At 61.7% G+C, this 57,671-nt stretch carries 47 protein-coding genes and 4 tRNA genes (2 of these 51 running past the window's edge); 32 read left to right on the top strand and 19 right to left on the bottom strand.

Translation table 11 applies throughout. The features are described 5' to 3' along the window. From SB772_RS00735 to SB772_RS00705, 7 genes are all read left to right on the top strand, one after another. Nucleotides 1-1,824, top strand: the 3' portion of a protein-coding gene (locus SB772_RS00735) for an ATP-binding protein (protein ID WP_410831373.1). 1,164 nt of this gene lie to the left of the window's left edge; the window shows 1,824 of its 2,988 coding nt (coding positions 1,165-2,988); the start codon falls outside the window, past its left edge; its stop codon occupies nucleotides 1,822-1,824. 567 nt (nucleotides 1,825-2,391) lie between these two features. Then, a complete protein-coding gene (locus SB772_RS00730) occupies nucleotides 2,392-3,516 on the top strand; it encodes a sensor histidine kinase (RefSeq protein WP_410831372.1) in 1,125 nt (374 codons plus the stop codon). After that, nucleotides 3,506-4,192, top strand: coding sequence for a response regulator transcription factor (locus SB772_RS00725; RefSeq protein WP_410831371.1), 687 nt, complete (start codon nucleotides 3,506-3,508; stop codon nucleotides 4,190-4,192). Before SB772_RS00730 ends, SB772_RS00725 begins: the two co-directional genes overlap by 11 nt. A 440-nt stretch (nucleotides 4,193-4,632) precedes the next feature. Further along, nucleotides 4,633-5,046 carry a DUF3331 domain-containing protein gene (locus tag SB772_RS00720; RefSeq protein WP_410831370.1) on the top strand — a complete coding sequence of 138 codons (414 nt, stop codon included), beginning with the start codon at nucleotides 4,633-4,635 and terminating at the stop codon, nucleotides 5,044-5,046. Nucleotides 5,047-5,594: 548 nt separating this feature from the next. Beyond that, nucleotides 5,595-7,100, top strand: a complete 1,506-nt coding sequence (locus tag SB772_RS00715) for an ATP-binding protein (RefSeq protein WP_410831369.1) — start codon at nucleotides 5,595-5,597, stop codon at nucleotides 7,098-7,100. Then, complete coding sequence (locus tag SB772_RS00710; RefSeq protein ID WP_410831368.1) at nucleotides 7,072-7,821, top strand: response regulator transcription factor; 750 nt, start codon at nucleotides 7,072-7,074, stop codon at nucleotides 7,819-7,821. Before SB772_RS00715 ends, SB772_RS00710 begins: the two co-directional genes overlap by 29 nt. Nucleotides 7,822-7,897: 76 nt before the next feature. Then, complete coding sequence (locus SB772_RS00705) at nucleotides 7,898-8,272, top strand: response regulator transcription factor (RefSeq protein WP_410831367.1); 375 nt, start codon at nucleotides 7,898-7,900, stop codon at nucleotides 8,270-8,272. A 21-nt stretch (nucleotides 8,273-8,293) separates the two neighbouring features. Here SB772_RS00705 and SB772_RS00700 read toward each other — a convergent pair whose 3' ends face one another. Continuing rightward, nucleotides 8,294-9,787 (bottom strand): ATP-binding protein, encoded by a 1,494-nt coding sequence (locus tag SB772_RS00700; RefSeq protein ID WP_410831366.1) that lies wholly within the window; start codon nucleotides 9,785-9,787, stop codon nucleotides 8,294-8,296. Nucleotides 9,788-10,255: 468 nt separating this feature from the next. On the opposite strand from SB772_RS00700, the gene SB772_RS00695 reads away from it, so the two are divergent. The 4 genes from SB772_RS00695 to SB772_RS00680 are packed head-to-tail and all read left to right on the top strand — an operon-like array spanning nucleotide 10,256 to nucleotide 18,905. Further along, the gene (locus SB772_RS00695) at nucleotides 10,256-10,936 is read left to right on the top strand and encodes a winged helix-turn-helix domain-containing protein (protein WP_410831365.1); all 681 of its coding nucleotides are present in this window, start codon (nucleotides 10,256-10,258) and stop codon (nucleotides 10,934-10,936) included. Between the two features lie 26 nt (nucleotides 10,937-10,962). Next, nucleotides 10,963-15,972, top strand: coding sequence for an AAA family ATPase (locus SB772_RS00690; RefSeq protein WP_410831364.1), 5,010 nt, complete (start codon nucleotides 10,963-10,965; stop codon nucleotides 15,970-15,972). A gap of 9 nt (nucleotides 15,973-15,981) precedes the next feature. Then, nucleotides 15,982-17,745, top strand: coding sequence for an ATP-binding protein (locus SB772_RS00685; protein ID WP_410831363.1), 1,764 nt, complete (start codon nucleotides 15,982-15,984; stop codon nucleotides 17,743-17,745). Between the two features lie 5 nt (nucleotides 17,746-17,750). Beyond that, nucleotides 17,751-18,905, top strand: coding sequence for a response regulator (locus SB772_RS00680; RefSeq protein ID WP_410831362.1), 1,155 nt, complete (start codon nucleotides 17,751-17,753; stop codon nucleotides 18,903-18,905). Nucleotides 18,906-19,176: 271 nt separating this feature from the next. Here SB772_RS00680 and SB772_RS00675 read toward each other — a convergent pair whose 3' ends face one another. Both SB772_RS00675 and SB772_RS00670 read right to left on the bottom strand, forming a co-directional pair. Continuing rightward, nucleotides 19,177-20,289: an alkene reductase gene (locus SB772_RS00675; protein ID WP_410831361.1), complete on the bottom strand. Its 1,113-nt coding sequence runs from the start codon at nucleotides 20,287-20,289 to the stop codon at nucleotides 19,177-19,179. A gap of 325 nt (nucleotides 20,290-20,614) precedes the next feature. After that, nucleotides 20,615-21,754: an FAD binding domain-containing protein gene (locus tag SB772_RS00670; RefSeq protein ID WP_410831360.1), complete on the bottom strand. Its 1,140-nt coding sequence runs from the start codon at nucleotides 21,752-21,754 to the stop codon at nucleotides 20,615-20,617. A 341-nt stretch (nucleotides 21,755-22,095) separates the two neighbouring features. Here SB772_RS00670 and SB772_RS00665 point away from each other — a divergent pair, with 341 nt between their 5' ends. Further along, a complete protein-coding gene (locus SB772_RS00665; protein ID WP_410831359.1) occupies nucleotides 22,096-22,746 on the top strand; it encodes a DsbA family oxidoreductase in 651 nt (216 codons plus the stop codon). A 286-nt stretch (nucleotides 22,747-23,032) separates the two neighbouring features. Here the strand turns inward: SB772_RS00665 and SB772_RS00660 are convergent, their stop codons facing one another. The 5 genes from SB772_RS00660 to SB772_RS00640 all read right to left on the bottom strand — a co-directional run bounded on the left by SB772_RS00660 (nucleotide 23,033) and on the right by SB772_RS00640 (nucleotide 29,192). Continuing rightward, nucleotides 23,033-23,992 carry an ABC transporter permease gene (locus SB772_RS00660; RefSeq protein ID WP_410831358.1) on the bottom strand — a complete coding sequence of 320 codons (960 nt, stop codon included), beginning with the start codon at nucleotides 23,990-23,992 and terminating at the stop codon, nucleotides 23,033-23,035. Between the two features lie 36 nt (nucleotides 23,993-24,028). Continuing rightward, nucleotides 24,029-25,057: an ABC transporter permease gene (locus tag SB772_RS00655; protein WP_410831357.1), complete on the bottom strand. Its 1,029-nt coding sequence runs from the start codon at nucleotides 25,055-25,057 to the stop codon at nucleotides 24,029-24,031. After that, nucleotides 25,047-26,612, bottom strand: coding sequence for a sugar ABC transporter ATP-binding protein (locus tag SB772_RS00650; protein WP_410831808.1), 1,566 nt, complete (start codon nucleotides 26,610-26,612; stop codon nucleotides 25,047-25,049). The genes SB772_RS00655 and SB772_RS00650 overlap by 11 nt, the downstream gene beginning before the upstream one ends. Nucleotides 26,613-27,006: 394 nt before the next feature. Further along, on the bottom strand, nucleotides 27,007-28,026 hold the full coding sequence (locus SB772_RS00645) for an ABC transporter substrate-binding protein (protein WP_410831356.1): 1,020 nt from the start codon (nucleotides 28,024-28,026) through the stop codon (nucleotides 27,007-27,009). 113 nt (nucleotides 28,027-28,139) lie between these two features. Next, nucleotides 28,140-29,192, bottom strand: coding sequence for a LacI family DNA-binding transcriptional regulator (locus SB772_RS00640; protein WP_410831807.1), 1,053 nt, complete (start codon nucleotides 29,190-29,192; stop codon nucleotides 28,140-28,142). Between the two features lie 339 nt (nucleotides 29,193-29,531). Between SB772_RS00640 and SB772_RS00635 the strand changes: the two genes are divergently transcribed. The 8 genes from SB772_RS00635 to SB772_RS00600 all read left to right on the top strand — a co-directional run bounded on the left by SB772_RS00635 (nucleotide 29,532) and on the right by SB772_RS00600 (nucleotide 33,975). Next, complete coding sequence (locus tag SB772_RS00635; RefSeq protein ID WP_410831355.1) at nucleotides 29,532-30,512, top strand: aldose 1-epimerase; 981 nt, start codon at nucleotides 29,532-29,534, stop codon at nucleotides 30,510-30,512. A 1,156-nt stretch (nucleotides 30,513-31,668) separates the two neighbouring features. Next, nucleotides 31,669-31,878, top strand: a complete 210-nt coding sequence (locus SB772_RS00630; RefSeq protein WP_410831354.1) for a hypothetical protein — start codon at nucleotides 31,669-31,671, stop codon at nucleotides 31,876-31,878. 268 nt (nucleotides 31,879-32,146) lie between these two features. Beyond that, a complete protein-coding gene (locus SB772_RS00625; protein WP_341315169.1) occupies nucleotides 32,147-32,335 on the top strand; it encodes a hypothetical protein in 189 nt (62 codons plus the stop codon). A 487-nt stretch (nucleotides 32,336-32,822) separates the two neighbouring features. Next, nucleotides 32,823-32,898, top strand: a tRNA-Glu gene (locus tag SB772_RS00620). 83 nt (nucleotides 32,899-32,981) lie between these two features. Continuing rightward, nucleotides 32,982-33,058: transfer RNA gene (locus tag SB772_RS00615), tRNA-Asp, on the top strand. Between the two features lie 60 nt (nucleotides 33,059-33,118). Beyond that, a tRNA-Glu gene (locus tag SB772_RS00610) sits at nucleotides 33,119-33,194 on the top strand. An 82-nt stretch (nucleotides 33,195-33,276) separates the two neighbouring features. Continuing rightward, nucleotides 33,277-33,353, top strand: a tRNA-Asp gene (locus SB772_RS00605). Between the two features lie 157 nt (nucleotides 33,354-33,510). After that, on the top strand, nucleotides 33,511-33,975 hold the full coding sequence (locus SB772_RS00600) for a GNAT family N-acetyltransferase (RefSeq protein WP_410831353.1): 465 nt from the start codon (nucleotides 33,511-33,513) through the stop codon (nucleotides 33,973-33,975). 22 nt (nucleotides 33,976-33,997) lie between these two features. Here the strand turns inward: SB772_RS00600 and SB772_RS00595 are convergent, their stop codons facing one another. Beyond that, nucleotides 33,998-34,879: an AraC family transcriptional regulator gene (locus SB772_RS00595; protein ID WP_410831352.1), complete on the bottom strand. Its 882-nt coding sequence runs from the start codon at nucleotides 34,877-34,879 to the stop codon at nucleotides 33,998-34,000. A 131-nt stretch (nucleotides 34,880-35,010) separates the two neighbouring features. Here SB772_RS00595 and rraA point away from each other — a divergent pair, with 131 nt between their 5' ends. Continuing rightward, nucleotides 35,011-35,505 (top strand): ribonuclease E activity regulator RraA, encoded by a 495-nt coding sequence (gene rraA / locus SB772_RS00590; protein WP_410831351.1) that lies wholly within the window; start codon nucleotides 35,011-35,013, stop codon nucleotides 35,503-35,505. A 52-nt stretch (nucleotides 35,506-35,557) separates the two neighbouring features. Beyond that, nucleotides 35,558-35,959, top strand: a complete 402-nt coding sequence (locus SB772_RS00585) for a gamma-glutamylcyclotransferase (RefSeq protein WP_410831350.1) — start codon at nucleotides 35,558-35,560, stop codon at nucleotides 35,957-35,959. Between the two features lie 155 nt (nucleotides 35,960-36,114). Here the strand turns inward: SB772_RS00585 and aceB are convergent, their stop codons facing one another. Both aceB and SB772_RS00575 read right to left on the bottom strand, forming a co-directional pair. Beyond that, nucleotides 36,115-37,716 (bottom strand): malate synthase A, encoded by a 1,602-nt coding sequence (aceB, locus tag SB772_RS00580; protein WP_410831349.1) that lies wholly within the window; start codon nucleotides 37,714-37,716, stop codon nucleotides 36,115-36,117. An 89-nt stretch (nucleotides 37,717-37,805) separates the two neighbouring features. After that, on the bottom strand, nucleotides 37,806-38,591 hold the full coding sequence (locus SB772_RS00575; RefSeq protein WP_410831348.1) for a haloacid dehalogenase type II: 786 nt from the start codon (nucleotides 38,589-38,591) through the stop codon (nucleotides 37,806-37,808). A 151-nt stretch (nucleotides 38,592-38,742) separates the two neighbouring features. Between SB772_RS00575 and SB772_RS00570 the strand changes: the two genes are divergently transcribed. Continuing rightward, entirely contained in the window at nucleotides 38,743-39,645 is a 903-nt protein-coding gene (locus SB772_RS00570; protein ID WP_410831347.1) for a LysR family transcriptional regulator, read from the top strand. 169 nt (nucleotides 39,646-39,814) lie between these two features. Continuing rightward, nucleotides 39,815-40,249, top strand: a complete 435-nt coding sequence (locus SB772_RS00565; protein WP_410831346.1) for a universal stress protein — start codon at nucleotides 39,815-39,817, stop codon at nucleotides 40,247-40,249. A 241-nt stretch (nucleotides 40,250-40,490) separates the two neighbouring features. Here the strand turns inward: SB772_RS00565 and aceA are convergent, their stop codons facing one another. From aceA to SB772_RS00550, 3 genes are all read right to left on the bottom strand, one after another. After that, nucleotides 40,491-41,795 carry an isocitrate lyase gene (aceA, locus tag SB772_RS00560; protein WP_410831345.1) on the bottom strand — a complete coding sequence of 435 codons (1,305 nt, stop codon included), beginning with the start codon at nucleotides 41,793-41,795 and terminating at the stop codon, nucleotides 40,491-40,493. Nucleotides 41,796-42,242: 447 nt separating this feature from the next. Next, nucleotides 42,243-43,847 (bottom strand): DEAD/DEAH box helicase, encoded by a 1,605-nt coding sequence (locus SB772_RS00555; protein ID WP_410831344.1) that lies wholly within the window; start codon nucleotides 43,845-43,847, stop codon nucleotides 42,243-42,245. Between the two features lie 410 nt (nucleotides 43,848-44,257). Then, nucleotides 44,258-44,527 carry an acyl-CoA-binding protein gene (locus tag SB772_RS00550; protein ID WP_410831806.1) on the bottom strand — a complete coding sequence of 90 codons (270 nt, stop codon included), beginning with the start codon at nucleotides 44,525-44,527 and terminating at the stop codon, nucleotides 44,258-44,260. A gap of 187 nt (nucleotides 44,528-44,714) precedes the next feature. On the opposite strand from SB772_RS00550, the gene tsaB reads away from it, so the two are divergent. The 4 genes from tsaB to SB772_RS00530 are packed head-to-tail and all read left to right on the top strand — an operon-like array spanning nucleotide 44,715 to nucleotide 47,998. Further along, the gene (gene tsaB, locus SB772_RS00545) at nucleotides 44,715-45,515 is read left to right on the top strand and encodes a tRNA (adenosine(37)-N6)-threonylcarbamoyltransferase complex dimerization subunit type 1 TsaB (protein ID WP_410831343.1); all 801 of its coding nucleotides are present in this window, start codon (nucleotides 44,715-44,717) and stop codon (nucleotides 45,513-45,515) included. Beyond that, on the top strand, nucleotides 45,512-46,006 hold the full coding sequence (gene rimI, locus SB772_RS00540; RefSeq protein ID WP_410831342.1) for a ribosomal protein S18-alanine N-acetyltransferase: 495 nt from the start codon (nucleotides 45,512-45,514) through the stop codon (nucleotides 46,004-46,006). Before tsaB ends, rimI begins: the two co-directional genes overlap by 4 nt. Beyond that, a complete protein-coding gene (locus tag SB772_RS00535; protein WP_410831341.1) occupies nucleotides 45,993-47,000 on the top strand; it encodes a uracil-DNA glycosylase family protein in 1,008 nt (335 codons plus the stop codon). Before rimI ends, SB772_RS00535 begins: the two co-directional genes overlap by 14 nt. Beyond that, nucleotides 47,000-47,998, top strand: coding sequence for a DUF1853 family protein (locus SB772_RS00530; RefSeq protein ID WP_410831805.1), 999 nt, complete (start codon nucleotides 47,000-47,002; stop codon nucleotides 47,996-47,998). The genes SB772_RS00535 and SB772_RS00530 overlap by 1 nt, the downstream gene beginning before the upstream one ends. 68 nt (nucleotides 47,999-48,066) lie before the next feature. Here the strand turns inward: SB772_RS00530 and thiD are convergent, their stop codons facing one another. Together thiD and lplT are read right to left on the bottom strand one after the other, a co-directional pair. Next, complete coding sequence (gene thiD, locus SB772_RS00525; RefSeq protein ID WP_410831340.1) at nucleotides 48,067-48,873, bottom strand: bifunctional hydroxymethylpyrimidine kinase/phosphomethylpyrimidine kinase; 807 nt, start codon at nucleotides 48,871-48,873, stop codon at nucleotides 48,067-48,069. A gap of 58 nt (nucleotides 48,874-48,931) precedes the next feature. Beyond that, a complete protein-coding gene (gene lplT / locus SB772_RS00520; protein WP_410831339.1) occupies nucleotides 48,932-50,239 on the bottom strand; it encodes a lysophospholipid transporter LplT in 1,308 nt (435 codons plus the stop codon). A gap of 218 nt (nucleotides 50,240-50,457) precedes the next feature. Between lplT and alr the strand changes: the two genes are divergently transcribed. The 3 genes from alr (at nucleotide 50,458) to SB772_RS00505 (ending at nucleotide 53,389) form a co-directional block, all read left to right on the top strand. Then, nucleotides 50,458-51,528, top strand: coding sequence for an alanine racemase (gene alr, locus SB772_RS00515; protein ID WP_410831338.1), 1,071 nt, complete (start codon nucleotides 50,458-50,460; stop codon nucleotides 51,526-51,528). 61 nt (nucleotides 51,529-51,589) lie between these two features. Further along, nucleotides 51,590-52,966: a DNA repair protein RadA gene (radA, locus tag SB772_RS00510; RefSeq protein WP_410831337.1), complete on the top strand. Its 1,377-nt coding sequence runs from the start codon at nucleotides 51,590-51,592 to the stop codon at nucleotides 52,964-52,966. Nucleotides 52,967-53,110: 144 nt separating this feature from the next. Beyond that, the gene (locus SB772_RS00505; RefSeq protein WP_341315190.1) at nucleotides 53,111-53,389 is read left to right on the top strand and encodes a DUF2866 domain-containing protein; all 279 of its coding nucleotides are present in this window, start codon (nucleotides 53,111-53,113) and stop codon (nucleotides 53,387-53,389) included. A gap of 24 nt (nucleotides 53,390-53,413) precedes the next feature. Here the strand turns inward: SB772_RS00505 and SB772_RS00500 are convergent, their stop codons facing one another. Further along, the gene (locus SB772_RS00500; protein ID WP_410831804.1) at nucleotides 53,414-54,487 is read right to left on the bottom strand and encodes a CaiB/BaiF CoA transferase family protein; all 1,074 of its coding nucleotides are present in this window, start codon (nucleotides 54,485-54,487) and stop codon (nucleotides 53,414-53,416) included. A 105-nt stretch (nucleotides 54,488-54,592) separates the two neighbouring features. Next, nucleotides 54,593-56,527, bottom strand: coding sequence for an ATP-binding cassette domain-containing protein (locus SB772_RS00495; protein ID WP_410831336.1), 1,935 nt, complete (start codon nucleotides 56,525-56,527; stop codon nucleotides 54,593-54,595). Between the two features lie 135 nt (nucleotides 56,528-56,662). Here SB772_RS00495 and SB772_RS00490 point away from each other — a divergent pair, with 135 nt between their 5' ends. Further along, nucleotides 56,663-57,142 (top strand): glutathione peroxidase, encoded by a 480-nt coding sequence (locus SB772_RS00490; RefSeq protein WP_341315192.1) that lies wholly within the window; start codon nucleotides 56,663-56,665, stop codon nucleotides 57,140-57,142. Between the two features lie 28 nt (nucleotides 57,143-57,170). Here SB772_RS00490 and cls read toward each other — a convergent pair whose 3' ends face one another. Beyond that, nucleotides 57,171-57,671, bottom strand: the final stretch of a protein-coding gene (cls, locus tag SB772_RS00485; RefSeq protein ID WP_410831335.1) for a cardiolipin synthase. 939 nt of this gene lie beyond the right edge of the window; only the last 501 of its 1,440 coding nucleotides appear in the window; its start codon lies off the right edge, out of view; it ends in the stop codon at nucleotides 57,171-57,173.

The following is a 57,671-nucleotide window of genomic DNA, read 5'->3' as shown; positions in this document are numbered from 1 at the left end:
ACGAGCTTGCGCCGGCTAGGCATCTTCGTGAGCAGCTTCACAATAGACGCGGCGGTCGCCGTCGTGAGCGATGGCGCCTTGCGGGAACTCGATGTGATCGCGGCAGTGTCGGGGCTGGTGGAAAAATCGTTAGTGGTGAGGTGCGTGAAGCGCGGCAAGGCGCGCTATCACCTGCTGGAAACCACGCGTGCGTACGCGATGCAGAAGCTCGAGGATAATGGCGAGCAGCGCGTCGTAACGCTCCGTCATGCGCATTACTTCGTGGCTCTGCTTGAGCGCGAAGCGCTGACCCGCGCGGACCCCGCGAGTGGCTTCTCCGACGGCTGGCATTGTCAGATGCGCGCGCTGCTCGACGACTTGCGCATGGCGCTTGGATGGGCCTTATCGGCGAAGGGCGACGAAGCGCTGGGCGAAGCGCTGGCCGTGAAAGTTGTGTTCCTTCTCTATGAACTGTCGCTGGTCGACGAGTGTTGCGCATGGGCGCGGCGAGCCCTCGATACCGTCGCTGCGACGCACCATGGCTCGCGCTCGACGCGCCACCTCCGTGTGCGCATGCAGCTGAAAGCGGCGCTTGGGGCAGCCCTTGTCTACATCAACGGACCGAACCAGGAAACCTTCGGCATCTGGTCCGAGACGCTCGCCTCGGCGATTGCACTAGGGGACCACGCGTTTGAGGCTCGCGCATTGTGGGGCATGTGGAACGCCAGTCAATCGTCCGGTGCAGCGCGCAATGCGCTGGCGTTCGCCAGGCGCTTCGCGTTGCTCGCCTCCGAGGTGGGCGACACGGGCTGCGCGGCGCTCGCCGACCGGCTGCTCGGCATCGCGTCGCATTACGCAGGCGACCAACGGCAGGCACGCGCGTCGTTCGAACATTTGCTGCAGCATAGTGACGGCTTGCATCAGCGTCTGCCGCTGGGCCAATCCGTCGATCATCGGATCGTCGGCTGCGCGACGCTTGCGCGCGTGCTGTGGCTGCAGGGTTTCCGCGATCAGGCGCTCCAGCTCGCAGAGGATAGCGTGATCGCCGCTTGCGATCAGCAGCACGCGATGGTCACCAGTTATGTGCTGGTCGAGGCGCTCGTGCCGCTCGCGCTGTTGTCGGACAAGCGGGACCGGGCCGCCCATGCGATCGCATTGCTCAAGGAGGTGTCGGCGCGCGCCGGATTGATCGTGTCGCAAGCGTGCTGCCGCTGTTTCGATGAGTATCTGCGCTCGTTGGGCGACGTGTCACACGAGCGTTTACAGGCCTTCCGCACGGCGCTTGACGATCTGGAGTCGCTTGAGTTCGGTGCGCCGCGCGCCATGCTCGCCGGACAGTACAGCCTGGCGCTCGGCCGCTCCGGTCAGCGGGAAGAGGGTATTGCCGCGGTCGTGTGCGTGCTGCGTTACTGCGAAGAAACGGGTGATCATTGGTATGCCAGTGAGCTCAGGCGCATCCATGGCGAACTGCTGCTGATGGAGCAGACGGGCGGGTCCGTGTCCCAGCAGGTGGCTAGGGATGCGGAGGTGTGCCTGGTCGCGGCCTTGGAGGAGTCGCTGACGCAAGGCTGCCGCTCGCTGCAATTGCGGGCCGCTACCAGCCTCGGCCGGCTTTGGCACGCGCAAGGCCGAAGCGTGGAGGCTACCCAGCTCCTGAAGTCGGTCTGTTCGAGACTGACCGAGGGCGTCGACTGGCACGATTTCAAAGCTGCTGCCGGTTTGCTGCAGATCACGGCAGCGGCCGGTGAGCAGGCCGCAGCTTGCGCCGACAGTCCTGCCGGCACGCCTGCCGTGGCGAGTTCATCCGACCTGCCGCCGAGTGCGGAAATAGGGGAACGCGGTTAGGCGGCGTTCACCCGTGCTCGAATAATCCCCCGCGGCACGGCTCTGCGCGTGCCCGTCCATGCGCGTCCTTCAGGTGTTTTCAGATCCATTTCAGGACTTTTTTCGGCACTCGAATAGCTTAAGCGGATGCATGCGGGCGATCTTCAACGGAAGAGGCGACGAGAGCGTCGAAGTGACTCGCCCTCACTTGCGCTGGCCGCACACGGAACCGACGAGTAGCTTATGACTTTGCTGACGGACAGCCCAGCCTTGCAGCGATGGCTGGACGAGCTGAAGACGCGCTTGCGCGGCGGCCGGAGGGCGGCAGCCGCGCAGCGGCGATTTCGGAACGATTAAGGAAAAATAAGTACCGCGTTTGACGCGGGCTCGCGCATGATCGCGTTCAGCTTAAAAGCTATCGGTCACCGGTAGGTCTGAGTGTCATACGCCCTGGCAGCCATCCCGTCTGTCATCCAGATGAACAGGCTTCCGGTATTCGTCAACGAACGCCGTTTCGAACGCCTATGTCCACGTGTGTCTGTTCCGTTCCGGCCAATTGCCGGCTAGCGGCCTGTTGATCCGCCCGCCATGAAAAATTGCCGACGCGCTTCCCCCACGGTGCGTCCCGACGTCCGCGTCGTGTCGACGCTCGCCGCCGTGATCGCGCTCGCCGTGTTCGGGATCGCCGCGCTGACTTCCCTTGATATCGCGGCAGCAGTGTTCTATGGGGTGGTGGTGCTGCTGGTCGCCTCGGCCGGCAACCGACCGGCCACGATCATCGCCGCGTGGGGCTGTGTGGCGCTGACGTTGCTCGGCTTCGCGATCGCGGACAATGGCGATTTTTCTAGCGGCGCGATTGCGCGGTGCGCGGTGAGCCTGCTGGCGATCGCCACCACTTCGATACTGGCATTGAGAAACCTGACCGCGACGACGCTGTTGCACGAGCAGGTCGAACTGCTCAAGCTCGCTCAGGAAGCGCTCGCGCGTTCCACCGCGGAACTCGCTCACGTCACGCGCATCACGATGCTCGGCGAGCTGGCTGCTTCGGTTGCGCACGAGGTGACGCAGCCGATCGCGGCCATCGTGACGTGCGGCGGCGCCGCGCTGCGCTGGCTGAACCGTCCTGTACCGGAGATCAACGAAGCGGCGCAATCCGTCGCGCAGATGATCCGCGACGCGAAGCGCGCCGACGAGGTCATCCAGCGGATCCGTTCGATGGCCAAAAAGCGCGACCGTCGGCCGGTTGGGGTGGATCTGAATGGGATCGTCGACGAATCGATCGAACTGGTGCGGTTCGAACTCGAGCGCCACCGCATCGAGCTGAAAATCGACTTCGCGATGCCCCCGCCCACGGCGTGCTGCGATCGTGTGCAACTGCACCAGGTCCTCATCAACCTGATCATGAACAGCATTCAGGCCATGGCCGACCTGAGCGGGCCGCGCAGGCTCCGGATCGCCACGCGCCGGTTCGACGACGGGCATGCGCAGGTGATCGTGCAGGACTCGGGCGCGGGAATCAGTGAGGAAAACAGCGGCCGTTTGTTCAATACGTTTTTTACGACCAAAGCCGAGGGCATGGGTATGGGGTTATCGATCTGCCGCTCGATCGTTGAGGCACACGGTGGCCGTATCTGGGCCGAATCGCCGGCCGCCGGCGGCGCGGTGCTGCAGTTCATCCTGCCCGTTGATGAAGGGAGATCTCATGAGCGGTGATGTGCGTGACAATGCCGGCGGCAACGCGGGCCACACCATGATCTATGTCGTGGATGACGACGAGTCGATGCGCGAGGCCGTCAGCACCTTGCTGCGTTCGGTCGGGCTCGGTATCGAAACCTTCGGCTTCGCGCAGGAATTCCTCGCCTACGACATGCCGGACGTGCCGAGCTGTCTGATCCTCGACGTTCGCCTCAAAGGTCAAAGCGGACTCGCGGTGCAGGAGCAGATCGCGGCAAGTCAACTCGGTTTGCCGATCGTCTTCATGACCGCGCACGGCGATATCGCGATGACGGTCAAAGCCATGAAGGCCGGCGCGAAGGATTTTCTTGCCAAGCCGTTTCGTGACCAGGACATGCTCGACGCTGTCGCGCAGGCGCTCGCGAGCGACGAGGAGCGGCGCGAGGCCAGCCGCTCCGTCACGGATCTGCGGCGTTGCTACGAATCGTTGACCGCGCGCGAGCGCGAAGTCATGGCCTTTGTCGCGGCCGGGCTGATGAACAAGCAGATTGCGGGCGAATTGAATCTGAGCGAAATCACCGTCAAGATTCATCGCGGGCAGGCGATGCGCAAGATGGGCGCGCGTTCGCTCGCCGACTTCGTGCTGAAGGCGGAGGCGCTTGGCATCAAGCCGCCGCAAGGCATGGCGGCGCCGGCGCGCAACTCGCGGACCTGAGCATCGTGCGGGACGGTCGGTTGTTGGCGCGCGGCTCACGTGGTCATAACAGGCATCGATCTCATACCTGCGTATAGGTTCCTCACCGTTTCCGGCAACCAACCGCTTCTATCCCGTCTTGATCCGACATGCTTCGATGCTCGCCGCGAGCGAGGCGGGGTGGCGTGCTGTCCGCATCCATTGCTGCACGACTAAACCTGGAGATGAGTCGACCCCAACCATTGGTCATTGCGAGCATCCGTATGTAGGGCTAGTTGGAGTATTTCCAGTGCGATACCTTGGAGTCGTCACGGTACCCGATCAATCGGGCACCGGCTCACCACTTCTGGAAGTCTGCGCTTGAGAAGCACAATCGGACGCGCTGCCGAGGTGGCTGCACTGGCAGCGTCTCCAGAGCCACTTTGACGATCAACTGGATTATCCGAAACAGGAGTGCAACCATGCTGGCGAATGCAAATTTCATCGATCCCTGGATGCAGACCCTCGGTTTGCTGTCCATGCTGTCCGGCGATACCGAATCCGGCGTCAACGAACTGGCAGCGGCGGTTTCCCAGAACGGCCGCAAGAATTGCGACCTCCCGGTCATGGGAAAGCGCTTTGAAGTCCAGGTGCATGTGATCGACCGACCGTCGCAGTCGACCGCGACGGTCGTCTGGCGCGATCCGACCCGCTGTTCCTATGGCGATCAGGTCTGGCACGTAAGCCGCGCGCGCGTGGCCGGCGTTTGCGCCATGAGCGGACGCGCGATCCGGCCGGGCGATGCGATCTACAAGCCGCGTCCCTGCCGTCCCGCGCCGCTCAACACCGGTGCGATGATTCTGCGCGTCGTGCTCGACAATGCTGTGGCGCTTTGACCGACATGCAACTGGCGCGCCTGGACAATCGCAGCGCTTTGCTAGTTGCTCCAGGCGCCTGCTGCAATCCCCGCTTGACACCCGTTTGACTCACGCCTGAACCCTGCCTGAACCGTGTTGGACCGCCCGCCTGAACATCTGCCTGATCCTCGCTCGTATCGGCCACATGATGTGAAAAATGGCTGTCATCGCGAACTGGGCGCGTGACAGATCGAGGGCGTCGATGGGATGCATGGTGAACTCCCGCGGTTCGAAGCGTAACTTGACGTTCGCCGGCAAACATGACTGGAAATCATGGCTCGCCGTCGAGCACGGCGCCTGTTCAAACGCCCACTATCCCGAGGAGGTATGACGCCGCGGGTGCCGTGCCGCGTCTCTGTATGAGCGATGGCTCAACCGTGGGCACCGTATCCCTATGGATAATAGTTTTGGATGAATTTCCCAATTAGTATGGTTCTAACGACGCAAGCCTTGCACCGGTCGCGGGGTGCGAAGGGTGCAGTCGTCGAACGTGCCCCTCCTGTTAATCAACCAGGCGTGAGTGCCGCATGATAAAGATCGGTCGAGTAACAGTGTCGTTGGAAATGCGTGAGGTGTACCTGGATGATCGGCTGCTCCAGGTCGGCTCAAGGGCATTCGATATCCTCGAACTGCTGATCCTGGCGAGGGGCAAGACTGTCACGAAAGACGAGATTCTCCGACGCGTGTGGCCGAATTCGGTGGTGGAAGAAAATAATATTCATGTCCAGCTTTCGGCGCTCAGGAAGATCCTGGGCGCTGACAGGCACGCGATTTGCACGATCTCGGGGCAGGGCTACCGCCTCACCGTTCCCGCTGAAGGAAGTGCGCGAGTTGGATTGCCCGAAGCCATTCATGGCGGGCAAGCGGGTGTGGCGCGCCTGAGCGGCCTGCCGGTTTGCCATGCGCCGTTGATTGGACGCGACGGTGCACTTGCTGAAATCACTCGTGCCCTGAATGGGACTCCGATTGTCACCTTGCTCGGGCCGGGGGGCATCGGCAAGACACAACTCGGCATCGCGGTGGCGAGGTCGATCGCGGCTGCTTCCGACATGGAAGTGTGCTTCGTCACGTTGGCCGGGGTGGAGAATACCCAGGGCGTCGTCAGCACGATCGCGGGAGCGCTGGGCGTCGGCCGTGCCGATGACGACGTTGCACTACAGTCGCTCGTCGCCACGCTCCGGGGACGCAAGTTGCTGGTCATGCTGGACAACTGCGAGCACGTGATCGACGCGGCGGCAACCGTGTGTGAACTGCTCGTCCAGACAAGCGCGGACCTGCGCATTCTGGCAACGAGCCGTGAGCCGTTGCGAACTCGGGACGAGAAATTCTATTGGGTGGCGCCGCTTGATATCCCGGATGCGGGGGCGAACTCGCAGGCGATCCTGGCCTGTAGTTCAGTAAGAATGTTTCTGGCGCAGATGCGTGCATTCAACGCGGACGTCGACACCGAACCCGGCAGCCTCGACATGGTGGCTGCGATTTGCCGCCGGCTCGACGGTGTGCCGTTGGCTCTCGAACTGGCAGCGGCCCGTGCGGCAGTGTTCGGTATTCGTAAGACGGTTTCCGGGCTCGACGACCGGTTCCACTTTCTGACAGGGGGCCGCCGTACCGCGTCGCCGCGGCAGCAGACGCTGGAGGCTACGCTCGACTGGAGCTATCAGCTTCTCAGTGCGACGGAGCGGATCGTGCTGCACAGGCTCGGTATTTTTCCGGCCAGGTTTTCCCTGGAAGCGGCATGTGCCGTCGCGGCCTGTGAACGATTGTCGCACAACGAAGTGACGGAGGCGGTCGTCGGCCTTGCCTCCAAGTGCGTCGTCATGACGACCCTCGACAGCAAGACCAAGGAATATTTCCTGCTCGAAACGACCCGTGAATATGCCCTGCGCAAACTGTATGAATCAGATGAGGCGGATGAAGTGCTGGCGAGAAGCGCGGCCTATCTGGCGTGGTTTTACGAGCAGCCTCACGGGCGCGGTTTCAGGACAGCCACGCTCGGCAACAACCTTGGGGCGCAATCCGTCGCGTCGCGATGAGAGGTGGGTGCCAATGCACCCAGGAAAGGATCTTTTGGAGTTTGGTCTCATGTACCATGACGGCTCTCAAATCCCAATCTTTCTGGAATCTGAAATGCCTGGTCCCTCGGATCGCGAGCCGATGGTGTATGTGATCGACGACGAAGAAATGGTGCGCGACGCGCTATGGCGCCTGCTGCGCTCAGCGGGCTTCAACGCGCAGGGTTTTGCGTCGCCCGCAGAGATACTTTCGAAAGATTTGCCCAGCGTACCGATGTGTATCCTGCTGGATATGAACCTGGAGACCACGAACGGCTTCGATGTTCAAAGCCAGCTCGCGCAGAAGGGCGTGCAGGTGCCGATTATTTTTCTGACCGGGTACGGATCCATCCCGATGTCGGTGCGTGCGATCAAGGCGGGTGCGCATGAATTCCTCACCAAACCGATCGACGACGAAGAACTGCTCGACGCAGTGAGGCGGGCGCTCGCGCAGGACGAGGCCAACCTCGCGGAGCGCGCATTCAACGCGGAGGTGTTGCAGCGTGCCGCGTCGCTAACGCCGCGTGAAATGGAGGTCTTCGAACTTGCGGTGGGCGGTAGGATGATCAAGCAGATCGCGCATGAACTGGGCACGCAGGAAGTGACGGTAAAGGTTCATAAACGGCGCGTGATGAGCAAGATGCGGGCAAAGACGCTTATCGATCTGGCAAAAATGTGGGAATTGATACGTCGGACGCGATGATCGACCTGAAGCAGTAAATATCGCGCCGGATATTTGTCTCTGTTACTACGTCGGCGCAATTGGAGTATTGGCAGCTATGAGCTTTGTTTGCATCGTCGACGATGACGCCTCGGTACGAAATGGCGTCGGAAACCTGCTTAAGGCGGTGGGTTATGCGACTGTGACTTTTTCATCGGGAGAGGAATTCCTCGCTTCCCCGATGATCGACGATGCGCTGTGTGTTTTGCTCGACCTTAAAATGCAAGGCATGCAGGGCCTCGAAGTGCAACGGCAACTAAACGCAGAACATCGGCGTATTCCAATAGTCTTCATGTCCGCGCATGGCGATGACGAGTCGGTTCGGCGAGCGCTGCACCACGGCGCGGTCAGTTTCTTGCGCAAACCCTTTGCGGAAGAAGTACTGCTTGATTCCATCGAGCTTGCTATTGAGCGCGACAGCGGCGCGCACTGAACCTGAGTCGGTAGGGCTCGTTTAACCGTCCTGTAGCGCGAGACTCGTCTGGTCATAAAGGGTGGCTGTTGTATTGGATTCATCCGTCACGGCGCCACGCGTGCTTTGAAAGTATTCGTACCTGCGAACCACGATTTCACTTTCGCCGGACTCGACAAGCATTTGTAGCGCATACGCCCGGGTCGTCTCAAACAGGTGGTAAGTCATCAACGATCCGCTCGGCGCGAACATCAGAAGTGACTTCGAGACGAGACCGGCGATAGCCTCAGTAATGTCGGTCGCGCAGAGGTCCTCGAGCGCGGCGACTTCGCATGCTGCGTTGAGGTGAAAGGCACCGCGGAATACGCTGATGCGTCGCAAGACGGTGCGCTCCTGCTGGCAAAGAAACTGGTAACTCCAGTCGAGTGCCGCCTTCAGCGTTCGCTGCCGCGCCGGCGCGGTACGAGGTCCACCGGTGAGTACGCAAAAGCGCTGGTCGAGTTGCGCGACCAGTTCGCTGATACCCAGTGCGGCCACTCGGGCCGCCGCCAATTCCAGCGCGAGGGGCAAACCGTCCAGGCGACGACAGATCGTGCCGATCAGTGCAGTGCTTTCGCCGTCTGCCCGAAAGTAAGGGGCATATACATGGGCGCGGGAAACGAACATGTCGACGGCACTGCACCTGAGAATGTCGTCGCGCTCTGCATCCTCGGAAGGCACTTCCAGGGGCGGAACCCGGTAGATCCGTTCAAAGCGGGCACGCAGGGGTTCACGGCTCGTCGCCAGAATGGTGAGGTTGGGATTGCTCTCGACAAGCTGTTCGCAGATCGAGGCCACTTCCTGAATCACGTGCTCGCAATTGTCCAGCATGATGAGCGTCTTGCGGCACCCGATCGCCTGGATGAGGCACGCTACAGTGACCACGCCTTTCGAACGTCCGCCTGCAAGCCCTTCGGCGATGGCATTCAAGGTGGACTCGGGGCGTTCGACGGTCGACAGATTGACGTATCGGACTTCGGTATAGAGAGATATCAGGCTACGCGCCGCTTCAAGGCCAAGCTGCGTTTTGCCGATGCCGCCTGCGCCGACCAGCGTGACAAGAGGCGCTGCATCAAGCGCGCTTTTCACGTCGCCGAGCGCTTTCTCGCGGCCGATGAGCGGCATGTGACCAGGCGGAACATTGCTCAGCGGAAGAGATTCTTCGTTTGCCGATTTGCTTCTTCGCGTCCCTGTACGGCCTTCAATTTCATCCGGACATGCCAGAAGATAACCGCGCCCCGGTATGGTCTTGATGAAGCCCCTGTCGTCTCCGAGCAATTTTCGAAGTAAAGAAATGTGCACTTGCAGATTGCTCTCTTCGACGATCGTTTCCGGCCACACGCGCCGGAGAATCTCCTCTTTGCTCACAAGATTGCCGCCTGCCTTGATCAGCACTTCGAGAATATCGAACGCGCGCGTACCGACGTGCAACGGCTCGCCTTTCAGATAAAGCTGCCGTCGCTCCAGCGACACGTCGACGTGACCGATCTTGATCATGACAGTTCCGCGAAGGGTTGAGTTGAGCACAGTTGTGATCGACCGCATGCCCGGTAGAGTGACGATGATCTTATGATTTGGAAGCTACCCCTACGATGAGGGATTCATTAAAGATAGTTAACGCGCAGAGCGCCGGACGTGAGTTTGAACGCGAGGGCGATTTGGGCGGATTTTTAAGCATTTGAAAAATATTCAGCGAGTCGCCCGGAAAAATTAAAAAAATTTAATAGAATCGGTAATTTGTGCGTTGCTCTTTCGCGGATAATCGGAGGTTGCACGGGTAAAGGCGCAATTGAGCCGACTGCGCGCGACGTGACGGTGGACGGTGGACGGTGTCAACCCCGTCGCACCGAGGGCGCGGCGAGGCACAGACTCGAGAGACACTAAAGGGCGGAGCGAAGCATGTACGACTGTCGCGTTAATAGTAGAAAGCCGGCGGCGCCTGAAACCGGAGTGCGCGAGATTTAAATGAAAATCTTGCTCGTCGAAGATAACGAACAGGTCGCGGGGTTTCTGAAGAAAGGCCTGATGGAGGCGGGGCACGTGGTCGACTGCGCGGATAACGGCCGTGACGGCATGTTCCTGGCCGCAAGCGAAACCTACGACGCCATTATCATGGATCGCATGCTTCCCGGTGGTATCGACGGTCTGGGAATTATCGCGGCCTTGCGCGCAACGGGAAATCGCGTGCCCATCCTGATCGTGAGCGCCCTAGACGAGGTTGATGAGCGGATTCGCGGGTTGAAGGCGGGCGGTGACGACTACGTCGTCAAGCCGTTTGCGTTCGGCGAGGTGATGGCCAGACTCGACGCGTTGGCGCGCCGCACTCACGAAAGCTACGCGGAAACCACGCTGAAGGTGGGCGATCTCTCGATCGATCTGCTCTCGCGCAAAGTGGCGCGTGCCGGCAAGTTGATCGCACTGAAGCCGCGCGAATTCAAGTTGCTGGAATACCTGATGCGGCACGCAGATCAGGTCGTCACGCGTACCATGCTGCTCGAAAATATCTGGGACTACCACTTTGATCCACAAACGAACGTGATCGATGTGCATGTGAGCAAGCTACGTCAAAAGATCGATGCGGGCTTCGAGCGTTCCTTGCTGAGGACGGTTCGCAATGCGGGCTACGTATTAACGGTGAACGATTAGTCCGACAGTTGCGGGTGGGGGGCGGCATGATTGAGTTGTCAGGGTTCGGGTTCGAGACGCTCAATGACGATGGTGAGTTCGTGCTATCTCGTGTCAGAAGGCGCGATGGTGCCGAGACGTGGTTGACCGTCACATTGCCTGCCCTGCAACCCGCGGCCAACAGTCAGGCGCGTCTTGAACATGCTTATGAGTTGCGCAGCCTGCTCGATGGCCGTTTCGTTACCCGACCTCATGCCCTGATCGAGTACCGTGGGAGTGCGGCGCTGGTACTCGAAGACCCAGGGGGTATCTCGCTCCGCGCGATCCCAATGGGTTCGCTGGCGCTCGGTCGCTTCCTCGTGATAGCCGGAAATCTCGCGGCGGCGCTCGGCGCGTTGCATGGGCGCGGTCTTGTCCACAAGGACATCAGGCCGGCTAACGTTCTTGTCAATACGGAGACCGGGGGCGTGGCGCTGACCGGCTTCGGTATCGCCTCAGGCGCGACCGGCGAGCCGCCGGCCAGTGCGCCGCCTGATGTCACTGCGAGGGCGCTTGCCTACCTCGCCCCCGAGCGGACCGGCCGTATGAATCGTTCGGTCGATTCGCGCGCCGATCTCTATTCGTTGGGCATCACGTTCTACGAAATGCTGACTGGCGGGTTTCCCTATCGCGCGAACTCGCCCATCGAATGGATTCACTGCCACATTGCCAGACCGCCGATTCCATTGAACGAATTCGCGAGCGACGTGCCGCCCCAGCTCGCCGCGATTGTCATGCGCCTGCTCGCTAAAACCGCGGAGGACCGTTATCAAACGGCACAAGGTCTTGAAAGCGATCTGCGCCGCTGTCTCGATGCGTGGGAGCAAAACGGCCGTATCGACCCATTTCCGCTCGGCGCACATGATGCTCCCGAGCACTTGTGCATCCCCGAGCGATTGTATGGACGCGAGGCACAGACGTCCGCATTGAATGCCGCGTTCGATCGCGTTGTACAGCAAGGCAAGGCAGAGTTCGTGCTCGTATCGGGCTATTCCGGTATCGGCAAATCGTCGCTTGTGAATGAACTGAAAAAAAAGCTCGGGCCGTCTCATGGACACTTCGCTGCCGGTAAATTCGAACAGTACAAGCGCGACATTCCCTATACGACGCTTGGGCAGGCGTTTCAGAGTCTGGCGCGGCAGATACTCGATCGGGGTGAGACAGAGGTCGCGCATTGGCGTGAGCGGCTAAGCGAAGCAGTCGGTCCGAACGGACAATTGATCGTCAACCTGATTCCGGAAGTGGAAAAAATCATCGGTCCGCAACCCGCGGTACCGGAACTTCCGGCGCAGGACGCACAGATTCGATTTCATGGGGTATTCGGACGTTTTATCGGCGCCTTCACGTACGCCGATCATCCGCTCGTGCTCTTTCTGGACGATCTCCAGTGGCTCGACGCCGGGACGATCTGTCTGCTTGAGAATATTCTTGCCACGCCGAAGCTGCAGAATCTTTTGCTGGTCGGCGCCTATCGCGACAACGAGGTGGGCCCCGGGCACCCGCTCAGCCACGCACTTGTTGCGATCCGCAAGTTGGGGATGCCGGTTCACGATATCGTGCTGGCGCCGCTGCAGGTCGGCGACGTGGCGCGCCTGATCGGCGAAGCACTGCACGCCGGGACCGCCGAGGTGTATGGCCTCGCGCAATTCATGTTCGAGAAGACCGGCGGCAACCCCTTTTTCACGGTGCAACTTCTCAAGACGCTTGCCGAGGAGCGTCACCTGGTTTTCGATCCAGTGCGCCGCACATGGGGATGGGACGTGGCGCGTCTTCGCGAGGCGCACTTCTCGGATAGCGTCGTCGACCTGATGGTCGGCAAGATCGGGCGTGTTCCGGATATGACGCAGGCAGCACTTAAACAATTTGCGTGTTTCGGCAACAGCGCGACGACCGCGATGCTCATGCGTGTCGCGGGTACGTCCGACACAGCGGTGCATCGCGCGTTCGCCGGCGCAGTGGAAGCCGGCCTCGTGTTTCGGCGTGAGCACGGCTACGCGTTTCTTCATGACCGCGTACAGGAAGCGGCCTATGCGCTGATTCCTGCGGGTGAGCGTGCGGCCGCGCATCTGCGAATCGGCCGCATGTTCGCGGCCGACGCGACGACGGAGGATCTCGAACAGGATATCTTCGAGATCGTCAACCAGTACAACCGCGCGGCCGAGCTCATCGACGATCCGGCGGAGCGCGAACACGTCGTGAAACTCAATCTGATTGCCGGGCGGCGTGCGAAGACGTCGTCTGCCTACGCGTCGGCATCGACTTACCTTTTGGCGGGAAGCGCACTGCTCGGCGACGAGGCTTGGGTTACCCGATATCCACTCAAGTTCGCCCTGGAATACGGCCTTGCGGAGTGCGAGTTTCTGACCGGCGACACCGGTTCGGCCAAGGAGCGGTTATCGAGCCTTTCGAGGCATGCCGCCACGCTGGCCGACCGCGCAGCCGTGACGTGGTTGCGAGTGACCCTGTTCACCGCGCTCGATCAGAGCGATCTGGCGGTAGAAATCTGCCTGGATTATTTGCGCGATATCGGCATCGACTGGGACCCGCACCCCACCCGCGACCAGGCGCGCAGCGAGTATGACCGGCTCATGCTGCAAATCGGCGAGTCTCCGATCGAATCGCTGATCGATCTGCCGCTGCTCACCGATACCGATCGGCGCGCAACGATGGATGTGCTCACAGCGGTCTTGCCGCCGGCGTTCTTCAGCGACGAAAACCTGGTCTGTCTCGTGTTGTCCCGTATGGCGAATCTGAGTATCGAGCATGGCAACAGCGACGCGTCGTCGATCGGCTATGCCTACCTTGGCATGGTTGCCGGTCCGGTGTTCGGTGACTACGAAGCGGGATTCCGCTTTGGCCAGCTTGGCTTGGGTCTCGTCGACGAACGGGGTTTGCAACGCTTCAAGCCCCGCGTCTATATGTGCTTTGCCTATCACGTGATGCCGTGGACCAAGCACATTCGCACAGGACTTCCGCTATTGCGGCGGGCGTTCGATGCCGCCAGTGAGAGCGGGGACCTCACGTACACCGGCTTCAGCAGTTGTTGCCTGGTGACCAGTCTGCTGGCTGCGGGCGATCCGCTCCCCGACGTCGAACGCGAAGCTCAGGTGCGGCTGGGTGTGGTGCAAGCCGCGAAATTTGGATTGATTGTCGATATCATTGGTGCGCAGTTGCAACTCATTCGAACCTTGCGCGGCTTGACAGCCTCGTTGGGGTCCTTCAATGACGAAGCTTTCGACGAAGCGACATTTGAGCAGCATCTCGAAGCCGATCCATGCCTGGCAATTGCCACATGCTGGTATTGGATTCGCAAACTGCAGGGGCGCTATTTCGCGGGGGATATAGCGGATGCACTGGCGGCCGCCGCGAAGGCGGCGCCGTTGTTGTGGACATCGTCCGGTCACTTCGAGCTTGCCGAGTACCACTTCTATGCAGCACTCACACGGGCACGCCGGTACGACGATGCGACGCCCGATGAACAGGCGGAGCAATGCCGCGAGCTCGTCGAGCATCACGCCAGACTCGAGATTTGGGCCGAGCATTGCCCAAGCAATTTCGCCAGCCGCTCAGCGTTGGTCGCCGGCGAGATTGCGCGCATCAAGGGAAACGAATTCGAGGCGATGCGTGAGTACGAAAGCGCAATCCGCTCCGCGCGTGAACATGAGTTCCCTTTGATCGAGGCGCTGGCGCAGGAGGTTGCCGCGACGTTCTATATGGCGCGTGGATTTACGACGATCGCTTTTGTCTACCTTGGCTATGCACGGCTAGCCTACCTCCGGTGGGGAGCGCTGGCCAAGGTTCAGGCGCTTGACCGGCGCTATCCGAATCTGGTCCATGAACTGGCGAACGACGCACCGGCAAGGCGTTTTGTCGCGGAACAACTCGACGTCGAGACGGTCGTCAAGGCATCGCAAGCCATATCGGGCGAGATTGCCTTCGAAAGACTGATTCATACGCTGATGACCATCGTGCTGGAGCACGCTGGCGCGGGACGCGCGCTGCTCGTCTTGCCGCGTGCGGAGAAATTGTGGATCGAAGCCGAAGCGCTAGCCGGTCGCGAAGGCGTGGAGGTGCGTCTTCAAAGCGAAGTTGTGACACCACGCCATTTGCCGGCATCGATTCTGCATCACAGTATTCGCACGCAGGAACGCGTGCTGCTCGACGACGCAGCGCTGCCCCATCCGTTTTCAGTGGACGAATATTTTCGCTCAAGCCGTTCTCGTGCCGTTTTGTGTCTTCCGCTCATGAAGCAGGCAAAACTGATCGGCGTGCTGTATCTGGAAAACGACCTCGCACCTGGCGTGTTCACGCCGCCACGCATCGCCGTGCTTGACCTTCTGGCTTCGCAGGCGGCAATTTCACTCGAAAACGCGTCGCTAGAAGAGAAAGAAGCGCTGCTCGAAGAGAAGGAGGCGCTGCTGCATGAAGTTCATCATCGGGTGAAGAACAATTTGCAACTGATCAGCAGTCTGCTCAATCTGCAGGCGTCGCGCGTAACCGACAGGTCCGTCGCCGAACTATTCGCCGATAGCCGCAACCGCGTGCGGTCGATGGCGCTGGTGCACGAAAACCTCTATCGCGCGGGCAACTTCGCACGAATCGTGATGGCGACACACGTGAAGAACCTGTGCGGTCATCTCGCGCGCGCCTACGATATGCGTCAGATGGCGGTGGAGCTACAGATCGAGGTTGACGATGTGCAACTGGACATGAACCGTGCGGTATCCTGCGGCTTGATTATCAACGAACTGGTTTCCAACGCATTAAAGCACGCGTTTCCGGATGGACGTGGCGGCTGCGTGCGTGTGGAACTTGGACTGGTCGACGAAGAGCGGTGCAGGCTGACTGTTGCTGACGATGGCGTTGGCATCGCGCCGGAATTTTCGCTCGACGAAGCCGACTCGCTCGGGTTGCAACTGGTCCACGACCTCACGCACCAACTACACGGAGCCCTGGAATTGAGCCGCATGGGCGGCACGACATGCAGCATTATTTTCAATGCAAACGGACGTGGATAAGAACAGGTTATGGCCGCCGCACGCATTCTTATAGTCGAAGACGATCGGGTGGTTGCCAGAGACATCGCGCAACAGATGAACCGCGCGGGCCACACGGTTATCGGTATCACCGCGCGCGGCGAAGACGCGCTTCCGTTGGCGGCCGACACCGCGCCGGATCTGGTCCTGATGGACGTGCGGCTGGAAGGCGAACTCGACGGCGTCGATACCGCGCGGCTGATGCGTGAGAATTTCAATCTGCCGGTCGTTTTCCTGACCGCTTATGCCGACGAGGAAACTGTCCGGCGCGCAACCGTCACCGAACCGTTCGGATATGTTCTCAAGCCGTTTGACGATACGCAACTGCGCACTGTCGTCGAAATGGCGCTGTATAAGCACGGCGTGGAACGCCGTCTGCGCGAAAGCGAACAAAGGTATGCGGTCACCCTGTCGAGTATCGGCGACGCCGTGATTGCGACCGGCCGGGACTCGCGCATCAGCTTTATCAACCCGGTCGCGGAAATGCTGACAGGCTGGGCTCGCGACGAGGCGATGGGTCGCCCGCTGGCGGAGGTGTTTCGCGTGATCAACGAAACGACGCGTGCACCGGCGAAAGATCCTGTGACTGCCGTGCTGAGCGCCGGGACCATCGTCGGGCTGGCGAACCATACAATACTGCTCTCTCGCGACGGGCGTGAGATCGCGATCGACGACAGCGGGTCGCCGATCGTCGACGACCGCGGTGAAATCCTCGGCGTGGTGCTGGTGTTTCGCGATGTCACGCAAAGGCGTCGAGCCGAAGAGGCTGAATCGGCAAATCGCGCCAAAGACCAGTTTCTCGCCAACATCAGCCACGAGCTGCGCACACCGCTGAACGGCATTCTGGGTTATGCCCAGATTTTGCGGCGCGATGCGGCAATGACCGAGCGGCAACTGTCGAGTCTGAGGGTGATCGAACAGAGCGGCGAGCATCTGCTCATGCTGATCAACGACATTCTCGACTTTGCTCGAATCGAAGCGGGCAAGTTCGAACTGAACGTGACAGACGTACCGCTTGGTCCGTTCTTACGTGTCATCGCCGAGATGGTGAGCGTGCGTGCCGATCAGAAGAATCTTGTCGTGAACCGCGAGGCGCCGGCGAATTTGTCGAAGGTCATTCGTGTTGACGAAAAACGCCTTCGGCAGGTGCTGCTGAATCTTCTTGTCAATGCAGTCAAGTTCACGGACCAGGGTGAAGTCACGCTTGTCGTTCGAATGATTTCAAATGGAAGGCTGCGTTTCGAAGTGAGGGACACCGGCGTCGGCGTGAGTCCTGACAGGCTCGAAACCATCTTTCAGCCGTTCGAACAAGCCGGAGATTTCACACGACGCACAGGCGGCGTCGGCCTCGGGCTTGCGATCAGCCGCCAGTTAGTGCGCATGATGGGGGGCGAAATCCATGTGGCGAGCACCGTCGGCAGCGGGAGCACATTCTGGTTCGAACTCGATGCACCCGTGTCCTATGCGGACGTGGCGGACTTTAGTCCACCCCTTCAGATCCCGGCTGATGAAGGCGAAGAGCGTCACGTGCTTGTGATTGACGAGCCTGTCGTCCCACCGCGTAATGAAATGGAGACACTGCATCGGTTTGCGCTGCTTGGCTCGATGCGTGACATCGTTCATCACGCCGATTACCTTATCGGCCTCGACGTTCGCTACGAGGCCTTCGCAATGCAATTGCGCCGTCTTGCGGCGGCTTTTGAGTCGCAGGCCTTGCTATCCTTGATCGAACAACATCTGGATCGAGACGCGTGAGAACAATGGAACCGTTCGACAAGGGTTCGCCCATTGTTCTGGTTGTCGACGATACGCCGGCCAATCTAGGACTCGTGGTCGAATGCCTCGAAGGCAATAATCTGCGAGTAGCCGTTGCGCGTGACGGGGCAGAGGCGTTGCGTCGCGCAGAGCTTGTGCAACCCGACCTTATCCTGCTCGATGTCATGATGCCTGGACTCGACGGTTTTGAAACCAGCCGGAAATTGAAAACGATGGAGAAGACCCGGGATATTCCGGTGATCTTCATGACTTCGTTGGCGCGAACTGAGGATAAGATCACGGGCTTTCGCGCCGGTGCGGTGGATTACATTACCAAGCCACTGCAGATGGAAGAGGTCGCGGCTCGCGTCAATACGCACCTGAAACTACGCGCGCTGCAAAAACTGCAGGAACAGCAAAACATCCAGTTGCAAAAGGAGGTGAAGACGCGCAAACAGGCTGAGGAGACGCTGATCGAGGTAATCAATGGTGTGCGCAATGTGTCGAATGCGATTGCTCACGATTTGCGCACTCCGCTCACGGAACTGCGTTCCCGGCTTGAGGTGCTGACGCTCACGCTGAAACGGCAAGGCAATGATGAATTTCTGCCGGAGTTGGAGGTCGCATTGACGGACGTCGATCGCGTAATCAGCATCTTCAATGCGTTGTTGCGTCTCGCCGAAATTGACGCAGGCGTTCGCCGCTCAGGGTTCATGCCTGGCGATCTGGAAACGATCGTTTCGGATGCCGTCGAGTTTTATCAGCCCGTGGCGGAGTTGCGCCGCGTGACGCTGTCGCTTCGGACTTCGGGTGATCTTATGGTGATTTCCGATCCGCTTTTGCTCGCGCAAGCGATTGGTAATCTGATCGACAACGCATTGAAATTCGCCCGGGACGAGGGGGAAATCAACGTGGTCGCGACGCGCGGCGATGACATGATTTCGATCTCGGTTGCGGACGACGGCCCGGGCATTCCGGATGAAGAAAAATCCAAAGTGACTGAGCGGTTCTATCGTGGCGACGCGAGTCGCGGAACGCCGGGCGTAGGCCTTGGGCTCGCACTCGTGAAGGCGGTGGCGACTCTCCATCGCGGCTCGCTCGACTTTGCAGACAATCAACCGGGACTCATCGCTACCCTGAACGTGAGCTGTCGTCTTTGAGGAAATAATGGCAGCGCGACTGGTCCGATTTGGTGCAAATCGCGTTACCGCGGTGCTTGGCCGCGCTTACGGATCCGCTGCACAGCCCCGCATCGACGGCTGGTCAAGCGATGGTTCAGGTGTGTCCGGGTCCATGTAGATATCCCGGGATTTGCAACGCTGATTCATATCCGGACCACCATGACCCAGCGTAACGCCGCGCGAAGTCAGCAGGGCGGATCGTCCGCCCGCCGTACAACGTCTCGAAGCCGATTATCGGGCAAACCGACGCTTAGCTCATAGTCGGGTAGTCGGTATAGCCGGTTACATCCCCGCCGAAGAAATGGGTGCTGTCGGCGGCATTCAGCGGGTGTCCGCCGCGCAGACGGGCCGGCAGGTCAGGATTCGCAATGAAGGGCCTTCCGAACGCAATGATGTCGGCCCGGCCGCTGGCGATCGCCTTTTCGGCGGTATCACGGTCATAGCCGCCAGCAATCATCAGCACACCTTTGTATTCGTCTCGCAGCAGTTTGATGATGGCGTCCCAGCGCGGGTCGAAGATCTCGTCCTTTACCGTGCCTACCATCGCCGGTTCGACAAGATGCAAATAGGCGAGACCATAGTCATTGAGCTTTCTCACGATGTGGCCGAACGTTGCCTCGGGCGTGTCATCACCCATACCCATGAAACGTCCCATGGGAGTGAGGCGAACCGCGACGTTTTGTGGTCCCACTTCGTCGCTGACGGCGGCGACGACTTCAAGCAGCAGGCGAGCACGATTTTCGATGCTGCCGCCGTAGCTATCGAGGCGATGATTACTGTTGCTGTTGATGAACTGGTCAAGCAGATAGCCGTTCCCGGCGTGAATTTCAACTCCGTCCATGCCGGCCGCGATCGCGTTGCTCGCGGCACGTCGGTAGTCGGCGATGATCTCTCGAATGCCCTCAACGGTGAGTTCCTGCGGTACCGGTACGTCGCCCCATACGCCATTGCCAGCGTCGTCAACAATGAATGTCTTTCCGGGCACCGGCATGGCGGTGGGGGCAACAGGCAGGCTGCTATTCGGTTGGAACACGGGGTGTGAGACACGGCCGACATGCCACAGCTGGAGGAACATGTGGCCGCCTGCTTCATGAACAGCCTTGCTGACGGCGCGCCAGCCTTCAATCTGCTGTTCCGTATGGATGCCCGGCGTCCATGCATAACCTTGGCCCTGCTGTGAGATTTGTGTTGCCTCACTCACGATCAGTGCCGCGCTGGCGCGTTGGCGATAGTATTCGACGTTCAGGTCTGTCGGCACGTTTCCCGGCTGGCCGGCTCGCGAGCGTGTGAGGGGCGCCATCGCAACGCGGTGGTCGAGAGAGAGGCGACCCAGTTTGATAGGGTTAAAAAGGTGCTTCGTCATGGCGTATCTCCATCAAGGATGTGAGGCGGGCCGTACAGCTCCGCCAATTGCATTTCAAGGCATGATCTGGTGCAGCAAGACTTATCTGATCCTTCCGCAATGCGACTGTGAGATGTCGTGTTCGCTGTTGACCGACATGCGGTGGCGCTGCATGTCTGTGCGGTTGGCTGATGTGTGTAAGCGTAGGGGAGGCGGCGCCTGGGCGGAATCCCAACGGCGCGCTACACATCGTTGCGTGGTGTGCAAAGGTCGAAGAAGGCGCTGTGGGTGTTGCTGGCGTTTGCTGGTATTTGCCGAATACCAGTCGCCAGTTTCCGGTCAGCCACTAGCGGCGGAGCTTCATAATGCGGTCACCCAAAGAAATTCCGAGTTCCGACATGCTGATACCGAGCCGCCTTTGCTGTAACTCCCAGCCGGACAGTGCAGACTGCAGGTGCTCGCTGCCCCGCGAGAGCGCGTGAGCTAGCGCCACAGCGTTCGCAGCAGCTTTTGCGGTGCTGCCTGCGGTATGCGGACGTGGTACGTACGCAGCATCGCCAAGCAGAATAGTCCGGCCGAAGACCATTCTTTCCACTCGAAGGTCCTGGATTGCCTGGACGAAGGGCTCCGTCGTAGCCTGAACGAGGACCTGCAGGGTAGGCGCGAGCAACCTGCTCGCCGCGGAACGCAGTTCGGCGATATCGTCGTCTTTTGTTGTTCCGGGAGGCAGCGACGTGCTGCGTTGGGTCCCGTTCCTGTCCAGCATCAAAGCCCTGAGGATGTCGCCGGACATCGGGCGGTACCAGACCCAGTTCCAGCGCCGCTTGCCGACTTCGGTCGTACCGTCTTCCCCTGGTACGAGATAGACCAGGATCAGATGTGCTTCACCTTGCTGGAAAGTAAAGCGGTCACGTAGAACATTCGCCGCGTCGACTGGCAGATCATTTTCTTCGACGAGGCCTCGCCATGCGATATAGCCCGCATAGCCGGGTTGTGATTCAGGCAGCAACTGAGCCCGAACCGTAGAGCGCGCACCATCGGCTCCGATTAGAAGATCTGCTTGCTCGACCCGGCCGCCTTCAAAATGAGCCTTGACCGATTCGGCTGTTTGCTCAAGATGAATGAAACGTTCGTCTGGGTGAATGACATCAACTGGCAACGCACGTCTCATGGCGCTGTAAAGAAGGCTCCAGGAGGTTTGCGTCTGAGGCATGTAGAACTGGTCGATGATGCGGTCGTTCTGGTCGAGGTAGATGCGATCGCCGGAGTCCACGCCAGGATAAGCCGGCAATTTCACGCCGCCGAAACGGAAGGCTTCCAGAACGTCAGGCTGGAGCACGATGCCACCGCCCCGGCTGTCGAGTTCATTGGGCGACTGCTCGAAGAGCTTCACGTCCCATCCGACTGCACGCAGCGCAGTCGCCGTGAAAAGACCGCTGAGCGAACCGCCGATAATGGTTGCACGGGGTCGATTGACATTGCTCATGGGACGCTCCTGATTATTCTGCGTCTGATTGTTCGACAGAGCTGTGGCGTTCACAGCGTTCTCCTTCTATTGCTTGATCGTTGGAGATTAGCCGTTACGGAACCAGCGGAAATCCAGGCGCAACGCAATCCACCTTTGCACAATATGCAAAAAGGCTGTCAGAAATGCCGCGACGCTGGGTGGCGAAAGGCGGTGCCGTACATGAGATGAGTGAGCAGACTACGCTGTTTGGCCCGTCTCGTTGCCTTGCACGCAAAGGTGCGTTGCCTCATGTTGCAATTCTTATCGGTTGGCAATCGCGCTATCGTGCGTCTGCAAACAATCCTTTTTGGAGATGTTCGATGAACAAGCTGAATATCGAGCTCACGTACGATTTCATTTGTCCCTGGTGCTGGATCGGCGAGGAAAAACTGAAGCAGGCGATTCGCGAAACGAACGCCGGCGAGCAAACGAAGCTTGTGTTTGTTCCTTATGAATTGAATCCGGGTATGCCGGTCGAAGGTCTCGACCGTAAAGAATACCGGTCGGCGAAGTTTGGGAGCTGGGCGCGCTCGCAAGCAATGGATGCTCAAGTCACCGAGGCCGGACGTCAGGTCGGTCTGGAATTCAACTACGCGTTGGCGAAGCGTACGCCGAACACGCTTGCCGCACATCGGCTCGTATGGGTGTTGCAACAAAGACATGATGTAACAGCGCTGGTGGAGGCGATCTTCCATGCGTATTTTTCCGCTGGACGCGATATTGGAGACATCGCCGTGTTGACGGAGATCGCGGTAGCGACGGGCTTCAAGAAAGACAAGGTCGAAGCGTTTTTTGCGTCGGGCGGTGGAGTCGACGAAGTGCGTGCGCTTGAAACTCGGGCAATGGAGCATGGCGTCAACTCGGTACCGTCGGTGAAGATTGGCGACGAAATTATCAGCGGTGCACAGTCTGTCGCTCTGTTTCGGGTAACACTTGAGGATGCCTTGAAACCCAGCGCCACCGCGGCTTAAGCCGATCCGAGGTGGTCATGGGCCGCTTCGCCTCGGCGTCGGAGGGACTGCGGGCTGTCGTTATTGAACGGGCTGCGGTGGGTGGACAAGCGGCAAAAAGATTTTGATCGTAGGCGGCGGAAACTCCGCAGGCCAGGCCGCGATGAATTTCGCGCGAACTGCGCAGAGTGTCACCTTGATCGTTCGCGGCGAGTCTCTCGCAGCAACGCTATCGCATTACCTGCTGGATCGCATTGCCCTGATACGGCTGGCAAAAGCAAAAGCGTCACGCGCTGCTCGTCGCCGGTTAAACCGGTGCCACAACTCGCTTCTTGCCGCGCTGCTTCAGCATTCTCGCTTGCAACACGATCACCAGCAGCAGGAACACCCCGCGAATCACCGATTGCCAGTACGCCGAGAGACTGATGAATCCCAGGCCGTTTTCGAAATTCAGGATGTTGAACACCAGCCCGAGCAGCAGCACGCCGGCGATCGTCATCGCGATCGAGCCTTCGCCGCCGGTGAGCAAGGTGCCGCCAAGCACCACCGCCGAGATCGCGAACAGCTCCCAGCCGACGCCTTCGTTCGGCTGACCTGCGCCGAACTGCGCGGCCAGGATCACTCCTGCCATGCCGGCGAGCAGCCCGCTTACCGCGTAAGTCATCACCAGCGTGCGGTCGACGTTCAGGCCCATCAGCCGCGCCGCTTCGTCGCTGCCGCCGATGGCCAGCGAATGCCGCCCGAAGCGCGTGCCGCGCAGGGCGAGCCAGCCGGCCACGGCGGCGAGCGCCGCCACGACCCCCGGGATCGGCAGGCCGAACAGATCGCCTTGACCGAAGTTGCCGAAGTTCGAGTCGGCGGCAATCGACACAGCGTCGTTCTTGCCGAGCAACAGCGCGACGCCGTGCGCGCCGAGGCTGGTCGCGAGCGTCACGATGAAGGGCAGGATTTTCAGCCGCGTGATGATCAGGCCGTTGAGCACGCCGACGGCCATGCCCGCCGCGCAACCGGCGACGACGGCAACCCAGCCGCCGTACACGCTGGTCAACGCCGCGACGACGCTCGCCAGGGCGGCCACCGTGCCGACCGACAGGTCGATCCCGCCCGTGATGATCACGAAGGCCATGCCGATCGAAATCAGCGCGAACATCGAGTTGTAGCGCCAGAACGAGGTGATGTTGTAGGCCGAGCCGAAATGGTCGTAGCGCACGAGGCCCAGCACGATGAGTGCGGCGAGAGCAAGCAGGATAGGCAGGTTCTTTTTCATCGCATTGAATCCGGACGTGTCCCTTAAGCGTTAGGGTTACCGTGAGCGCCGCTGCACATAAACCGCCGCGACGATGATGCCGGCCTTCACCACCAGTGCCGCCGCGTCGGGAATGCCGTGCGCGAGCAGCGTATAGCGCAGCAACTGGATGATCAGCGCGCCGATCAGCGTGCCGCCGATATACGCCTTGCCTCCCGTCAGCGCCGTGCCGCCGACTGCCACTGCGGCGATCGCATCGAGTTCGACGCCGAGCCCCACCACATTCGCATCCGACGACGAATTCACCGAGATCGAGATCAGTCCCGCCAGCCCCGCGAGCGCGGCGCATACCGTGTAGGCGATCAGCTTCACGGTGGCCGTCGGCACACCGCACAGATAGGCGGCCTTTTCATTGCCGCCGGTGATCAGCAGATACTGGCCAAACAGCGTCTTGCGCACGACCCACGCGAACAGCACGACTAGCGCGAGCATCAGCAGCACCTGAAACGGCACGCCGAAGACCTTGCCCAATGCGATCCACTGGAATGCGGGCGTGTTGAACGCCTGCAGGCTGCCGTCGGTGACGACCTGAGCGATGCCGCGCCCAGCGATGAACAGCACCAGCGTCGCGACAATCGGCTGGACGGATAGCCTCGTCACCAGCAAGCCGTTGAAGACGCCGCACGCTGCCGCCGCCAGCACCGGCAGCACGAACGCGAGCGCAATGCCGCCCGGCCCCGGAATGTTCAGGAACAGCATCGGCGCAAGCGCGCCGGAGATCGCCATCGACGCGCCCACCGACAGATCGATGCCGCCCGTCGCCACCACCAGCGTCATGCCAATGCCGACGATCACGATCGTCACCACCTGCGTCATGTTGACGTTGAAGGTTTGCAGCGACCAGAAGTGCGGGGTGAAGATCAGGTTGAAGAGCACCATTGCGAGCAGCACGATCACTTCGCGTTGCATGGCCAGGTGCCGCCATTTCTTCACTGTCGATGCGGCGGTGGTGCGCGGCGCGGCTGCGTCCGGCTTGTGCGCCGCGGTCTTGGGGTGCAGCGGCTCGGTGTGCAGCTTAAGCGCCATGACGGTCGCCCCCTAACGCGTCTTCGATATGGGCGGACTGGGCGGCTTCGGCCAGTTGCGATTGGCCTTCGCTGCCGTAGGCGATGGCGTCCATGATCGCGGTGTCGCTCATGTCGGCGCCGTTCAGTTCGGCGACGGTGCGGCCGTCGCGGATGACCACCGCGCGGTCGGCCACCGCGGTCAGTTCTTCGAGTTCGGAGGCGGACAGCAGCACGGCGAGCCCCGCATCGCGCAGTTCGCGCACGATTTTCGCGACGTCGGCTTTGGCGCCGACGTCGATGCCGCGCGTGGGTTCGTCGAGCAGCAATAACGAAGGCTCAGCGGCGAGCCAGCGGGCGAGCAGGACCTTCTGCTGATTGCCGCCGGACAACTCGCGAATCGGCTGATCGGCCGAGCGCAGCTTGATGCCGAGCGACGCAATGAAACGGTCGACGATCGCCTGCTGCTTTTTCACGTCCACCACGCCGTTCTTCGCCAGTGTGCGCAAGCAGACGAGTGTGAGGTTGTCGCGCACCGAGAGTTCGGGGACGATGCCTTCGGCTTTGCGGTCTTCGGTGAGGTAAGCGAGGCCGCGCGCGATCGCATCCTGCGGCGACTTCAACGCTACCGTCTCTCCGCCAATCGACAAAGAGCCTTGTTCGAGCGGATCGGCGCCGAACATCAGACGCATGGTTTCGGTCCGGCCCGAGCCGAGCAGGCCCGCGAGACCCACCGCTTCGCCCGCATGGACTTCGAGCGATACGTCGCTCACTTTCGGATGCGTGCTCAGATGCGTCGCGGCGATCGCCTGCTTGCCACGCCGCGCAAGATTCGCTTCGCGCGCGGCGGCGTCTTCCTGCACGACGGCGGCAAGCGTGCGGCCGAGCATCGTCGTGACGAGTTGCAGTTTGTCCATCTCCGCCATCGTGTTTTGCGCGACCGTCTGGCCGTCGCGCATCACGGTGACGCGGTCGCATAGCGCATACAGTTCGTCGAGCCGGTGCGAGACGAAGATCACCGCGCGACCGTCGTCGCGCAGTTTGCGCACGACAGTGAAGAGCAGTTCCACCTCGCGTTCATCGAGCGACGAGGTGGACTCGTCCATGATGACCATCTTCGCATCCGACGACACTGCGCGCGCCAGCGCCACCATCTGCTGGATCGCGGTCGAATAGCGGTTGACCGGTTTCTTCACATCGATTTGCAAGCCGAACGATTCGAGCAGGGCGGCGGCGCGCGTCTGCACCGCGCGCCAATCGATCAGGCCGAAGCGGCGTGGTTCGCGGCCGAGGAAAATATTCTCCGCCACCGAGCGGAACGGCACCAGGTTGATCTCCTGGTAGATCGTGCTGATGCCGGCTTCGCGCGCCTGTTTGGGCGTGCGAAAATCAACTTCGCGGCCTTCGAAGCGAACGCTGCCCGCGCCGCGCCGATACGCGCCGGTCAGGATCTTGATCATGGTCGATTTGCCGGCGCCGTTCTGGCCGATCAGCGCGTGCACTTCGCCGGCTGCCACGCTCAGATTGGCGCTGCGCAACGCGGGTACGCCGCCGAAGCTGATGCCGATGTCCTGCATCTCCAGCAGCGGCGAATCGGTAAGGGGAGAGTGTGGCGTCTGCGTGCCGGATTCCGTCACGGGTGTTCTCCTGATGCGTGTGCTGCTTCACGTGCTGCTTCACATGCTGCCTCATGCACTGCATGCGTTGCACGTGCGAGCCGCGGTGGCCATTCGTTCGGGCGCTATGCAGGCGGCGCCGCCGAACCCTGTTACGCCGCATAAAAGCGAAGCGACGGCCCGTGCTACCACGAACGCGTCGCTCCGAACCCTTCCCGTCACCCGCCCCCGAGGAGACTGATTCGGGGCGGGGACGTCCTGCGGGAAGCTTGCGAAACGCGTGGATGTTACGCTGCGGCACTCCCCTCAAGCCTCGACACTGCGCGCACAGCGACGGTTCGAAATCGCTTCGAAATCAATAGCCGTACTGCATGTTCTGCTGCACGTTGCTCTTGTCGTAGAAGCGGTCCGACACCTTGACCCACGTCGGGATCTTTTCGCCCTTCGCGTAACGCTGGGCGACGTCGCAGGCGAGCGGGCCGAAGAACGGGCTCGATTGCACGCTTGCGCCGAGTTCGCCGGCGGCGATCGCATCCATGCCGCCCTTGGTGCCGTCGATCGTGACGATCTGGATATCCTTACCCGGTTGCTTGCCGGCCGCCTTGATCGCGGCGATCGCGCCGAGTGCCATCTCGTCGTTATGCGCGTAGACGGCAGTCACGTCCGGATGCGCCTGCAACAGCGTTTCCATCACCTGGCGGCCCTTGTCGCGCGCGAAGTCGCCGCTTTGCGAGGCGATGATCGTCATGCCCGGATTCTTCGCGATGATTTCGTCGAAGCCCTTCTTGCGATCGTTCGCCGCGGACGCGCCGGTGGTGCCTTCGAGTTCAATGATCTTCGCCTTGCCGCCGGTCGCCTTGACCAGCCAGTTAGCGGCGCGATGACCCTGATCGATAAAGTCGGAGCCGATGAAGGTGATGTAGTCGCGGCCCGCCTTGGCCACCGACTGATCGACGTCGCGGTCGACCAGGATCACCGGAATGCCGGCCTTTTTAGCTTGCAGCACAACCGGCGCAAGCGGTTTTTCTTCGCGCGGCGGGAACACCAGCAGATCGACGTGCTGCGCGATCATGTTCTGAATATCCGATACCTGTTTCGAGTTCGAACTGTTGGCGTCGGTCATGACCAGCTGCCAGCCGCACTTCGCGGCGACGTCCTTGAAGCTCCTGGTTTCCGCGAGACGCCACGGATTGTTGCTTTCAGTCTGCGCGAAGCCGACCTTCAGCGGAGTCTTGTTGGGCAACTTCGGCAGCGCGTCGTCGGCGTGCGCCGTGGCGACGCCAAAACCGATGGCCAGAGCCAGCAGCGAACCTGCCAGCGGACGAATCTGCTGCTTGCGCGCGTGCTTGCGCGACTGCGTGTTGAGCGACGCCATTGTCTTCCTCCGGTACCTGGTGAGGTGTCTTTGCTTTTTAGTGTTTCTCCTGTCGGCCAAGCTGTTTCACCCTGACCGGACGTGTTGATTATTTCATCGAGAATTATTATCGGTCAATCGCTAATAATATTAATTGCCGGCTTTTCCGTCTCGGTAATTACCCTGACCGAGCCGCGTTCGACGAGCGGTCCGTCGAGTTTCACGAGCCGATGCCGCACCGGTGCGCCGGCTGCGCGGTTGTGTTCTTCCTGCAGCAAGGTTTCGACGGCCCAGCGTCCCAGCTCGTAGTTCGGCAGCACTACTGTCGACAGAGGCGGATGCGTGTGGCGGGCAATTTCCTGGTCGTCGTAGCCGAGTACGGAAACGTCTTCGGGCACGCGCAGGCCGAGTTGCTTCAGCGCCTCGATCGCGCCCAGCGCGGTCAGGTCGTTGGCGCAGAAAATGGCGGTCGGCGGATGGGTCTCGCGCATCATGGAGAGCGTCATTTCGAAGCCGACGCCCGAGCTCCAGTCGCCGTCACGCACCAGTTCCGGCGCGTACGGCAAGTCGGCGGTGGCGAGCGCGGTGCGATAACCCTTGAGGCGGTCTTTCGAGGCGTCCTGCCACGGCTCGCCGTTGATGTAGCCGATCCGCCGATGCCCCGACTGCAGCAGATAGTCGGTCGCCAGATGCCCGCCCGCGACCTCGGCGGGCACCACCGATGAAAACCCGCCCTCGCTCGTGTAGCAGTTCAGCAGCACGGTGGGCACCTGCGAGAGCGCCGCCGGCAGGGTGACCTTGCGGGTGTAGACGGTTGCGTAGATTACGCCGAATACGTGCGGGTTCGACAGCGTGGCGTCGAGCACCTGCTTTTCGATGTCGGCATTGCCGTGCGTCGAGTAGACAGCGAGCATCTTGCCGCTTGCATAGGCCGCATCGCGCGCGCCGTCGATGTTGACGACCGGGTGCGGACTGGTGGAAATCTCGTCGGCCAGATAGACAATCAGGTTGCGTTCATCGTTCGAAGCCGATACCGGCTCGCGCAGCGAAAGCCGGTAGCCGAGGTCGTGCGCGGCCTTCAGCACCTTGTTGCGGGTGGTCTCGGAGAATTTCGCGCCGGTCGCGTTGTTCAGGACCAGCGAGACAGTGGATTGCGACACGCCCGTGAGCTTGGCGATGTCGGTCATGGTCGGATGGCGTTGAGTCGATTTTTTCATTGTGCGGGCCGCGCTGCAGCGGCGCGAAAACAGGAGCATGCCGGTGGCATTGGTGGTGCTGACGGTACCACTAATAATATGCACGCAGCAACGCGCGCTAACCCGCCATTTGGGCGTTTTTGGTAAGACATGATTCGCTGCGTTCTGGTAAATATATTACTAATAATATTGACCGATGTGCTTTGGCGTGCGATTCTCGGTCGCGCGAGCCCTGACGGTTCGCCGGCCGCGCGCTGTGCGCGGCACATCATAGGAGACATCGATGGGCATTCATGCCGCCATCCGCACGAGGCCCCGCCTTTTCTGATCATGCGCGACGTTTCCTTGAATCCGACCCGGCCGTTCGTAACCGATCTCGCGTGGCTCGACGACCCCGCGATCGCGCCGGCGCTTGTTACGCTGACGGCAGGCGCCATGCGCGTGGTGGTAGCGCCTGAAGTCGGCGGCGCGCTGGCGGCTTACTATGAGTCGACGCCTGAAGGCCCGCTGCACTGGCTGCGGCCGGCCACGCAGGCGGCGTTCGATGAGCGCGATCCGCTGCGTATGGCGAGCTTCCCGCTTTTTCCCTACTGCAACCGGATTCGCGACGCGCGCTTCCCGTTCGACGGCGGCATAGTCGATCTGAGCGGCAATGACTTGCGTTTTGCGCACGCGCTGCACGGCAATGCGTGGCGGCATCCCTGGCAGGTGGGGGGGCGCACGGAGCGCTCAGTGGAATTGCAATTCGAACACGATCCGGATACGCAGCAGCCCGGTGACTGGCCGTTCCGCTATCGCGCGCGGCAGCGCATCGAACTGATCGGCGGCGCGCTGCGCATCGCGTTGTCCGCGCAGAATCTGGGTGACCGGCCGATGCCCTTCGGCATGGGCCATCATCCGTACTATCCACGCACCGCGCAGACCCGCGTCTATGCCGATGTGCAGGGCATGTGGCACGCGGACGCGGACCTGCTGCCTACGCATCTCGGCCCGCATCCCGCGGTCGAGGCGCTCCGTCACGGCATGTCGCCGGACGCATTCGCGCTCGACAACAACTTCGCCAACTGGTCGCGCGAGGCGACGATTGCGTGGCCCGACGAGCACCGTCAATTGACGATGACCGCCGATGCGCCCTTCGATCATATGGTGATATTCGCGCCCGCCAGCGATACGCAACTTTGCGTGGAACCGGTGACCAACACCACCGATTGCTTCAACGCGATCGGCATGCGGGAGCAGGTGGGCGGCTGCGTGTTGCAGCCGGGCGAGGCGATCGCCGCGACGCTGAACTGGACGCCGCAAAGAGGCTAGTTCGCGAGGCATTGTCACGCTATTCGCGCTGTTCGATCTCATGAGTGCTGCATGTGAGCGGACGCTGGCAGCATCATTTTTTCAAGCTCCACCCATACAGCGGTATGGCGTTTTTTTCAAATACGTACTGGCGAGCTGACTGCCTCCACGCGGACGGATGTTGCCAACGCACTAACTGGAATTTGAAAGCGTAGAAGAGAGTTCACGCACCGGATCGAACGCAGCCCACTTTGTCCAGTTTGGAGGGGGATTTCGAGTGCCGATCCGCATTGCACGCGACCCGTCAGGGAAGAGAAGCGACTCGACGTCACATGCGTCACCGTCTGGCCCTTCCGTCAGCATGTGGCCGCGCTGGTGTACAAAAATAAGCCCGCCCTCACGAAGAAGTTCGAGACTCGTGAGTGCTGCGCGTCCTGGTACCTCGCGCCACCACCTGTTGAGCAGCGTTACGGCAATTTCAGCGTCGAGCATCCGGATCTCCACTTGCGATCTGTATCGCGAACCGATCTCATCGCAGGGAGGCGCTGCGATTCCGATCTCGTTTCAAGTAACCAATATAGACCAAAAATAGACCGGATGCTGCGTCGCAGCATTATCGTATCTTCCCTTCGGCGTGGGCTGCATCGGCCGACTTCAGAACTGGCCGTGTCGAACGGTTGCCGGTGCCGGCCGCAGGGGTGTCGGGCGTTAGCGCTGAACGACGTCTTTCGCGCGACGCACGGGTGAGGCACAGACGAACCGCGAGCGCCGCGGCGCCTGCCGTTTGCGTCGGTCGTTGCGGGCGCCGTCGCCACAGATTCCAGACGGTCGCTTGCACGAAGGGACAGCGCAGCCGACCAGATATCGAGTTCGCCGTGTGCGCATGCTTTCTGGCTCGGCTATCTGCTCGCGGAAGTCCTGTGGGAACGCCGGGAGCCCCGTGCCATGGATGAATGTTATGCGTTATTTTTTCGGCAAGGCCGAGTGCTGACACGTACTGACACTAGTTAACAATCGTACGCGACGCATTTTGATAGGCTATGTTCGGCTAGTGTGAAGAGTCGGAAATTTGCAGACAGAGTTGCGCGGTATCAGGCAACGTTGGGCCGCCGGATCGGCTGCAGTATCCGCGCGATCATTCACGGCGAACGCGTCTACTGCGCTATCGAGAATCGTTATGTTCGACGAATCGAAATATATATCGCTAACGCACGAGCCGGGGCTGGACCAGTGGACGCATGCCTGGTACGACGAAGCCGTCCAGGCGAAATTTATCCACCCGCCCTATCATCCCGACACTGCGACCCTAAAGTGTCTTCGGGACTATTTCAACGCTGGCCTGTCGCCGGCCGAAGCTGCTCAGGCGTGCTTCGGCCGCAAGCACTAACGTATTACCGCGTCATGATCAGCCGGCCGTGCCTGTACGAAAGGTAGAAAACGGCCTGAACAATTCGAAGAATTCCCGACTCACGACATGAGTGGAGTGACCGGTGGCGCTCGTAGCATGCGGTGAGAGCGCGAAAGTATGTTTTGGCGACTATCGAAAAGCACCTGAAGAGGGGAGGGCCTTATCATGCTGCGATGGATTGCAAATTGGGCTTCACAGTACGCCCCAACTCCGGAGAAACAGGCTGAGCGCGCTAAACGAGTTGCGTATGGAGCTGTTTCGGGCTGAGCAACAGGTGCTGGATGCCCAACTCCGTGCGGATTATTATCGGGCCCGTTTGACCTTTCTCGAGGAGGTAACAAGAAAGGGCATTGAGGAGGTATCCGATCAACGCAAAGGGCAACAGGAGAACACCCAGATGTTGCGCCCCGGACTGAGGCTGACTTCGGCGCAATAGTTTCGACCGGGGGCGTGCGTCCGTCGTCGCCCAAGACGCTCTCCGCCCGTTTCAACCGAGCTTCAGGACGATTTCCGAAATCATGCGAAATATTGGGCGGGCCATCCGCAACGTGCGTCGACAGCTTTTGCTGTTGTGCCGCCCGTCAGGTCTGTTTGTTAGGCGAACGCGGCTTGGTTCGAGAAGCAAGTCGAAACGCTGAGGGCGCAGATGAGTGAGAGCCCGCAGAAAATACTTGCTGAACGGCAAAATGGGTGCGTATAATTGCGTTTTTCGCTGCTGACGATTCAGCAACGTGCCCCGCAAGTGGTTTCTGTAGGGGGATGTTGCAAAAAAGTGTCTGAAGTGATTCAGAAGCTGTAGCAAAAAAGTCTTCACAAACAGTTGTAACGTAGTTAGAATAGCGGTCTTCGCAGTTGACGAAACGAAGTAACTGACAAGTTAGCGTGAGTTGACTGCGAGTTAAAGACAGATCTGAAAAGATTATGTCCCCTTCGTCTAGAGGCCTAGGACATCACCCTTTCACGGTGAGTACAGGGGTTCGAATCCCCTAGGGGACGCCAAACATCAGCGTCGCTTGGAAGCAGTAAAAGCGGTGCAGCTTGCAGAGAAATAACCGACGCTCGCAAGCCAGGGTGTAAAGACTGGAGTGGTAGTTCAGTCGGTTAGAATACCGGCCTGTCACGCCGGGGGTCGCGGGTTCGAGTCCCGTCCACTCCGCCAGACAAAGCCCGTTCATAAAAACTTGAACGGGCTTTTTCATTAAAGATGTAAGCGTACGTTGTCCCCTTCGTCTAGAGGCCTAGGACATCACCCTTTCACGGTGAGTACAGGGGTTCGAATCCCCTAGGGGACGCCAGGACATCAGCGTCGTTCGGTCAGCAGTATGAGCGGTGCAATTGGTAAATGAGCAAAGCTCACAAGCCACGGTGCAAAAATCTGGAGCGGTAGTTCAGTTGGTTAGAATACCGGCCTGTCACGCCGGGGGTCGCGGGTTCGAGTCCCGTCCGCTCCGCCAGATTCTAGAAAGCCCACTTCGCAAGAAGTGGGCTTTTTTTATTATTTCCGCATTCGGGGCTGTCTGGGTATCGTCCGGGTATGCTCGGGACAAACAGCCATTGCCAGCACGCGCGGCCTGTTTTACCGTTGAGCCGACTCTTCTTCGTCGTTCCGTCATGTTCGATCCAACCGAAGCTCCGTCATCGTTTTATCTGCGCACGGCCAGCATGGACGATTTCGAGTTCGCCGAGGCGCTGACTCGCAACAATATGGGCGGCTACTATCGCCGGCATCATCTGGTCTGGCGCAGCGATCTGTTTCTTGGCAGCTGGCGCGAGTCGGAGAACTTCATCCTCGAAATGGATGGTGAGCCGATCGGCGTGCTGCGGATCACGCAAGAAGGCGATTCGCTGCATATCCGTGACGTGCAGATTGCCGAGGGACATCGGCGGCTGGGCGCCGGTACGTTTCTGCTGGATATGTCGCATCAATGGGCGCGTGAGCGCGGGCTGCGCGAGCTGCAATTGCGCGTCTTCGTCGACAATCCCGCCGCGCGGCTTTATCAGCGCAAGGGCTATAAGCTGACCGGGCCACGTCTCGCGCAACTCGGCGCGATCCGGCATCTGGCGCGACGCGTTTGAAGCTTAACGATGCCGGCATCGCTCACGCATCCGTTCGGTTTTGCGCCGCCTCGTCGTCCGTCTCTTCATCGCTGCGTTCACCATTTTCCGCACGATGTTCCGAGCCCCGTTCGATGAACGCCCGTGGACTTTCGCCAAAGGCTCGCCGGAACATCGCCGAGAACGCGCTCTGGCTTTGGTAGCCCAACTCCAGCGCGACATGCGATAGCGGCCGCCCCTGGCTCAGGAGCGGGATCGCGCGTGCCAGAATTGCCTGCTGACGCCATTGCGAAAAGCTCACGCCTAACTCCTGACGAAACAGCCGAGCGATCGTGCGCGTACTCGCGCCCACGCTCGACGCCCATTGCTCGAGCGATTCGCCGTGAGTCGGGTCCGCGATCACCGCCTCGCACAGCGCGCGCAGGCGCTTCTCGTTGGGCATCGGCACCGATAACGGCAGCGGCTCCGAACGCGTCAGCTCGTCGAGCGCGAGCGCGCCGAGCAGTTGTTCGCGCGTCGCCGGGATGCCGGGCGTGTCGAGCGCGGCGATCACCTCGCGCAGCAGATCCGATACTTCCACCACGCGTGGCGTATCGAGCCCAGGCGGCACGGTGCTTTCAGTGATGTATAGCGTGCGCAGGAACGCGTCTTCGACGGCGACGACTTCATGGGTCACATGCGGCGGCACCCAGATCGCCCGCGACGGCGGCACCATCCACGTCGTGCCGGTCGTCGCGACCCGCAGCACGCCGCGCGACGCATACGCGACCTGCGCCCACGCGTGCGTGTGACGAGCAATACGCCAGCCGGAAGGCATCGGCCGCGAGCGCACGCGGATCGGGTGCGTCGGCGTCGGCTGGAATGCCGGCGGAATGTCGGCAAAGTGGACGAAGCTCGACTGGTCGGAGTCGGCGGACACATTCATGGTGAAGATCGATCCAGTTAGGCGGAACTCAAAAGCGCGGAACGCAAAAACGGCGCGGGTTTCTCATTGTAGGTTGCGGGAGATTCGACGCTGCATAATGTCCCGATTGCGCTGATCCCAAGGAGAACCCCATGAGCTTTGCAACCGCGGACTTGTGCGATGCGCACGAGGACCAACTGTCGCTCGGTACGTTGCGCGTGCTCGAGCCGGTCTTTCATCTGTTCAGTCGCACCGAGTGCTTCAGCGGGGAGGCGGTCACGTTGAAGGTGTTCGAAGACAATGCGCTCGTGCGTGCCACGCTCGAAGAGAAGGGTGCAGGCCGCGTACTGGTAATCGACGGCGGCGGGAGTCTGCGCTGCGCGCTGGTCGGCGGCAATCTCGCGCAGCTCGCGGAGCAAAATGGCTGGGCGGGCATTGTGCTGAACGGCTGTGTGCGCGATACGCTGGAGCTCAATGAAGCCAATGTCGGCGTGGCCGCGCTGGCAACGTGTCCGCGACGCGGCCAGAAGCGCGGTACCGGCGAGCGCGACGTGCCGGTGCAATTGCCGGGCGCGACGGTACACCCAGGCGAATGGATCTATGCGGATATCGACGGCGTGCTGGTAGCGCGCACCGCGCTGAACTGAACGAACTGAATTGCAGGCAGGCGAAACACTCAATCAAGGAGAGCAAACGACGATGCAGACCGTTTTTGTATACGGCACATTGCGGGCCGGTGAAGTGAACGACATCAGCAAGGCTGCGGCGCGGCACGACATTGCCGCGCCGAACCTGCTCGGCACGGCTACCGTCCGCGGGCATCTGTTCGATTTCGGCTCGTATCCCGGCCTCGTCGTCGACGAAGCGGGCATCGACGTTAAAGGTGATGTGTACGAGATCGACGATGAACTGGTCGCGGTACTCGATGAAATCGAACGGGTGTATCCCGGTGTGGAGAGTCTCTTTCTCGCGCGCGAAGTCATGGTGAAAGTGGACGGCAACGCGGTGAATTGCCGTTTCTACCCGGTGACCCCTAAAGCCGTGAAAGGCCAGCAGGAAATCCGCTCGGGCGATTGGGTCGAGCATCGCAGCACGCGCTAGCCGAACGCAAAAAAACGGCCCGGCAAGCATAAGCCTGTCGGGCCGCCCGGTCGGTCAGCCTTGCGACTCAGGTCGCTTTCACTCCTTGCGTGGCTGGCGAAAGCGGGCCTGATACGACGTCGTCGGTTGCTGATGCATGAGGCCTTTCAAAAGCCTCAGATTTCCTCGTACAGCGGCAGTGTCAGGAACTCGGTGAACTGTTCCGAGGTCGACATCTCTTCGAAGATCTGTGCGGCACGCTCGTATGGCTTCGTATTGCCGCCGACCGCCTGCTTCACGTTGGCGAGTTCCTGTGCCGACAGCTCGCGCACGAGTTCCGCCGTGACCTTGCGGCCGTCGTTGAGTTTGCCCTTCGGCGAGCGGATCCATTGCCACACCTGCGAGCGCGAGATCTCAGCGGTTGCCGCATCTTCCATCAGATTGTGGATCGGCACGCAACCATTGCCCGCGAGCCACGAACCCAGGTAGTGAATCCCGACGTTGATGTTGTTGCGCAGACCCGCTTCGGTGATCGGCGCTTCGGGACGGAAGTCGAGCAGATCGGCGGCCGTAACGAGCACGTCGCCGCGCTGCTTGCCGATCTGGTTCGGCTTGTTGCCGAGCACCTTGACGAACTCCTCCATCGCGATCGGCACGAGGCCCGGATGCGCGACCCAGCCGCCGTCGTAACCGTCGCCCGCATCGCGCGCCTTGTCCGAACGCACGCCGCCCATTGCGCGGTCGTTGGCCGCCGGATCGTTCTTGATCGGAATCAGCGCGCTCATGCCGCCGATCGCCGGTGCGTTGCGGCGGTGACAGGTCTTCAGCAACAGCAGCGCATAGGCGCGCATGAACGGCGAGGTCATGGTGATCTGCGCGCGGTCGGCGAGACAGAAATCCTTGTCGCTCCTGAACTTCTTGATCGCCGAGAAGATGTAGTCCCAGCGGCCGGCGTTCAGGCCCGAGCTGTGTTCGCGCAGTTCGTACAGAATCTCGTCCATTTCGAATGCGGCGAGAATCGTTTCGATCAGCACCGTCGCGCGAATCGTGCCGCGCGCAATGCCGACCGCTTCCTGCGCGGCGACGAAAATGTCGTTCCAAAGACGCGCCTCGAGATGGCTTTCCATCTTCGGCAGATAGAAGTAAGGCGCCGTGCCGCGCGCGACCTGTTCCTTCGCGTTGTGAACCATGAACAGCGCAAAGTCGAAAATGCCGCCCGACACGCGCTGGCCATCCACCGTCACGTGCTTTTCGTCGAGGTGCCAGCCGCGCGGGCGCACGATCAGCGTGGCGATCCGGTCGTTCAGTTTGTACGACTTGCCGTTCTGTTCGAGCGAAATCGTGCGGCGCACTGCTTCCTTCAGATTGATATGGCCGGTGATCTGGTTATCCCAGCTCGGCGCATTCGAATCTTCGAAGTCGGTCATGTACGAATCCGCGCCCGAATTCAGCGCATTGATGATCATCTTGCGCTCCACCGGACCGGTGATTTCCACGCGGCGGCATTGCAGGTCCTGCGGCAACGGCGCGATCTTCCAGTTGCCTTCGCGCACGCTCTTCGTTTCGGCGAGGAAGTCGGGACGCTCGCCGGCATCGAGCCGTTTGGTGCGCTCGACACGTGCTTGCAGTAACTGCTGACGGCGCGGTTCGAAGGTGCGATGCAGCGCAGCGACGAGTTCGAGCGCTTCGCGCGTGAGGATGGTTTCAAAGCCCGGCTTGATCTCAGCCGTGATGTCCATGCCCTGCGGCAGCTGCGACGATGAAAGCGTGTTCGCCATGGTTTCTCCTTGGTCGGTCAGATGGTAATGATGCAAATGTAGAAAATGCGGTTCGAAATGCGTCGTACGAATCGGTTGCGAATTTGCCGTCAGGCGCCAGGGCTGTGGCGCGTGCGGCTGCTACTCCGTTCGGGCGACGCGAGGGTCTTCAGAAAAGCGAGCAGGTCGCTCATGCTCCCGCCCGTGCCGTGCGACATGACGCCCAGTTCTTCGGCCGGTGCGTTTTGCCGGTTAAGCCAGAAAGTGGTGAAGCCGAACCAGGTCGCGCCAGCCACGTCCCAACCGTTCGACGACACGAAGACGATCTCGCGCGGCGCTACGTCGAAGGCTTGCGTGCCGAGCGCGTAAGCGGCGGGCGAGGGTTTATAGGCGTGCACTGCGTCGACGGAAAGAACATGGTCGAACAGGCCCGTCATGCCGGCGCTCTTCACGGCGATATCGAGCATTTGCGGATTGCCGTTCGAGAGGATCGCGAGACCGGGCCGCACGCCATGTTTGTTGCCCGCAAGCGCGGAGGGCGCTTCGCGCAACTGGCGCAGCGCGGGCACGGCATCGGGGAACGCGGACAGGCACGCGTATTCATCCATCAGACGCTTCTCGGCGGCGCGATTGAGCGTGAGCTGAAGCTTCTTCGCGGCGAAGCGCAACGCGTCGATCGTGATGTCCCAGAACGGCTGGTAATGTGCGCCGGCCGGGTCGGCAAGCGTGCGCAATTGCGTGTATTCGATCTGCTTGAGGCGCCACAGTTGCGAGAGCGCGTCGCCGTGGCCGGGAAACATCTGCTCAGCGGCAGCGATCACCGAATGCACGTCGAAAAGCGTGCCGTATGCATCGAAAATCACTGCTTGGGGGGAAAGTGTCGTTGTGGCCGACATTGCCGTGCGCTCCTATCAGAGGTCGAGACAGATTGTATTAGTGATGGTCTATGCTAAAAAAGAGGCTGGAGATCACTTGATCTTTTACTTTCATGCACCTAATCTGACGCGCACCGCCCACTTTCCCGCACCGTTGCGGCTCCGCCCACTTATGGACCGTTTCAAGCAGATCGAGACTTTCGTAGCCGTCGCGGCCAAGGGCAGCCTGTCCGCCGCAGCGCTGGCCGAGGGCGTCGCGCCCGCGATTATCGGCCGCCGCATCGACGCGCTCGAAGAGCGGCTCGGCGTCAAGCTGCTGGTGCGCACCACTCGCAAGATCACGCTGACCTTCGAAGGATCGGCGTTTCTCGAAGACTGCCAGCGCATCATTCACGATATGCAGAACGCCGAGGCCAGCGTGTCGGCGGGCGGTGTGAAGGCGAGCGGCCATTTGCGGCTGTCCGCGCCGGCAGGTTTCGGGCGCCGGCACGTCGCGCCGCTCGTGCCGGCCTTTACCGTCGCACATCCGGATGTGTCGATCACGCTCGATCTGTCCGACCGGCTGGTCGATCTGGTCAACGAAGGTTTCGATTGCGCGGTGCGGCTCGGCGAGCTGCCGGATTCGTCGCTGGTGTCGCTCAAGCTCGGCGAAAACCGCCGCGTGTGCGTCGCCTCGCCGTCGTATCTGAGCCGGCGCGGTGCGCCGCATACCCTGGCCGATCTCGCCCGCCACAACTGCCTCGCGCTCGGTGCGAGCGCCAACCAGCAGCGCGGCTGGATGTTCCAGCAGGGCGACAAGGTGGTCTCGATCAAGGTGTCCGGCACGATGGAATGCTCGGACGGTGCGGTGCTGCATGAGTGGTGCCTTGAAGGTTATGGCCTCGCATGGCGCTCGTGGTGGGAAGTCGGCACCGATATCGCAGCCGGGCGGCTGGTGAGCGTGCTCGACGAATTCGCCGCGCCGCCGATCGGCATCCATGCAGTATTTCCGCAGCGCCGTCATTTGCCGTTGCGGGTGCGGCTCTTTCTCGACTTTCTCAAGCATACGTATGGCGATCCCGGTTACTGGAGCTGAAGCCCGCTAAGGTCAGACGATGCCGCGCAAGGGGTTTCCGATATGCGGACAGACCCGCAGGCGCGCCTTGCGCATCATTTCGGCGCACTACAATCGATTTCAGCGGCTTTCTGCCGGGCTCGTTGGACGCTGACGCCGCGCGGCGAGCCGCACGGCGACGGAGGGCATCATGTTCAGGCATATCCTGGTTCCGACCGATGGTTCAGACCTGTCACGTAAAGCGATCGACGGCGCCATCGATCTTGCGCAGGCCGTCGGCGCACGCGTGACCGCTTACGCGTGTCTGCCGCAATATCCGTACTCGCCGTTCTCCGAAGTCGTGATCGAACCGCCGGCCGAGTTCCAGCAGCGCAGCGAGCACGAAGCGCGCGTGCATCTGCGGGAAGTGGAACTGGCCGCGCGCCGTGTGGGCGTTGCGTTCGACAGCCGCACCAGCGTGCACCCGGCGCCGTATCTCGGCATCATCGAAGCGGCCGAGCGGGGCGGCTGCGACGTGATTTTCATGGCATCGCACGGACGGCGCGGTCTTGGCAGCCTGCTGATCGGCAGCGAAACGCAGCGGGTGCTCACGCATACGAAAATCCCTGTGATCGTGTATCGCTGAGCCTGACTGTCCTGATTACGGTCCTGTTCTGCGTGTGCGCATAGCAAAAAAACGCCGGCGATAAGGCCGGCGCGAGGTATGCGTTGCCGCACGATCAGTTGTGTGGACACTGTCTCCCGGATTCCGGCCCTGAGGGCTCTAGCTCTGCGGACTGTTGTTCTCCTCCCTGACGGCGGCCCTCTGGCGGGGCCGTTTTTCGTCTGTCTGCCTTGCCGTTCCTGCGATCGGACCGCGCTATGACTTACGCGACCTTCTTGTCGAAGAACTGTTCGTCTTCCGTCGAGCCGTGCAGCGCGGTCGTCGATGCTTCGCGTTCGACCGTTTGCGTCACGGCGTCGAAGTAGCCGGTGCCGACTTCGCGCTGGTGCTTCACAGCGGTGAAGCCCTTTTCGGCAGCCGCGAATTCGGCCTGCTGCATTTCGACGAACGCGGTCATCTGGTTGCGGGCATAGCCGTGCGCCAGGTTGAACATCGAGTAGTTCAGCGCGTGGAAGCCGGCCAGCGTGATGAACTGGAATTTGTAGCCCATCGCACCGAGTTCGCGCTGGAACTTGGCGATCGTTGCGTCGTCGAGGTTCTTCTTCCAGTTGAACGACGGCGAGCAGTTGTACGACAGCAGCTGGTCCGGGAATTCCTTGTGGATCGCGTCGGCGAATTTCTTCGCGAACTCGAGGTCCGGCTTGCCGGTTTCGCACCAGATCATGTCGGCATACGGCGCATAGGCGAGACCGCGCGAGATCGCTTGCTCCAGACCCGGCTTCGTACGATAAAACCCTTCCACCGTGCGCTCACCCGTCAGGAACGGCTTGTCGTTGTCGTCGACATCCGACGTGATCAGGTCGGCGGCTTCAGCGTCGGTGCGAGCCAGCAGCACGGTCGGCGTGCCGGAGACGTCGGCGGCAAGACGTGCGGCGGTCAGTTTGGCGATATTTTCGCGGGTCGGCACGAGCACCTTGCCGCCCATGTGGCCGCACTTCTTCACCGAAGCGAGCTGATCTTCGAAGTGGACGCCCGCAGCGCCGGCCTCGATCATCGCCTTCATCAGTTCGAACGCGTTCAGCACGCCGCCGAAACCGGCTTCAGCGTCGGCCACGATCGGTGCGAAGTAGTCGGTATAGCCTTCGTCGCCCGGATTCTTGCCTTCCGACCACTGGATCTGGTCGGCGCGCGTCAACGTGTTGTTGATGCGCTTCACGACGAGCGGCACCGAGTTCGCCGGATACAGCGATTGGTCCGGGTACATTTCGCCGGCCACGTTCGCATCGCCCGCCACTTGCCAGCCCGACAGATAGATCGCCTTGAGGCCGGCCTTCACTTGCTGCATGGCCTGGTTGCCGGTCAGCGCGCCGAGGGCATTGACGAACGGCTCGTTATGGATCGATTCCCACAGTTTTTCCGCGCCGCGCCTGGCCAGTGTGTGCTCGACCGGCACCGAACCGCGCAGGCGCACCACGTCGTCGGCGGTGTACGTGCGCTTCACGCCTTTCCAGCGCGGATCGGTTTCCCATTGCTGTTGGAGTTGCTTGGCTTGCTGTTCGCGGGACATGGTGTGCTCCTTGGTTGCCTGAAGATGGATTGGTGAACTCTGTCTTCGTCGAAGCGGCTGGCCGGTTAGGCGTTTCGTTTCGCGAAGTCTTATATAAGAGTCTAGGCAAATCACTGATCGGGCAATAGCCACTTGGGAGCGTTTTTTGAATATTTATATTTGTTTTAAATCAGTTGCTTATGTCGTACGTTCCGCATTAAGAAACGTGTTTTTCCATCTCGCAATGGTTCGTGTTGTGCCGTGCAGCACGATTTTTTACGACGCAAAAAAATTTTCCACATCGTGAAATTTCGATGCCTGGCGAAAAAAAACCGGCGCATGAGCACCGGTTTCTTCCGACTGACGAACGGCGGGGCCGTCCGGGTCTTTTCAAGCTGACTTCTGTACAGATCGAGCTACGCGAATAGCTGTTGCACAGTCGTGACTTAGCTGCAACTTAGCTGCAACTTAGCTGCCGCGGCGCGCCGCACGCGGGCCGTCGCTGCGGCGTGCGCCGTAGCCGCCGTCACGCGAACCGCCGTAGCCTTCACGCGAACCGCCGCCAGCCGACTTGCCGGCCCAGCCGCCGCCATTGCCGCTACCGCTGCGAGCGCCGCCGCCGTTACCGGCCGGTTTGCCAGCACCGCTGCCGAAACGACGGCCACCGCCGTTGCCGCCGCCCGGACGGCCACGGCCGCCAAAGCCAGGACGGCCGTTGCCCGACGGAGCCGACTTGCGCGGCTCGAAGCCTTCGACAACGTTGACCGGCAGCGGCGTGCGCACGAAACGCTCGATGCGCTTCAACGCGCCTTGCTCGGCGTGATGCACGAGGCTCACTGCGATGCCCGAGCGGCCAGCACGGCCGGTACGGCCGATACGGTGCACGTAGTCTTCAGCGAACTTCGGCAGATCGTAGTTGAACACGTGCGTGATGCCCGGGATGTCGATGCCGCGAGCGGCGACGTCCGTGGCGACCAGCACGCGCACACGGCGCTCGCGCAGTGCGCGGATCGTGCGGTTACGTGCGCCTTGCGGCAGGTCGCCGTGCAGAGCGGCCGATTCGAAACCCGCGTCGGCCAGACGGCCGGCCAGTTGGTCGGCGTCCATCTTGGTTGCCGTGAAGACGATAGCCTGGTCGAGGCCGGCGTCGCGCAGCAGATGGTCGAGCAGACGATCCTTGTGATCGCGGTCGTCAACATAATGGACGGTTTGCGCGATGTTCGTGCGCTGTTCCAGACGCTGGACGATCTCGATCCGTTCCGGATCCTTCAGCAGACGGCCGGTCAGTGAACCGATCTTGCCGTCGAGCGTGGCCGAGAACAGCATCGTTTGACGCGAAGCCGGCGTAGCGGCAACGATCGTTTCGATGTCTTCGATAAAGCCCATGTCGAGCATGCGGTCGGCTTCGTCGAGCACGAGGATCTGCAGTTGCGACAGATCGATGCGGCCGCGTTCCAGGTGGTCGATCAGACGGCCCGGCGTGGCAACCAGGATTTCCGGGTTCTTTGCCAGCAGCATCAATTGTTGACCGTAAGCGACGCCGCCCAGAATGCTGACGGTGCGCAGGCGCTTCAGGTGCTTGCCATACGTAGCAGCGGCGGTCGTGACCTGCATCGCGAGTTCGCGGGTCGGCGTCAGAACCAGCATGGTCGGACGGGCAACCGGTTGCGGACGGCGCGTGCGGCCGCCGTCCGCCGGACGCGGTTCACGCGGCTGGCTGGCTTGTGCCTTTTGCAGTTGCGAGAAACGCTCGATGGCGGGCAGCATGAACGCGGCGGTCTTGCCCGAACCGGTCGGGCTCGAGACCATCAGATCGCGCCCGGCGATGGCGGCGGGGATCGCGCGTTGCTGAACCGGAGTCGGGTTTTGGTAACCAGCGACGGTCAGCGCGGAGACGACATCCGCGGAAAGACCGAGCGACGCGAACGTCGGGCCGGCCGGCGCTGCGGCTTCAGCGGCAACGGCTTGCGGAGCGGCAGCGACTGCTGCAGCTTGCGCGGGCGCGTCGGCGAGACCGAGGGCTTGGTCGGCGATGGCGTTCAACGGGCTGCTGGGGGTATTGCTCGAAGTCATGAGAATCCTTGGTACACAGGGAATTAATACGTCGGCGCCAATCGGCATACCCAAGTCGTCGGATTCAGCGAGCAAAGAAGCAGCGAGCAAATCGAAAAACGGGGGCAGCTCGCGATAATCAAGGCGAGCTTTTCGTTAGAAGCTGTATCGGTTGCGACATGCCAACACGGCGTGCCGCCAGCCTGGTACATGATCGCCCGTAGGGGGCTAGGCAGGAGGGGACAGGTTCTAAACTGGATTGGAGCTAAACGCTACGAGGCGCTGCGCCGCAAAAGCCGCTAGAGGATAGCCGGGCAAAGCAGTGAAGCGCAGGCAGCATTGTATAGGGTTTTGTTGCACTGCGCCACCATTAGGATATTTCCTGGCGGAAAAGTTTCGTTTTGTCTGCTGATGCCCGCTGTGGGGCTAGCTTAGGCTGACGCGCCGCTTTTGAGGGATTCGACCAGATCGACATATTGTTGCTTCGCGGCGTCCTGGGGCGTGCCTTTTAGAGCGGCCCATGCATCGTATTTGTATTTTCCGACGATGTCGGTGAAGCCGGGTTTGTCGCCGTGGACGTCGCCGTCGGTGGCCTGTTTGAAGAGCGCGTAGAGACGCAGGAGGGTGAGATTGCCCGGGCGCTCCGGCAATTGCTTTGCGTCTTCCTGGGCTTGCGTGAATTGGGTGTTGATGTCTGTCATGGTTTGGTTTTTGCCCTCCGGGCAGGGTCTGGTTTTGTTTGGGGCCTGGCTGGTGATCATAGCAATTGGATGCTGCCGCGGGACTGAGGGGTTATTCCAAACGGTTTTGGGGTTTCCATGAAAAGCAAAAACCGGAGGACAACCCAAAACCACATTCGCACGAGCGGTGCCGATTACAATACGCGTCATGAGTCAAACTGTGCTTCTTGCCCTCGATACATCGACCGAATTCTGCTCGGTGGCGCTTCTATCCGCCGCCGGCGAATCATCGGCTCACGCCGGCCCTGAACCCCGTATCTGGGTGCGCCACGAGCAAACCGGCGCAGTCTCCAGCACGCGCCTCCTGCCCGCGATCCGCGAACTCTTCGACGAAGCGGGTCTGAAGCTGGCCGACTGCAACGCCATCGCCTTCGGCTCGGGTCCGGGCTCGTTCACGGGTCTTCGCACGGCAACCGGTGTCGCCCAAGGTCTGGCATTCGGCCTGAACCTGCCGGTCGTGCCGATCAGCACTTTGCTCGCTTGCGCGGAAAGCGCCCGGCTGCGCGATCCATCGGCGGCCCGCGTGCTCGCCGCGCTCGATGCCCGCATGGACGAAATCTATTGGGCCGACTACGCATGGGACGACGCTCAAGGCGAGTGGCGCACGCTCCAGCCGGCTTCGCTCGATGTCCCCGAGCGCCTCGTCTTGCCCGCTGCGCCGTTCACGCTGGCCGGCAACGCTGCCGCGGCCTTCGGCGCGCGATTGCCCGCCGTCGCGGCTGCGCGAACGGTCGACGGCGAAGCGCTGCCGCATGCGCTACCCATCGCGTACGCTGCGCTACGCGCGTTTCGCGCCGGCCGCACCGTGCCCGCCGACCAGGCCGCGCCGGAATACGTGCGCGATAAAGTTGCCCAGACCACGGCGGAACGCGTCGCCGAAAAAGCCGCCAAGGCCGAACTCGCGGCAAAGGTGGCGCACGACCTGCATCAGGGCGAGGGCCGGCAATGAGTGGTGTGTTGCTCGCGGACCGCTACATGTCGCCGATGACCGAAGGCGATCTGGACGAAGTCGCCGCAATCGAAAAGATCGCCTACGAATTCCCCTGGAGTCGCGGCAATTTTGGCGATTCGCTGCGCAACGGCTATTTCGGCATCTGTCTGCGTCACGTGACAGGTACGTTGATCGGCTATTGCGTGCTGATGCCGGTCGTCGATGAAATGCATCTGCTCAATTTGTGCGTGACGCCCGCCGCGCAGGGCGCCGGCGCAGGGCTCGCGTTGTTGCGCGAAGCGGTGCGTATCACGCGCACCGAAAAACTCGACGGTCTGCTGCTCGAAGTACGGCCGTCGAATCATCGGGCGATCCGGCTGTACGAACGTTTCGGTTTTGCGTCGATTGGCCGCCGCAAAAACTATTATCCGGCGCGGCATCGCAGCCGGGAGGACGCCATCGTGATGCGTTATTCGTTTGTCAGGGAGGGCGCAGATGGCGCTGCATGAATCGGTACTGGAAGAGTTCGGACTCGCGCCACTGTGGGTGCGTCGCGGGATGGCGGCGGTCGCGTCGGTCGAGGCTGTGGAGCTTGCCTCCGACGTGCAGGTCGGCAACGCGCAGCCAGCTCTCGAGGACGCGGCGCCCACAAGCGCGCGCCATGAAGAACCGCCTGCAGCGGACTCGCGGGTCGCGGCTCCTCAAGCGTCGCCCGCCGCGCGCGAGCCGAACGAGCGCCGTTCGCCTGCGCAACATAGCGAGCCGGGCCGGCAAACTTCGCCGTCCTCGTTCAGCGAAACCCCGCCCGACGACGATTTCGCCTGGTTCGACGATCTGCCGGCCCCTGAGCCAGCCCATGATCCGGCCCACGCGAGTGCCGAAGCGCGCCGCGAGACGCCGGACGCATTGCCGCCGATCCAGCGGCTCGATTGGGACGCGTTGAGCGAGCGCGTCGCCGGCTGCGAACGCTGTCGTCTGTGCGAGAAACGTACGAATACGGTGTTCGGCGTCGGCGATCGCAACGCCGACTGGATGCTGATCGGCGAAGCGCCTGGCGAGAACGAAGACCGCCAGGGCGAGCCGTTCGTCGGCCAGGCCGGCAAACTGCTCGACAACATGCTGGGTTCGCTGACACTCGCGCGCGACACCAACGTCTATATCGCCAACGTGATCAAGTGCCGGCCGCCTGGCAACCGCAATCCCGAGCCCGACGAAGTCGCGCGTTGCGAGCCTTATCTGCAACGCCAGGTCGAATTGGTCAAGCCGAAGCTGATCGTCGCGCTCGGCCGCTTCGCCGCGCAGAGTCTGCTGAAAACCGATGCGAGCATTTCGTCGCTGCGCGGCCGTGTTCACGAATACGAAGGGGTACCGGTCATCGTCACGTATCACCCGGCGTATCTGCTGCGCAGTCTGCCCGACAAGGCGAAGGCCTGGGCCGATCTGTGCCTCGCGCGCGACACGTGGCGCAAGGCGGGCGGCGCGGCTTCGAACGAAGCGAAGTGATGGCCGCCACGGGGCCGACGGTGGACCTCACCGCTTCGCCGGGCGCATCCGCCGCGTTCCTCGATACGCTTCTCGACACATTGCGCGTCCCGGCGGTGCGCGATCTGGCGTGGCTGCTGCTGAGCGCCGATTTGCTGCGAGCGCAGCCACCCGTGGGCGCGCTGGCTATCCCGTTCGACACGCCGCATGAAGCAAACGCGACCATCGACTGGTTGCGCGCGCTCGACGCCGATCCGGCCGAATTGCAGCGCGAGCTCGCGGCGACGCGCGTCACGCGCCTTGGTCGATACGCCGAACGTCTGCTCGCCTGGTTTCTGAAGCACGGGCCCGCGGCGCGGCTGGTCGCGGCCGGCGTCCCGCTGCGGCGCTCGGGCGTCACGCTCGGCGAATGCGATTTTCTGGTTCAGACGCAGCGGGGCGCGCGGTTGCATTGGGAATTGGCTGTGAAGTGCTACCTGCATGCCGGCGCCGGCCGGGGGCAACTGGCGGATTACGTCGGCCCGAATCTGAAGGACCGCTTCGATCTGAAGCTCGCGCATCTGCTGAATCATCAGTTGCCGTTGAGTGCGCGCGAAGAATTCGCGGCGCTCGGCTATGGTGGGCCGTGGACTCCGCAAATGTTCGTCAAAGGCTGGCTGTTTTACCGGCATGGCGAGTCGCCGGATGATCTGGCCGTGCTCAATCCTTCACATGGGCGCGGCTGGTGGGTGACGCGTGGCGATTGGCCGGCTTTCGCGGCGGCGCATGCGCAGACGTGGCGCACGCTGCCGCGACTGGAATGGCTGGCGCCGCGGCGGCATGAGCCCGATGCGGCGGAAGAGGCGGGGGTGGCTTTCGTCGATGCGCAAACGCTCGCTGCGCAAATCTCGCATCAACATGGACCGACGATGGTCGCGGCGTTCGCCAATGGCAGCGCGGGTGGCTGGCTTGAACGCTCGCGTGGTTTCATCGTGCCCGACGACTGGCCGCAACTGGCGCAAGCCTACGCGCGGCAATAGTTGTAGCCAGAGGGTGATGGCATCGGCAGCGTGGCTGCGCAATGCAGCGGCAGCGCCGGCTCAGCCCCTCACCACCACCGATAAAAATGATGCACTGGTCCGACGCCGTGGCCGACGTCGAGTCGATCGCTCGCTTGCAACGCGCCGGTCAGATACAGCTTCGCATCGGCGACCGCGCTCGCCAGATCGTCGCGTTGCGGAATCAGCGCAGCAATCGCCGACGACAGCGTGCAGCCCGTCCCATGCGTGTTCTTCACCGGCACGCGCGGACCGCCCAGGCGCAGCGTGCCGCTGTCCTGCACGAGCCAGTCGGGGCTATCCGCCGCGCTCAGATGACCGCCCTTCATCAGCACCGCACGCGCGCCGAGCGCACGTAACGCTTCGCCTTGCGCAACCATGCCGGCTTCATCCGTTGCGGCTTCCACGCCTAGCAAAGCCGCGGCTTCCGGCAGATTCGGCGTCAGCAGATCGGCAAGCGGCAGCAATTCGTCGCGCACTGCCGCGACTGCATCCGGCAGCAGCAACGCGTGATTGCTCTTCGAAATCATCACCGTGTCGAGCACGATGTGCTTCGGCTTGTGCCGGCGCAACGCATCGGCCACCGCGCGCGCGATCGGCGCGTTCGCGAGCATGCCGATCTTCACCGCATCGATACGAATATCGTCGAACACCGCGTCGAGTTGCGCAGCGATGAAGGCCGGCTCCGGCGTGTGGATCGCCGTGACGCCGCGCGTGTTTTGCGCGGTCAGCGCGGTAATCACGCTCGCGCCGTAAGCGCCGAGCGCCGAGAAGGCTTTCAGGTCGGCCTGAATACCGGCGCCGCCGCCGGAATCGGAACCGGCGATCGTCAGCACATTGGGAATCGGTTGAGTCATGGCAAAGCGGGAATGAGAGAAGGCGCGGGCCGTTTGACAACTGCGAACTCGCCGCGGGTCAGTGCTTGACTTCGCCGATCAGCGCGACCGAATCGAAGGCGCGCTGATTCGACTGGTGGCGCCGCATCACGAGCCACATCATCAGACAGACGAAAGTGCCGAACAGCACGATCACCACCGTGACCGGCACGTCGAGCCAGACCAGCACGGCGTACAGGCACAGCATCACGAGCACGGAGAGATTCTCGTTGAAGTTCTGCACGGCAATCGAATGGCCCGCCGACAGCAGCACGTGGCCGCGATGCTGGAGTAGCGCATTCATCGGCACGACGAAAAAACCCGACAGGCCGCCGACGATCATCAGGAAGATATATGCGACGATCAGATAGCCCGGCACATGCATGCGGCCGAAATACAGCCCCCAATGCGCCGGGAACAGGTCGCGCGTGTAGAACGCCATCAGCATCACGGCGATGCCCATCATGATGCCGACCGGCAGCACCGACAGCGATTTCTTCAGCGGTATGCGCGACGCCGCGAAGATCGCGCCGGCCGCCACGCCCACGGCCACCACGGCCTGCAGGATCGCAGCTTCCGACAGCGACATATTGAGCGATACCTCGGCCCATTTCAGCACGATGAATTGCAGCGTGGCGCCGGCGCCCCAGAACAGCGTGGTGACGGCGAGTGAAATCTGGCCGAGCTTGTCGCGCCACAGCACGACGAAACAATCGGCGAAATCGGTGACGAGCTTGATCGGGCCGCGTTCCTGTTTCGGATAACGCGCGCCGGTGTCGGGAATGCGCAGATTGAACAGCGCGGCGATCACGTAGATCGCCATGATCACCAGCATCGCCGCTTCGGCGGGTGTGTTGACGGTGGGAATGTGGTGCCGCAGAATCGGCGCGGCGATGTGCGGACTGATCAAGGCGCCGCCGAGCACGGTGCCGAGAATGATCGAGCCAACCGTGGTGCCTTCGATCCAGCCGTTCGCGGCCACCAGCCGCTCAGGCGGCAGCAGTTCAGTGAGAATCCCGTATTTGGCCGGCGAGTAGGCCGCCGCGCCAAAGCCGACGATGCCATAGGCGAGCAATGGATGCGCGCCCACCAGCATCGTGATGCAACCGATCACTTTGATGGTGTTGGTGATGAACATCACGTGCCCTTTCGGGCGGGAGTCCGCGAAGGCGCCCACGAAAGCGGCCAGAACGACGTATGACAGCACAAAGAACAACTTGAGCAGCGGCGTCATCCAGTTTGGAGCGTGAAGATCTTTCAGCAGTGCGATAGCAGCAATCAGAAGCGCATTGTCGGCCAGCGACGAAAAAAACTGCGCGGCCATGATGGTGTAAAAACCTTTTTTCATCTGATGCGATGCTGTCCTCGCTGCGGTCTGTCCGCCCCGGCCGCGTGCAGGGCGTCCGGGCTTATGCCGTTCGAAATGGGTTGTGCGCACGGCTTTATATCACGAAAATAGCGGGATTCGGACTAGCAAAATCCTTGACCGCACCGCCCAGCGGGCTGCCGAGCGCTGAAAACGCCCTGTAAGCTGCTGATTCGCAAGCGTCTTTACGAAAATATCCCATGCCGCGCCCCCTTTCAGCCACGATCCACACCGCAGCACTCGCCAATAATCTCGCCGTCGCCCGGCGCTACGCACCAAAATCCAAGATTTGGGCCGTCGTCAAGGCAAACGCCTATGGACACGGCCTCGCACGCGCTTTTCCCGGCCTGCGCGCAACCGACGGCTTCGGTTTGCTGGACCTCGAAGAAGCCGTGAAGTTGCGTGAATTGGGCTGGGCTGGACCGATTTTGTTGCTCGAAGGCTTTTTCCGTCCGACCGATATCGACGTGATCGACCGCTACAGCCTGACCACGGCGCTGCACTCGGACGAACAGTTGCGCATGCTGGAAATGGCGCGCCTGTCGAAGCCCGTCAACATTCAGTTGAAGATGAACAGCGGCATGAACCGCCTCGGCTACACGCCGGAAAAATTCCGTGCCGCATGGGAGCGCGCACGCGCCTGTCAGGGCGTCGGCCAGATTACGTTGATGACCCATTTCTCTGATGCCGACAGCGAACGCGGTATCGCCGATCAGATGGAAGCGTTCGAGCGCGGCGCGCAGGGCATCGCGGGCGCGCGCAGCCTCGCAAATTCGGCGGCGACGCTGTGGCATCCCGCCGCGCACTTCGACTGGGTGCGTCCGGGCATCATTCTGTACGGCGCGTCGCCGTCCGGCGTGAACGCCGCGATCGCAGGCACCGGCCTGCAACCGGCAATGACGTTTGCTTCCGAGCTGATCGCGGTGCAAACCATCGCCGAGGGCCAGACCGTCGGCTATGGCTCGTCGTTCAAGGCGCGCGGGCCGATGCGCATCGGTGTGGTGGCCTGCGGCTATGCGGACGGTTATCCGCGGATCGCGCCGGAAGGCACGCCGGTGATCGTCGACGGGGTGCTGACGCGGATCGTCGGACGCGTCTCGATGGACATGCTGACCGTCGACCTGACGCCGATTCCAACCGCCAACGTCGGCTCGCGCGTCGAATTGTGGGGTACTTCGCTGCCGATCGACGACGTCGCGCAAGCATGCGGCACGATCGGCTACGAGCTGATGTGCGCCATCGCGCCGCGCGTGCCGGTGCGCGCCGAATAAGCGCGGCACTGACGGACCGAGTCACCGCATCAATCAATAGAACAGCAACAGGCAAGGGCGCGTGGCTAAACAGAAGACGTTGTACATCTGCAGTGAATGCGGCGGGCAATCGCCGAAGTGGGCCGGGCAGTGCCCTTCGTGCAACGCATGGAACACGCTGGTCGAATCGGTGGCGGAAGCGCCGTCCACGCATCGCTTCCAGTCGCTCGCGAAAAGCGCGCCGGTACGGCGTCTCGCCGATATCGACGCGTCCGACGTGCCGCGCTTTTCGACCGGCGTCAGCGAGTTCGACCGTGTGCTGGGCGGCGGTCTGGTGCCGGGCGGCGTGGTCCTGATCGGCGGCGATCCGGGTATCGGCAAATCGACGCTGTTGCTGCAATCGCTCGCGGAAATCGCCGCGGACAAACGCGCGCTCTATATCAGCGGCGAAGAATCGGCTGCGCAGATCGCGCTGCGCGCGCAGCGGCTGTCGCTGCTCGAGCCCGGCTCGAAGGCCAGCGAGTTGCAGTTGCTCGCGGAAATCCAGCTCGAAAAGATCCAGGCGACCATCGCCGAGCAGCGACCCGACGTCGCGGTGATCGACTCGATCCAGACGGTGTATTCCGACGCGTTGACCTCCGCGCCCGGTTCGGTCGCGCAGGTGCGCGAGTGCGCGGCGCAGTTGACGCGAATCGCCAAGCAGTCGGGCACCACCATCATCATGGTCGGCCACGTGACCAAGGAAGGCGCGCTCGCGGGGCCGCGCGTGCTGGAACACATCGTCGATACGGTGTTGTACTTCGAAGGCGACACGCATTCGTCGTTCCGGCTGGTGCGCGCGATCAAGAACCGCTTCGGCGCGGTCAACGAACTGGGCGTGTTCGCGATGACCGAGCGCGGTTTGCGCGGCGTCGCCAATCCTTCCGCGCTGTTTCTGTCGCAGCATGAGCAATCCGTGCCGGGTTCGTGCGTGCTGGTCACGCAGGAGGGCACGCGGCCGCTGCTGGTCGAAGTGCAAGCGCTGGTGGACGCGGCGAACGCGCCGAATCCGCGCCGGCTCGCGGTCGGCCTGGAACAGAACCGGCTGGCGATGCTGCTGGCGGTGCTGCATCGGCACGCCGGCATCGCCTGCTTCGATCAGGACGTGTTCCTGAACGCGGTGGGCGGCGTGAAGATCACCGAACCCGCGGCCGACCTGGCCGTGCTGCTCGCAATTCATTCGTCGATGCGTAACAAGCCGTTGCCGAAGGGGCTGGTCGTATTCGGCGAAGTCGGGCTGGCCGGCGAGATCCGGCCGTCGCCGCGCGGTCAGGAACGTCTGAAGGAAGCCGCGAAACTGGGCTTTTCGGTCGCGGTGATTCCGAAGGCCAATGCACCGAAGCAGCCGATTGAAGGCTTACAGGTCGTTGCGGTTGAAAGGATCGAGCAGGCCATCGACCGGGTCCGCACGCTCGATTAGACGGGGGCTGGGGCGGCTGCAGCGCCGTGGGCGGCGTAATGATGTGTAAATATCTCCATATTGGCTGTAACCCAGCCGACATTCCTTTTTCCTAAGCTGGGGGGTATTGCATCCCCCTTCTGATGCCGAAAAAAGGATTGCGCCTTGAAACAGTCATATGAAACCGTGGCCGAGCGGCCGATGCAGGTGCGCGGTTGTCGCGTCTCCGCACCCATTCGCCAGCCTTGGGGCGGTGCTTGCCGGATTGTCGAGTGGATCGACACGACGGGGCAGATTTCCCGGCGGGTGGTGGCCGAGCATGTAACCGCCGCGGAAGTGCGGGCCACCATCAACCGTCACGTTGAAGGCCGCAAGCATGTGCTGTTCGACGACGAGAAAACGCCGCGCCAGACCTTGCCGCGGCAAACGGCGGCCAAACGCTGATGCCCCCGGCGCTGGCCACTTGCCTTAACCGGCGTAGCGGTCCTCGTCATCCTCGGGTTCGGCTTCTATTTCGCTCTCGCTTGTAGCCACGCAGGTCTGCGGATTGAACAGCGGATGCCGCGCAGCTTCCGCCGGGGTCAGCACCGGCGACACGCAACAGTCGAGCGGCTCCAGCAGCAACACCCATTCTTCCAGCGGACGCTTGCCGATCAGGTCGGCCAGTTCCTGCGTCAGCGCGGCCGCGTCGGGGCCGCCGATCGCCTGGCCGAGACTCCAGTGGCGTGTCGCCCATTCGGGCCGGTCCAGTGCCATGCACAAGGTTTCCCAAAACTTCAGTTCGAGCGCGCCGACCGCGAGCCAGCGATGGTCGAGCGTGCTGTACAGGTTGTAGCAGGGCACGCCGCCATTCAGCAGACCGGCGCCTGCGGCCGGTGCGACGCCGTCATTGGCAAGTGAGACCTGCGCGACGACGTTGTGCGCGTGCGTGACGTGGGTCATCGATACGTCGACGAAGCGGCCATCGCCACCGCGCGAGACATGCCATAACGCGGCGAGGATCTGCGTCACCGCGCTCAATGCACCGCCGAGCAGGTCGGCAATCTGGAAGTTCGGCAGGATCGGCGCACCGTCGCGGTTGGCCAGTTGATCGAGCACGCCCGCGTAGCCGATGTAGTTCAGATCGTGGCCGGCATGGCCGGCAAACGGACCGCTCGCGCCGTAGCCGGTGATCGCGCAATACACCAGTTTGGGATTGGCCGCGCGCAGCGTTTCGTAGCCGATGCCGAGGCGCTCCATCACGCCGGGCCGGAAACTCTCTATCAACACATCGGCTTCGGCCGCGAGGGCGCGCAACACGTTGCGTCCCGCATCCGATTTCAGATCGAGACGCGTTTCGCGCTTGCCGCGATTGACGAGCCGGTAAAACGCGCCGGGCCGTCCCGCAACGCGGTCGCTCGACGACTGCATCATCGTGCGGGTGGGGTCTCCCGCGCCGGGTGCTTCGATCTTCAGCACGTCTGCGCCGAGTTCGGCGAGCCGCAACGCGGCGACCGGGCCCGGCAACAGACGCGTCAGATCGAGCACGCGCAGGCCTTTCAGCGCGGGCGGCGTTGATAACGACGCAGTTGATGACGCAGATGAAGTCACGGATGACAAGGTCAACCCCTGATCGATGCCGGCGCGGACTTGAGAACTGCGTGCCCGCTAACCGATTTGTTCGAGTTCCTCGTGAGCATCGAGCCATTCGGCTTCGAGCGCTTCGAGGCGCGCGTTCACATCTGCCTGACGGCGGATCGCCTCCGTCAGTTTGCTTTTCTGCTCGGGATCGTAACTCGCCGGATCGACGACGAACGCATCGAGCGTCGCTTTTTCCGCGTTGAGCGAGTCCATTTCCTTTTCGATCTTCGTGATGCGGCTTTGCAGCGGCTTTTTCAGGTGCGCGAGCTTTTGCCGCGTTTCGGCTTCGAGACGGCGCTGTTCCTTGCGATTGACGCCGTTGTCCGCGCTATCCGCGTCGTTCGATGCCGCGCCGGCTTTCAACGCCGCGCGTTGTTCAGCCGCGTGTTGCAGCAGCCAGTCGCGGTAGTCGTCCAGATCGCCGTCGAATTCCTGCAGACGATGCCTGGCGACCAGCATGAATTGATCGGTCGTGGCGCGTAGCAGATGCCGGTCGTGCGACACCAGAATCAGCGTGCCCTCGAACTGCGCGAGCGCCATGGTCAGCGCGTGACGCGTTTCGAGATCCAGGTGGTTGGTCGGCTCGTCGAGCAGCAGCAGATTCGGCTTTTGCCAGATGATCAGCGCCAACGCGAGGCGGGCCTTTTCTCCGCCCGAGAAAGGCGCGATTTTCGAGGTCGCCATCTCGCCGGAGAAGTTGAAGCTGCCGAGGAAGTCGCGCAGTTCCTGCTCACGCGTATCCGGCGCGAGCCGCGCCAGATGCTGCAACGGCGTGTCGTCCGGGCGCAGCGTTTCCAGTTGGTGCTGCGCGAAGTAGCCGATGCGCAGACCCTTGCCTTCGCGCACATGACCGCCGAGTGCTTCGAGCGTGCCGGCCAGCGTCTTGATCAGCGTCGATTTGCCTTGGCCGTTCGCGCCGAGCAGGCCGATGCGCTGGCCGTTCTGGATCGACAGCATCACATGCTCGACGATCGGAATCTCGACGCCGTCATTGCGATAGCCGCAGCACACGCCTTCCATCACCATCATCGGATTCGGTGCGGAATCGGGCGTGCGGAACTCGAACGTGAACGGCGACGACGCATGCGCCGGCGCGATCAGTTCCATCTTTTCGAGCGCCTTCACGCGGCTTTGCGCCTGGCGCGCCTTGGTGGCCTGTGCCTTGAAGCGGTTGATGTAGCTCTGCAAATGCTCGACGGTGCGCTGCTGTTTCTCATACGCGCTTTGCTGCAACGCGATCTGCTGCGCGCGCAGGATTTCGAACTGCGAGTAGTTGCCGCCGTAACGCTTGATCTGTTGATACTCCAGATGCAGCGTCACGTTGCAGACCGTATCGAGAAACTCGCGGTCGTGCGAGATCACGATCAGCGTGCCCGGATAACGGTTCAGCCAGTCTTCGAGCCAGACGATCGCGTCGAGGTCCAGGTGGTTGGTCGGTTCGTCGAGCAGCAGCAAATCGGAGCGGCACATCAGCGCCTGCGCGAGATTCAGCCGCATGCGCCAGCCGCCCGAGAAGCTGCTGACCGGCTCGCGCGTCTGATCGAGCGTGAAGCCTAGACCGAGCAGCAGCGCTTCGGCACGGGCGGGCGCGGTGTAGCCGTCGGCGTCGGCGAACGCCGCGTGCGCTTCGCCCTCGGCGGCGCCGTCATGCGCGGCCGACGCGGCGGCGATACGCGCTTCGATCTCGCGCAACGCGGCGTCGCCGTCGAGCGTATAGGCGAGGGCGGTCTTGTCGGCGGCGGGCGTTTCCTGCGCGACGTGGGCGATCTGCCAGGTCGGCGGAATCGAGAAATCGCCGCCGTCCGCATGCAGTTCGCCGAGCAGCACGGCAAACAGCGTCGACTTGCCCGCGCCGTTCGCCCCCACCAGGCCGGCCTTTTCGCCGGGGTTGAGGGTGAACGTGGTGTTTTCGAAGAGCGGCTTGGTGCCGCGCGCGAGGCTGAACTGGTTAAAGCGGATCACGAAGAGGCCGGCTGAAGAAAACCGCTATTTTAGACTGCCGGGGCTGACACCGGGCGCTTAGCTGGGATCGGCCATTCGGCCGACTGTACCGGCGAGGCATTTAGCTTAGACTGAAGGCTTTCACGGGGAGAAAACATGACATCGATCTATTCGTATTCGGCACGCACGCTCGGCGGCGAGGAAGTCAGTCTGGAGCGCTATCAGGGCAAGGTGCTGTTGATCGTCAACACCGCGAGCGAATGCGGGTTCACACCGCAGTATGCGGGCCTGCAAAAGCTCTACGACACCTACGCGGCGCGCGGCCTCGCGGTGCTCGGCTTTCCGTGCAACCAGTTCGGCAAGCAGGAGCCGGGCGACGCTGCGCAGATCGGCAGTTTCTGCGAGAAGAACTACGGCGTGACCTTCCCGATGTTCGACAAGATCGACGTGAACGGCGCGAACGCGCATCCGCTATTTCGTTACTTGACGGGCGAGGCGCCGGGTCTGCTGGGGCTCGAGGCGATCAAGTGGAATTTCACCAAGTTCCTGATCGGCCGCGACGGCAATGTGGTCAAACGCTATGCGCCGCTGACCAAGCCGGAGGCGATTACCGAAGACGTCGAGAAGCTGCTGTAACCCGTCAGGCGGTGGAGCAGAGCGGTAGCTACAGTATCGGCGAGAACAACCTTGCGACGTGCATCAGCACGCGCCGCAACGCGCTCGCTTGCCGGTAATCGTTGCGGTCGATTTCGAGCGACTCGGCGAAATCCTTCAGCAGCATCGCTTCGACTTCTTTGGCAAAACCGCGGTCCACGGTCAGTACCATGATCTCGAAGTTCAGGCGGAACGAGCGATTGTCGAGATTGGCACTGCCGATCGCGGCGGCCACGCTGTCGATCAGCACGACCTTCTGATGCAGGAAGCCCGGCTGGTAGCGAAAAATCCGGATGCCCGCGCGCAGCGAGTCGTACGCATAGAGTTTCGAGGCTTCGAACACGACGAGATGGTCGCGCCGGCTCGGAATCAGGATGCGCACATCCACGCCGCGCAGTACCGCAAGCCGCAGCGCCGCGAACACCGCCTCGTCGGGCACGAGGTAAGGCGTGGTGATCCAGATCCGCTCGCGTGCCGCGGTGATCGCCTGGACGAAGAAGAGCGAACAGGT

Origin of the sequence: Paraburkholderia sp. SIMBA_030 (assembly GCF_046535245.1) — a bacterium.
Classification (GTDB): domain Bacteria; phylum Pseudomonadota; class Gammaproteobacteria; order Burkholderiales; family Burkholderiaceae; genus Paraburkholderia.
This window is presented reverse-complemented; position numbering and strand designations above follow the sequence as displayed.

Bases quoted from the DNA above. Each gene is read 5' to 3' on its own strand.
- SB772_RS00575 (WP_410831348.1), bottom strand. From the start codon at position 38,591: ATGTCGGCCACAACGACACTTTCCCCCCAAGCAGTGATTTTCGATGCA.
- rimI (WP_410831342.1), top strand. From the start codon at position 45,512: ATGAGTGGTGTGTTGCTCGCGGACCGCTACATGTCGCCGATGACCGAA.
- SB772_RS00565 (WP_410831346.1), top strand. From the start codon at position 39,815: ATGTTCAGGCATATCCTGGTTCCGACCGATGGTTCAGACCTGTCACGT.
- aceB (WP_410831349.1), bottom strand. From the start codon at position 37,716: ATGGCGAACACGCTTTCATCGTCGCAGCTGCCGCAGGGCATGGACATC.
- SB772_RS00730 (WP_410831372.1), top strand. From the start codon at position 2,392: ATGAAAAATTGCCGACGCGCTTCCCCCACGGTGCGTCCCGACGTCCGC.
- alr (WP_410831338.1), top strand. From the start codon at position 50,458: ATGCCGCGCCCCCTTTCAGCCACGATCCACACCGCAGCACTCGCCAAT.
- SB772_RS00555 (WP_410831344.1), bottom strand. From the start codon at position 43,847: ATGACTTCGAGCAATACCCCCAGCAGCCCGTTGAACGCCATCGCCGAC.
- SB772_RS00625 (WP_341315169.1), top strand. From the start codon at position 32,147: ATGGAGCTGTTTCGGGCTGAGCAACAGGTGCTGGATGCCCAACTCCGT.
- SB772_RS00530 (WP_410831805.1), top strand. From the start codon at position 47,000: ATGGCCGCCACGGGGCCGACGGTGGACCTCACCGCTTCGCCGGGCGCA.
- SB772_RS00660 (WP_410831358.1), bottom strand. From the start codon at position 23,992: ATGAAAAAGAACCTGCCTATCCTGCTTGCTCTCGCCGCACTCATCGTG.
- SB772_RS00490 (WP_341315192.1), top strand. From the start codon at position 56,663: ATGACATCGATCTATTCGTATTCGGCACGCACGCTCGGCGGCGAGGAA.
- SB772_RS00630 (WP_410831354.1), top strand. From the start codon at position 31,669: ATGTTCGACGAATCGAAATATATATCGCTAACGCACGAGCCGGGGCTG.
- SB772_RS00695 (WP_410831365.1), top strand. From the start codon at position 10,256: ATGAAAATCTTGCTCGTCGAAGATAACGAACAGGTCGCGGGGTTTCTG.
- SB772_RS00655 (WP_410831357.1), bottom strand. From the start codon at position 25,057: ATGGCGCTTAAGCTGCACACCGAGCCGCTGCACCCCAAGACCGCGGCG.
- SB772_RS00635 (WP_410831355.1), top strand. From the start codon at position 29,532: ATGCGCGACGTTTCCTTGAATCCGACCCGGCCGTTCGTAACCGATCTC.
- SB772_RS00640 (WP_410831807.1), bottom strand. From the start codon at position 29,192: ATGACCGACATCGCCAAGCTCACGGGCGTGTCGCAATCCACTGTCTCG.
- SB772_RS00595 (WP_410831352.1), bottom strand. From the start codon at position 34,879: ATGAATGTGTCCGCCGACTCCGACCAGTCGAGCTTCGTCCACTTTGCC.
- SB772_RS00725 (WP_410831371.1), top strand. From the start codon at position 3,506: ATGAGCGGTGATGTGCGTGACAATGCCGGCGGCAACGCGGGCCACACC.
- SB772_RS00670 (WP_410831360.1), bottom strand. From the start codon at position 21,754: ATGAGCAATGTCAATCGACCCCGTGCAACCATTATCGGCGGTTCGCTC.
- aceA (WP_410831345.1), bottom strand. From the start codon at position 41,795: ATGTCCCGCGAACAGCAAGCCAAGCAACTCCAACAGCAATGGGAAACC.
- SB772_RS00665 (WP_410831359.1), top strand. From the start codon at position 22,096: ATGAACAAGCTGAATATCGAGCTCACGTACGATTTCATTTGTCCCTGG.
- SB772_RS00585 (WP_410831350.1), top strand. From the start codon at position 35,558: ATGCAGACCGTTTTTGTATACGGCACATTGCGGGCCGGTGAAGTGAAC.
- SB772_RS00645 (WP_410831356.1), bottom strand. From the start codon at position 28,026: ATGGCGTCGCTCAACACGCAGTCGCGCAAGCACGCGCGCAAGCAGCAG.
- SB772_RS00700 (WP_410831366.1), bottom strand. From the start codon at position 9,787: ATGATCAAGATCGGTCACGTCGACGTGTCGCTGGAGCGACGGCAGCTT.
- SB772_RS00705 (WP_410831367.1), top strand. From the start codon at position 7,898: ATGAGCTTTGTTTGCATCGTCGACGATGACGCCTCGGTACGAAATGGC.
- SB772_RS00535 (WP_410831341.1), top strand. From the start codon at position 45,993: ATGGCGCTGCATGAATCGGTACTGGAAGAGTTCGGACTCGCGCCACTG.
- SB772_RS00600 (WP_410831353.1), top strand. From the start codon at position 33,511: ATGTTCGATCCAACCGAAGCTCCGTCATCGTTTTATCTGCGCACGGCC.
- SB772_RS00690 (WP_410831364.1), top strand. From the start codon at position 10,963: ATGATTGAGTTGTCAGGGTTCGGGTTCGAGACGCTCAATGACGATGGT.
- SB772_RS00570 (WP_410831347.1), top strand. From the start codon at position 38,743: ATGGACCGTTTCAAGCAGATCGAGACTTTCGTAGCCGTCGCGGCCAAG.
- thiD (WP_410831340.1), bottom strand. From the start codon at position 48,873: ATGACTCAACCGATTCCCAATGTGCTGACGATCGCCGGTTCCGATTCC.
- tsaB (WP_410831343.1), top strand. From the start codon at position 44,715: ATGAGTCAAACTGTGCTTCTTGCCCTCGATACATCGACCGAATTCTGC.
- SB772_RS00650 (WP_410831808.1), bottom strand. From the start codon at position 26,612: ATGCAGGACATCGGCATCAGCTTCGGCGGCGTACCCGCGTTGCGCAGC.
- SB772_RS00685 (WP_410831363.1), top strand. From the start codon at position 15,982: ATGGCCGCCGCACGCATTCTTATAGTCGAAGACGATCGGGTGGTTGCC.
- rraA (WP_410831351.1), top strand. From the start codon at position 35,011: ATGAGCTTTGCAACCGCGGACTTGTGCGATGCGCACGAGGACCAACTG.
- SB772_RS00680 (WP_410831362.1), top strand. From the start codon at position 17,751: ATGGAACCGTTCGACAAGGGTTCGCCCATTGTTCTGGTTGTCGACGAT.
- SB772_RS00715 (WP_410831369.1), top strand. From the start codon at position 5,595: ATGATAAAGATCGGTCGAGTAACAGTGTCGTTGGAAATGCGTGAGGTG.
- SB772_RS00720 (WP_410831370.1), top strand. From the start codon at position 4,633: ATGCTGGCGAATGCAAATTTCATCGATCCCTGGATGCAGACCCTCGGT.
- lplT (WP_410831339.1), bottom strand. From the start codon at position 50,239: ATGAAAAAAGGTTTTTACACCATCATGGCCGCGCAGTTTTTTTCGTCG.
- SB772_RS00675 (WP_410831361.1), bottom strand. From the start codon at position 20,289: ATGACGAAGCACCTTTTTAACCCTATCAAACTGGGTCGCCTCTCTCTC.
- SB772_RS00550 (WP_410831806.1), bottom strand. From the start codon at position 44,527: ATGACAGACATCAACACCCAATTCACGCAAGCCCAGGAAGACGCAAAG.